The organism is Stenotrophomonas sp. AR029 (genome assembly GCF_047520695.2).
Taxonomy (GTDB): Bacteria; Pseudomonadota; Gammaproteobacteria; order Xanthomonadales; family Xanthomonadaceae; genus Stenotrophomonas; species Stenotrophomonas sepilia.
The window spans coordinates 638887-693626 of record NZ_JAXBQQ020000002.1 but is presented as its reverse complement, the minus strand read 5'-3'; the positions used below and the strand labels follow the sequence as shown (position 1 = coordinate 693626).

The window sequence follows — 54740 nt, the reverse complement described above, 5'->3', positions numbered from 1 at the left end:
CGTGCCGGGCGTGGCCTGCTCGCCGCCAGCATCCTGCTCGGTGCGTTCGCTGTACTCAATGTGCTTGGGTTGTGGCCGCACCTGCCTGCACCGATGCGTATGCCGGTGCTGGCGTACGTGGTGGTGCTGGCCTCGATGGCGGTGTTGGCCTTGGCACGGCAATGGCGCAGCCCGCAGCCTGCCGTGGAAGCCCGAAGTGCGCCCTGGGCTGCCGTCGGTGCGCTGCTGTTCGTGGCCAGCGATTCGCTGCTGGCCTGGGACCGCTTCGCCGGCGGCCTGCCACTGGCCAGCCTGCTGGTGCTGTCCACCTATTACGGCGCGCAGTACGCCATCGCCCGTTCGGTGAAATAGAAAAAGGGGACGGAGGGGATTAACTCGCAGACCGCACCAAGGCACATGCGACTTAATCCCCTCCGTCCCCTTTTTGCGTTGACTATCGTCGGTTCGCGTGGCCGGAACGACCCTGTGCGTCGAACGATAGTCGTGCGGACTGGCGATCGCCGGCGACCTCGTCCGGCAGCCACACCAGCCTGCCGCCCTTGCGCACGATCACATAGACGTGGCCGACGTCACCCGGCGTGCCCATCAGCGCGTTCCGCTGTGCCTGCAGCGCCTGGGCCACGCGTGGCACCGCCTCGAAATCGATGTTGGCCAGCGCCGTGCTGCTGCGGCGCAGGGTAATGGTGGGCGCGAAGCGCTGCGGATCGACCGGCCCGCCCTTGCGCCACTGGCCGCGCTCGAAGTGGTAGCTGTCCACGTGCGTGGGTTGCTGCGGATCGACCAGGTCCAGATTGATGCGGCCGTCATCGTAGAAGTGGATGCTGTGGAACACCATCAACCGGTGCCCGGCCAGGGCTGGCATCTGTTCCAGTGCCTGGCGGGCGGCCAGCAGGTAGTCCGCATCGAACAAGCGGTTGCTGCGTTCGGGCACCGGCATCGACCGCGGTTCGGGAATCGGTGCGGCCGAAGCAGGCCTCTCGCGCGGTGGGGGCGTGGTGATCGGCGTGGTTGCGCGGTCATCCTGCACCGCATGGCCCATAGTTTCGGCAAGGGTCTGCAGTGCCCCGCCGGCAACGGCGACGCCGGCCAGCAACAGCAGCACCATCGAAAATACCAGTCGCGTCGAGGGTGGCTGCTTCATATACCCTCCAGGCGCACGCTGCCGCGATCTTCCGGGTCGTACAGCAGCGTGACCTGCTCGCGTGGAAGGTTGGCCAGCTCGATCAACGGGATGAAGCGGCGCACGCTCGCCTGCTGTATGCCACCTTCGCGGTCGGTGTACTCCAGCTGGAACTCCACCTGCGGCTGCTCGTTGAGGTAGGTGCCGGTCTGGCGCAGCTTCAGCACCTTCGCATCCACGCCGATGCCGCGGTACTTCAGCGCGTCTCCGCGTGCATCGGCCTGCAGCAGGCGCCCCAGGACGCGCAGGCCCAGGGCGTAGCCGCACAACACCAGCGGGCACACCAGCAGTGGGTGGCCGAAGGACATGAACGTCCAGCCCAGGCCCTCGCTCTGCAGCCGATAGGCGAGAACGTAGGCGCTGGCAACCACGACGATGCCGATGACCGCGCCGGCGCCGCGGCGCCAGAGGCTGGCGACATCAAGTTCGGGCTGGGCGCCCTCCAGCACCACATTGGGGAACGCACCCGGCGTCCGGCTCAGGCGAACCTCGATGCGCTGGCCGGCCACGAAACGCTGCAGCTGCGGTTTGCTGTCCACCACCAGCATCTGTTCATTGATCGGCGTGCCGGACAGGTTCTGGAAGCCAAGCTTCAGTCTCCACTGCGCGAAGCCGCGCACGTGCACGCCGGTCTGCTCGGCCTGTTCGATCAACGCATCACGCGGCTCACCGTCGGCCAGGATGGTGCGCACCCGATGCAGCGCGCGCGGCGGGCCCAGCAGCAGGTAGTGCAGGAAGGCGAGCAGCAACGCGAGCCACAGGGCCAGCGACAGGGCGAGCAGCAGCAGGGCCAGCCATGGCGCGCTGCGGTCGGCCAGTGGCACCGGCCACGACGTGCCGAAGTAGAGGATGCAGGGGAAGGGCAACGCGAAGAACAGCAGGAACGCGCCCCAGAACCAGAGATAGGCCTTCATGGGGTGGTGGGGGACCGATGGAACAGGGCGCGTAGGGTACTACGCTCAGCGGATCTGCAGGGTCAGCAGGAAGTAGCGGCCAAGTGGATCGTCCAGCCCCGGCATCTGGCCGCCATTGCCGACCAGGTAGTTCACCGGTTGCGTGTCGAGCACGTTGTGCACGTCCAGCGCGGCGACCACGCGCGGCCCCAGCCGCCTTGCCAGGTGCAGGTTCCAGCGCAGCTGCCGCGGATTCATGCAATGGTTCTGCTCGCGCTGTTCCTCCGGGCATTCCGCACCGGGCAGCCAGGCACGCGTGCGCCCTACCTGGTTGCCGCGCAGGGCGATGTCCCAGTTGCTGTTCTGCCACTGCACATTGAGCACGGCGGCCATCGCTGGCGTGACATGGCCACGCAGGTCCACCGTCGCTTCATGGCCACGCTCGCGGCGCAGTTCCTGCTGCTTCAGCGCATCGAGCGAGAACAGCCACTGGCCGGTGCTGCCGGTGTCGATGTGGTACTCCCCGCGCAGAACAAGGTTGCGCGACGTGGTGCGGCCGATGTTGTCGAAGGACAGGCGCAGGTTGTGCAGGTTGCCGTCCTCGTCCAACTCCCACGTGCTTGAATTCCACACTGCGTCGGCCGGTTGCAGGGCCAGGATCTCGTTGCGCAGTTCGACGATGTTGTGGGTCAGCGACAGTGAAAACGCATCGGTCGGTGTCCAGGTCGCACCCAGGGAATGGCTGCGCGACCGCTCCGCTTTCAGCGCATCGTTCTCCACCACGTCCACGGTTACGCTGCAGCGTCCGTTGCCGTTGCTCTGCGCGCAGTTGGGCAGTGCGCTGGAGGCGGGTAGTTCGATCGCGCCGAAATAGCCCGGCGGCCGCCGTTGCTCGAACAGGCTGGGGGCCCGGTAGCCGCGCCCGGTGGCAAGCAGGAATGACCACTGCGGTGTCGGGCTCCAGCGTACGCCCACGCGGGGCGAGAAAGCCTGGTAATCGCCATCGCGGTCCCAGCGTGCTGCCAGGTCCATGCGCAGCGTGCGCGCCAATGGCAGGCCGAGTTCGGCGTAGGCACCGCCACTGCGGCGTGACAGGTGGCGTTGTTCCTGTGGCAGGCCCAGCGCCAGGTCGCCCTGGCTCAGCAGCGCGTCGGGATGCGACGTCCAGCGTTCCTGGCGCAGGTCGATGCCGGTGGCCACTTGTGCAGCACCGCCGGCCAATGGCATCAACTCGCGCTGCATGCCCCACCAGCCCTGCCACTGCTCGGTGCGCCCGCGGTTGCGGATCGACGGGAACAACTGCGCGGCGGTCTCTGCCGGCAACGAGGTGAAGCCGGGCAGGAAATCCATCGTCTCGGCAGCGCGCAGCAGTGGTTGGGCGCGCACGGTGCCGGACGTCGTCAGGGTGACATCGCTGCGCTGTGCGCTGATGCCGGCATCCCAGCTGCGGCGGCCCTGGTCGCGGCCCATGCCGAAGGTGACGTCGGCATCGGTGGCACGTACATGCGGACGCACGTTGCCGGCTTCGCGCAGCACGCTGTTGAAGGTGAACCCATAAAGCCCGATGGCTACGGCGGTCGGGCCGAGGTCGAAGCGTTGCCGGTTGTGGCTGGCCCGCGCCTCGGCGTAGGCGTAGCGACCTTCGCCGCGCTCATGCCGATAGCGCAGGTAGGCCGAGGCGGTGTCCGAGGCCGGTTGCAGCGAACGCGGGCGTGCGCTGTCAAACCAGCAGGCGCCATCGCGCCGTTTCAATGGCCCTTCGCAGCGCTTTGCCGGCCAGTAGCGTCCATCGCGGAACGCGCCGATCAGGTACTGCGAGGTTTCCGCATGCCATTCGCGGCGATCGCCGGCCACGTGGTCGATGCGATGCAGGTCGACGCCAGCGAACCAGCGGTCCCCTCCGTCGCGCACGCCACCGGTGGCCGCCTGCAGGCGATACTGGCCGGCGTCGCCGCGCCCGCTCAGGCCGGTCTGCAGCATGGCTTCAGGGCCATCGGCCTGGTCACGCAGGATGATGTTGACCACGCCGGACATCGCGTCGGCACCATAGATGGCCGACGCACCGCCACGCACCAGTTCGATGCGCTCGACGAAGCTGAGCGGGATGCCCCCCAGGTCGGTGAGCCCGCCCTGTTCCAGCGACACCATCGGATAGCGTGGCAGGCGCCGGCCATTGACCAGGAACAAGGTCGCACGCGGACCCATGCCGTCCAGGCTGGTGGTGGTGGCCGCACCCACCGGCAGGTACTGCGAATCGCCACTGCGCGAGGTGCTCATCGCCGGATGGCCGTTCATGCCCGGCAAGTGCCGCAGCAGGTCGAACAGGCTGCCGTAACCGCTGCGCAGGATGTCATCGCGGTCGATGATGGTCACCGGCAGCGTGGTCTGCACGGAGGTGCGCGGCAGCCGGCTGCCGGTGACATGGATCGGCGCCAGCTCCACCTGCGGTGGCGTCTCGGGCACCCCGCCCGGCGACGGTACCGCGGGCATCGCACGCGTCGCGACCGGCGGGGGCGATGGCGGTGCTGGCCGGGTGCGGCGGACGACGAATCCACCGGCAGGCGTGCGCAGGATGGTCACCGGCATGCCGGCGACCAGTTCCTTCAGGGCCGCGGCCGCATCGCGTTGGCCATGGGTGCCGGCCGTGCGCAGGCCATCCAGTTCACGCGCATCGAACAGCAGGGCGATGCCACTCTGGCGCGCCCATTGCTGCAGGGCCGGTGCGAGTGGGCCTGAACCCACATGGACCTCCAGGGTGCCGGCCTGTTCGGCTGCATCGGCAGAGGGCAGCGCGGCGATGCTCAGCGCGAAGCAGAACAGGGTGCAGAGCAGCCCCTCCCGCAGCGCGCCCGGTACTGCCTTCACTGCAGGCCTCCTCAGTACGTGCGGCGCAGTTCCAGCGCGCCATCCGGTCGCGTCTGGCCAGCTACCGACCAGCCCAGTTCCAGCGCCGACAGCAGTTCCTGCGCATCGCCGGCACGGAAGGTGCCACTCACGGCCAGGCTGGCGATCTCGGGATCGGCGATCACCAGCGGCGTGCGACCGTAGCGGTTCATGCGCTCGACCACGATCGACAGCGGCGTGGCATCGAACACCAGCTGTCCCTGCAGCCAGCCTTCGGCAGCGGCATTGGACGACAGCGCCGGGCCGGGCTGGAAGCGGCCCGATGGCAGCACCTGCAGCTGCTGGCCGGGTGCCAGGGTGTGCTGCGTCCCCCCATTGCTGACTTCCACCGCACCTTCCAGCAGTGCGACTTCGACCAGGCCGTCGTTCAGGCGCTCCACCTGGAAGGTGGTGCCGATGTCGCGGATGGTGCTGTCGCCGGCGCGCAGCTGCAGCGCCTTGCTCGACGGTGCGACCTGCAGCTGCACGCGGCCCCGTTCCAGCACCAGGTTGCGATGGCGCCAACCGAATCGGGCATGCAGCGTGGTGCCCGCATCCAGCGTGGCCACGCTGCCATCGGCCAGCGTCTGCTGCCGGGGCTGGTGGGAATCGTTGGCATAGCGCAGCGGCGTGGGGTTGCCGTCGATGGCGACCATCCAGCCGATCCCGATGGCCAGGCAGACGCCTGCGGCGGCGGCCACTGCCGGCAGCCAGCGACGCTGTGCCGGCCGTGCCGCACGTGCTGCGGCGGTGCGCAGCCACGGGTCGGCGGCCAGTTCTTCGCCCCGCTGGAACAGGGTCTCGGCCTGGATCCAGGCGCTGACATGGGCCGGGTCCTCGGCCAGCCAGTCCTCGAACCTCTCTCGCTCGCCCGGCGTGCAGTCCGGAGCCTCCAGCCGCGCCACCCAGGCGCTGGCGCGTTCAAACAGCAGGGTGTCTTCCCTGGGGCTGGCGTGACTCATCCGTTGTCCCTGTCGTTGTGCAGCGGATCCGATCCGAATTCCTGGCGCAGGCCCTGCAGGGCGCGGGCGATATGTTTTTCCACGGTCTTGGCGGTGATTCCACAGTGCCGCGCGATCTGCGTATAGCTCATGCCGGTGATCCGGTTGAGCAGGTACACCTCGCGCGCGCGCTCGGGCAGCTTGAACAGGGCCTGCCGCAGCAGGGACAGCATCTGCCCGGACTCGGCCTGGCGCAATGGATCGGGCGACGTGCTGGAGGGCTCGTCGCCGCCATCGTGTTCGGCAAGGGACAGGTGTGGCCGCGACTGCGACGAGCGGCCACGGTCTGCCAGGCGGTTGCGGGCGATACGATACAGCAGCAACCGCAGCTCGTCGGCACTGTGCGCGCGATAGCGGATCAGCCGCTCCATGCAGTCCTGCGCGATGTCCTCGGCATCCTCCGGCCCAACGCCGCGCGTGCGCAGGAAAGCGCACAACGGCGCGCGTTCTTCCCGTACGAACGCAATGAACGCGTCCGTCGGCACGGACAGGTCCGGCGCGCGATGGATCAGAGGAGAGGGGGTGGACAGGGCTGGCCTCGGGCGTCGGTGGCGGGTGCGTCTTCGAGTTTTACGCGACGATGACCGGATGGGGAAGAGTGTGCATGGCCCCTGATTTCATTGTGAATGCATTCATGTTTCGGCGGCTGGTGCGCTGGGGGAGTTTGCGCCGCCCGGACGTTGAACTCCTGACCCGTGTGTTGCGGGTGGAGAGAGAACGCATGAAACATTCGAAGTTGAGCCTGGCCCTGGCCGGGCTGATGGGCGTCACCGCCATGGCGGCGGTTGATGACGTCATGGCAATGAATTATCACGTGCGGGACGATCGCGTCTTCCTCAGCGGCGGCGTCACCGTTGCTGACGTGGTGGCGCTGCCCGCGCTGCTGGCCAAGGCACAGGCTGAAGGCCGTCCGATCCGCGAAGTCGTGCTGCGCACATCCAATGGTGGCGCGCTGATCGCCGGCGAGTGGCTGCAGGCGGTGATCCGCACCCAGGGCCTGGACACCGTCGTGTCCGGCCACTGCATCTCGTCCTGCTCGATCATGCAGTCCGGTGGCGTCAACCGTTACCTCGGCGGCGATCTGCCACTGGTCGACTCGGTGCAGATCCACGCCGCCAGCAGTGGCGGCAGGATCACCTATGCGCCGTCAGCGCGCATGACCCAGATCTACACAGGCAACTACGGCGGCGGGATGGATGCGGGCCTGTTGCACAAGGCGATGTATGAAGTGGTTCAACCCAATGGCCTGCTGGTATTCCGCGACCCGGCGCGCACCACGGGTACGTCGGTCACCTTCGATCCGGATGGCAGCGGCAGCAAGCTGGAGTCGTTCCCGGGCCAGGACATCCGCGGCAACAACATCATCAACACGGCAGGCTATCGCGATCCGGGCGACACCCTCCGTGTCACCAGCAACGTCAGCGGCGACATCAACCCGGGCTACCTGCGCACCGCGCGCCAGCTGCAGGCCTTCGTCGACGACGATTTCGCGCGCTGGAACACCGACTGGGCCAGCACCTACATCAACGATGCGGTGAGCCTGTACAACGTCTCCACGCGGGGGGCGAACGGTATCGGCGCGCAGTCGTTGCAGCAGCTGCTCGCCGATCCCGACGTCCAGAATGAACTGCGCGGTCAGCTGCGGCTGGCCGATCTGGATGCCTCAACCCTGGCCAGTTCGGCGGGCGTGATCCGTGTCAGCAATGGCGCTACCTGGCGCACCGCCGAAACCACTGGCGCCGATTTCATTCTGGTGGACAACGGCACCATCGCACTGGAGGGTGGTGCGCTGCGCACCCCCGAGCTGCGCGTGATGCCGGGCAGCATCGTGGTCGGCCATGGTGATATCGCATCGGTCGGCACCGACAGCGATGCGCTGCTGGATGGCACCGGCCCGTCCTACCGCGAAGACGGCTTCAACCGACTGCGCGTGTTCGGCACGTTGATGCCGCGTGGTGGTGATCTGGTGACCCACGGCTACGTCAACATCATGCCCGGCGGGCAGGTGCTGTTCGATGTTACCGAAACCGGTGGTACCGGCAGTGGCCGCCTGCGCGTCGGCAGCTTCTACGATGGCGGCTCCGAGGAGGGCGCGCTGGTGATCGCGCAGGGCGCACATCTGGCGCTGAACGTGGCCCAGGGCTTCTATGCCGGCACCTACCGTCGCGACCTGGTGGAAGGACCGATCTACCAGGGGGGCTTCCAGGATGCCGTGCGGCTGGGCGATGCCGGCTACAGCGCCAGCATCACGGCCGGTGAAGTGTTTCGCCCGCGCCACAATTCGCTGCTCAGCTTCAACGTCAACCAGACCGCCGACGGCCTGTGGCTGACCGCCAACCCGGGCTTCGATCAGCTGGGCCTGTTCGCCAACGGCACCTCCGGCGACGGCCTGGGGCGTGCGCTGGCCGCTGCAGCGGACCGCCAGGACAGCGGCCTGAAGTCGTTGCTCGGCGCGCTGCAGTTCAGCGACCGCGATGTGATCGCACAGCAGGCTGGCGCCCTGCGCGGTGATGCGCATGCCAGCCTGCGCCTGGCCGACAATGCACTGCTGGGCAGCATCGGCAACGTGGTGCAGCAGCACCAGGCGGCGATGCGCAGTGGCGGTGATGCAGACGGGTTGGCTTCGCAGGCGGCGCAGTCGGTGTCGGCGCAGCCGGGCATGCGCCATGGCAGCCTGTTCAACCAGCTGGCCATGCATCTGGTTGAACCGGCCGGCGAAGCTGCTGGCGACAGCCGTGTGGCGGGGCGCAGCCATGGCCTGTGGGCGCGCGGTTTCGCCAGCCATGGCCGCATCGACGCCGACGGTGGTGTGGCCGGCCTGAGCCACACTGTCGGCGGCATCGTGATCGGTGCCGATACCCGCGTGGCCGATGACCGCGTGACCCTCGGCGTGAGCGTGGCCGCCGCCGACATGTCGACCAAGGCCAGCGACGGCTCCGGCTTCAGTGGCGACGTACGCGCGCTGGATGTGGGCGGCTACCTGGATGCGACCTATTCGCGGGGCTACCTGTCGGCGGCCGTGCGCTACACCGACCTGCGGCATGACACCCGCCGCAGTGTCGGCGGCATTGATGGGCTGCAGCAGCCTCTGCGCGCGAAGTACAGCAACGATGCCATCTCGGCACGGGTGGAGCATGCGTTCTCCTTCACCACTGGAAAGGGTCTGGTGATCCAGCCGCTGCTGCCGGTGGTGGACTACGCACGGACCTCGGCCACCCGTTTCAATGAAGGGCAGGGCGCCGGTGCGCTGGTGGGCCGCAGCGGCAGCCTGGAGAGCATTCGTGTGGGTGCCGGCCTGCAGCTGTTCAAGACCTTCGAAGGCAACAACGGTGAGCGCATTACCCCGCGTGCCCGCGTGGTCTGGCAGAAGGAACTGGGTGACACCCAGGCCCGCTACAGCACCGGCTTCGCCGCAGCTCCGGACCTGCTGTTCGGTGCCAGCAGCCAGGCCGTGGGCGAGCAGGTGCTGGCCTGGAACGTCGGCGTGACCAGCCGCGCCAGCGAGCGCCTGTCGATCATGGCCGACTACGTGGGTGAGCGCCTGGACGGGCAGATCCAGAACGGCGTGATGCTGGGCCTGGGCTATCGGTTCTAAGTGGTACCCGGCCCCGGCGATATGCGTATCGCCGGGGCCATCCCATCAGGGCAGGTGCTGCGGTATGGTCGGCAGGGAACTCCAGCCAGGCCCCGTCATGCAGATCGCCGTTTTCAGTGCCCGCCCCTACGATCGTCGTTTCCTCGGCGAGGCCAACCAGCGCGATGCGGCCGGGCAGGGCTTTGTGTTCGTGTACTTCGATGCCGCGCTGGACGTGCATACCGCTGCGTTGGCACAGGAATGCGCCGCGGTATGCGTGTTCGTCAATGACCGCCTGGACGCTCCGGTACTGCACGCGCTGCATGCGCTGGGCGTGCGCGCCGTGCTGCTGCGCTGCGCCGGTTTCAACAACGTGGATCTCGTCGCCGCGAAAGCGCTGGATCTTTTCGTGGCCCGTGTTCCTGCCTATTCGCCCGAGGCCGTGGCCGAGCATGCACTGGCGCTGGTGATGACCCTCAACCGGCAGACCCATCGCGCCTACAACCGCGTGCGCGAAGGCAACTTCATGCTCGATGGCCTGCTCGGGCGCACCCTGCACGGGCGCACGGTCGGCATCGTCGGCACCGGCAAGATCGGCCTGGCTACTGCGCGCATCTTCAGGGGCATGGGCTGCATCGTGCTGGGGCACGACCCGTATCCATCGCCGGCCTTCGCCGGCGTGGGCGACATGGTTGGGCTGGATGAACTGCTGGCGCGCGCCGATATCGTGTCGCTGCATTGCCCGCTGACACCCGATACCCAGCATCTGATCAACGACGCCTCGCTGGCGCGGATGAAGACCGGCGCGATGCTGGTCAACACCTCGCGCGGCGGGCTGGTCGATACCCATGCGGTGATCCGCGCGCTGAAGTCACGGCGGCTGGGTCATCTGGCCATCGACGTGTACGAGCAGGAAAGCGCGCTGTTCTTCCAGGACCTCTCCGGCGAGATCATCGACGACGAGGCCTTCCAGCGCCTGATGACCTTCCCCAACGTGCTGGTGACCGGCCACCAGGGCTTCTTCACCGTGGAGGCGCTGCAGGAGATCTCGGCGATTACGCTGGGGAACCTGCGGGATTTCGCCGAGGGGCGGGTGTGTGCCAATGCGGTGGGGACTGGCTGATAATTCGGCCAAGTAGGCCACCGACGATGCCTGAAGAGGGAGTAATACATCCATGACCCATACGACGTTCAGGGCCATCATGAAGTGGATCAATCTGGCGGTCGCGCTGCTGATCATCCTGCTGGCGACGCGTTACCTGTGGAGCCGGGCCATCAGCGAACAGCTGGGCGGCATGCACGACGTCACCCTGGTCGGGCTTTCGTTGTTCTGCGTGTTTTTCGGGGTGCTGACCGTGAAGTCGATCCGCCGCGGCAGGGGCAGGCAGGGGGAGCGCCTGCAGGCTGACCTCGATTGACCTGCTGATCGCCACCCCCTACAATTCCCTGCTAGGCCGGAATAGCTCAGTTGGTAGAGCGGCGCATTCGTAATGCGTAGGTCGCAGGTTCGACTCCTGTTTCCGGCACCAGTTGTAGAAAAGCCCCGGCCTTTGGTCGGGGCTTTTCGTTTAGCCGATTAGCGGCGCGACGCCATCAACGCCGCGTCATACCCACATCCTTCGCCAGCCACCACGCCAGCTGCCGGATGTAGCCACCTGCAGCTCCCGCCAATGCGCCGATCAGCAGGCGTGCGAGCACTCTGATCCCGCGCGCGGCCCGCTCCCGCACCCAAGGCAGTACCGCCACCACCTGCGCACCCAGCAACAGCATCAGCACGTCCAGCCCCAGCGCATCCACCACCGGTGACAACGGCAGCAGATCCGGATTGCAGGCCAGCATGATCACCAGTGCAGCACCCAGCACGGCCATCAGGCGGCGCCCGGCGGGCAGGGTGGTCCAGTGCAGCAGTCGGTTGATCAGGCGCATGGCATTCCTTGTGTCATCTGCGGGAATCCTCATCAGGCCCGATCGGCCGCACCGGCCGCCGCAGCACGGTCTTCAACCGCGCCGCCTCGGTCCTGCGTGGGTCGCTGAGGTAGATCTCATGATGGGACCCGGCAAAGGTGTATCCCAGTGCGGGCATCACTTCGTCATGCAGCTGCGCCAGGATGGGGCCTTCGTCGTCGTAGGCGCCTACATGCAAGGTCTGCAGGCTGGGACCCTCGGCAAGGATCTGATGGCGAAGGCTGGGCGGCGCGTCCCGCAGCTTCGTGCGCGCCTTGCCGATCGCGGCCTGCCACAGTGCGGGGCCGATGCCCTCAGGCGTGCGGATCATCACGGTCCAGGCCCACTCATCCTTGCGCCGCGCGACGAAGCTGGCCGGGTCGTGGGCGCTCCACAGCGCCTCCAGCGGTGGCACCACGTAGTCGCGCCCTTCGGCCTTCAGCGCGAACTTCAGTGCATAGCTCACCGAATACAGCCACTGCACGGCCTGTGCGTAGGCGGGAGCGGTGTTCGGGTCGCCGCGACCATCGACCATCACGTAGGGCATGGGCGGTACATCCACGCGTACGAACCTGCCGGCGGGCGGTTGATAGAGCGCCCGGTCGCGCTTCCTGAAGTCGATCTTGTCCACGGGCCTTCCTCCTGCGCCGAGCATCCCACGCCAGGCACCCGCCAGCACGCCTGAACAGGTTCAGATGACTTTGCCGAACGAGGGCGGACCACCTGCCAGCACCTGATGCCAGGATGCCGCCCGCAGGCGTCCTGCCGGCCGCGCCTGCGCGGTGCGACAACGTGTCGCAGCCAGAATCGGGCCTTTCCTGCGCTCGATCAATGTCAATGCCTTTCTTAAATGGTGGGTGACGGCCTAAAATTGAAAGGCTGACTCGACCCCACCTCCCTGCCTGTCTTCCGGACCGGTGGGACCGGCTTTGGCCGGAACAGGCAGGGACGGGGAACGGCATTCCCTCGCAATTGGATCGACCGATGATTCCGTTGAAAACCCTTGGGCGCTGGTTGCGCCCGGGCCTGCTGCTGTCGTTGCTGGTGATGCTCACCGGTTGCGATGCCGTGGCCATCCTCAGTCCGAAGGGCCAGATCGGCCAGGATGAGAAGACCCTGCTGATCACGGCCACCGTGCTCATGCTGCTGGTCGTCATCCCGGTCATCATCATGACCCTGACGTTCGCGTGGAAGTATCGCGCCTCCAACACCAAGGCCCGTTACGAGCCGAAGTGGTCCCACTCGACGGCGATCGAGGTGGTGGTGTGGTCCATTCCCTGCATGATCGTGCTGGTGCTGGCGGTCCTGACCTGGCGCTCGTCGCACGCACTGGACCCGTACCGTCCGCTGGATTCGGACGTCAAGCCGGTCACCATCGAGGCGATCTCGCTGGACTGGAAGTGGCTGTTCATCTATCCGGAAGAGAAGGTGGCGGTCGTCAACGAAATCAAGTTCCCGGTCAACACGCCGCTGAACTTCAAGATCACGTCCGATTCGGTGATGAATGCCTTCTTCATCCCGCACCTGGGCAGCATGATCTACTCGATGGCTGCGATGGAGACCAAGCTCCACCTGATCGCCAACGAGACCGGTGAATTCCCGGGCATGTCCTCGCACTACAGCGGCGCGGGCTTCGCCAAGATGCACTTCACCGCCTACTCGGTCACCGATGCCGAATACCGCCAGTGGCTGGACCAGGTCCGCGCCGGCGAGCAGACCCTGGACAAGGCCTCGTTCAAGGCCCTGGGTGAAGCACGCAACGCCGAGTGGTATCCGGTCACTTACTTCGGCAAGACCGAAGAAGGCCTGTTCGACTGGGTCATCGCCAAGCACATGGGCGACAACAAGCATTACGGCATGAAGCACTCGCATGCCGGTGCCGCCGCTGCCGATGCCGCCACCCATGAAGCGCACGAGGGCCACGCCCCGAGTGACGCGCATGATTCCAAGGAATCGGGTGAAAACCTGGATGCCACCGAACACGAACACGCAGGCCATGCCGGCCACGCGGGTTCGGGAGAATGAACATGTTGGGAAAACTCTCTCTTGAGTCGATCCCCCACGATCCGATCGTGCTGACCACCCTGGTCGGCGCGGTTCTTGGTGGCCTGGGCGTCGTCGCCCTGATCACCAAGTTCAAGCTGTGGGGCTATCTGTGGAAGGAGTGGTTCACTTCGGTGGATCACAAGAAGATCGGCGTGATGTACCTCATCGTCGCCTTTGTCATGCTGCTGCGCGGTTTCTCCGACGCCATCATGATGCGTACCCAGCAGGCCATCGCCGTCGGTGGTTCCGAGGGTTACCTGCCGCCGCACCACTACGACCAGATCTTCACCGCCCACGGCGTGATCATGATCTTCTTCGTGGCGATGCCGCTGATCACCGGCCTGATGAACTTGGCCGTGCCGCTGCAGATCGGTGCGCGTGACGTTGCGTTCCCGTTCGTCAACTCGCTCAGCTTCTGGCTGTTCGTGGCGGGCGCGGTGCTGATCATGCTGTCGCTGTGGATCGGTGAGTTCGCTGCCACCGGCTGGCTGGCGTTCCCGCCGTTGTCGGGCATCGAATACAGTCCAAGCGTCGGCATGGACTATTACATCTGGGGTCTACAGGTGGCGGGTTTGGGTACCACGCTCAGTGGTATCAACTTCTTCATCACCATCCTCAAGATGCGCACCCCGAGCATGAAGCTGATGCAGATGCCGGTGTTCACCTGGACTGCCCTGGTGACCAACGTGCTGATCGTCGCTGCCTTCCCGGTGCTGACCATCACCCTGGTGCTGCTGACCCTGGACCGTTACCTGGGTACGCACTTCTTCACCAATGATGGTGGCGGCAACGCCATGCTGTACATCAACCTGATCTGGATCTGGGGTCACCCTGAGGTGTACATCCTGGTCCTGCCGGCGTTCGGTGTGTTCTCCGAGGTCATCGCGACCTTCTCGCGCAAGGCGCTGTTCGGCTACAAGGGCATGGTCTACGCCACCGCCTGCATCGGCGTGCTGTCGTTCATCGTGTGGCTGCACCACTTCTTCACCATGGGCTCGGGTGCCAACGTCAATGCCTTCTTTGGCATCACGACGATGATCATCTCGATCCCGACCGGCGTGAAGATCTTCAACTGGCTGTTCACCATGTTCCGCGGCCGTGTGCACTTCACCACCCCGGTGCTGTGGACCATCGGCTTCATGGTCACCTTCGTCATCGGCGGCATGACCGGCGTGATGCTGGCGATCCCGGCCATCGACTTCGTGCTGCACAACAGCCTGTTCCTGATCGCCCACTTCCACAACGTCATCATCGGCGGCGTGGTGTTCGGCATGTTCGCCGGCATCACCTACTGGTGGCCGAAGATGTTCGGCTTCCGCCTCAATGAGTTCTGGGGCAAGTGCGCGTTCTGGTGCTGGTTCATCGGCTTCTACGTGACCTTCATGCCGATGTACGTGCTGGGCTTCATGGGCATGACCCGTCGCCTGCAGAGCACGGTGAACCCGGCCTACGAGCCGTTGCTGCTGGTTGCCGCCTGCGGCGCGTTCATCGTCGGCGCCGGCATCCTGTGCCAGATCATCCAGGTGGCCGTGTCGATCCGCGACCGCAAGAAGACCGTCGACCTGACCGGCGACCCGTGGGATGCCCGTACGCTGGAGTGGGAAACCTCCTCGCCGCCGGCCTTCTACAACTTCGCGACCCTGCCGGACGTCACCGAGCTGGACGATTTCTGGGAGCGCAAGCAGCGGGGTGAAGCCTGGCCGAAGCCGGCCAAGTACACCGACATCCACATGCCGCGCAACACCGGCACGGGCGTTGTCATCGGTGCCTTCAGCCTGGTGTTCGGCTTCGCGATGATCTGGCACATCTGGTGGCTGGCCATCGTCGGCTTCGTCGGCATGATCGCCACGTTCATCTACCGCACCTTCGACCAGGACGTGGACTACTGGGTCCCGGCCGCCGAGGTGGAACGCATCGAGAACGAACACCGCAAGCACCTGGAAGCCCAGGGCCTGGTGAAGTCGGAGCTGAAGGCATGAGCACCAATACCTCGACCCTGAGCCACGGGCACGCCGCGCACGCGGCGGCCCATGGCCATGACGACCACGAGCACCACGATACCGGCGGCAACACCGTCTTCGGTTTCTGGGTGTACCTGATGAGCGACTGCCTCATCTTCGCCTCGCTGTTCGCCACCTACGTGGTGCTGGCGGGCGGTACCGATGGTGGTCCCACCGCGAAGGACCTGTTCGAGCTGCCGTTCGTGGCGTGGGAAACCGCGCTGCTGCTGACCTCGTCGCTGACCTTCGGCCTGGGCATGATTGCCATGCACCGCAAGCAGATGGGCCAGATGTACCTGTGGCTGGGCATCACCTGGCTGCTGGGCTTCGGCTTCATGTGCATGGAAGTGTGGGAGTTCCAGCACCTGATCCATCAGGGCTACGGTCCGGACCGCAGTGCCTTCCTGTCGGCGTTCTTCGCCCTGGTCGGTACCCACGGTCTGCACGTCAGCGCCGGCCTGCTGTGGCTGCTGGTGATGTTCGTGCAGCTGAAGAAGTACGGCCTGACCCCGACCAACAAGACCCGCATGGCGTGCCTGAGCCTGTTCTGGCACTTCCTGGACCTGATCTGGATCGGCGTGTTCTCCGTCGTCTACCTCAATGGAGCGCTGTAATGGCACATGACAACCATGCACACGACCACGGCACCGGCGGCGAAAGCCACGGCAGCGTGAAGTCGTACCTGATCGGCTTCGTGCTGGCGGTGGTGCTGACCGTCATCCCGTTCTGGATGGTGATGTCGGGCGATTTCTCGCGCACCGTCAACGGTGTGGTGATCGCGGTCACCGCGGTGCTGCAGATGCTGGTCCACCTGGTGTTCTTCCTGCACCTGGACCGCTCTTCGGAAAGCCGCTGGAACGTCAACGCTGCGGCCTTCACCGTCGTGGTGATCGGCATCATCGTGGTCGGTACCCTGTGGGTCATGCACAACATGAACGTGCACATGATGCACTGACGTCCGCGCGACGTTGCCACGCAGAAAGGCCGCCCCCGGGCGGCCTTTCTGGTTTTCCGTTGTCCGGTAGTGCCGGCCGCTGGCCGGCAATTGCGGGACGCCGGCCAGCGGCCGGCTCTACCCGTGGTTCCACCCCGTGCGTGGAGGAGCCGCGCGCCTCACCCCACCCGGCGCAGGAACTCTTCGGCCTCCATCGGCCGGCCCAGATGGTAGCCCTGCAGCTGGTCGCAGCCCAGCTCGCTCAGGTACTCGCGCTGCGCCTGGGTCTCCACGCCTTCGGCCACCACCTGCAGCTGCAGGGTGCGGCCCAGCGCGATGATCGACGAGACGATGGCGGCGTCCTCGTCATTGCGCTCCAGGTCGTGCACGAACGCACGGTCGATCTTCAGCTCGGTGGCTGGCATCCGCTTGAGGTACAGCAGGCTGGAATAGCCGGTACCGAAATCATCGATGGCGATGTGCACGCCCATTGCGGTCAGGTCGCTGAGGATCGCCAAGCTGGCATCGACGTCCTTCATCGCCGTGGTCTCGGTGATCTCCAGGGTCAGCCGTGCCGGTTCGATCCGGTGCCGCTCCAGCACCTCGCGCACGCTGTCCAGCAGTGCCGGCGAGGCGAACTGCAACGGCGATAGATTCACCGCCATGGTCCATTCCGCATGCCCGGCATCGTGCCATGCCCGCAGTTGCGCGCAGGCCTGGTCCAGTACCCAATCACCGATCGGCAGGATCAGACCGCTGCGTTCGGCGATCGGAATGAACACATCCGGCGCCAGCAGCCCCAGCTCCGGGTGCTGCCAGCGCAGCAACGCCTCGGCGCCGGTGGCCGGTGCGCCCGCGGCCGGAAATTTGGGCTGGTAATGCAGGATCAGTTCGTTGCGGGCGATGGCCTTGCGCAGGTCCTGCAGCAGGCGCAGCTGGCGATTGGCACTGAGCTGCATCGAGGGCGTGAAGAAGGTGTAGCCGTTCCGCCCGGTTTCCTTGGTGTGGTACATCGCCGCATCGGCGTGCGCCATCAGCTCGCGCTCGTTGCTGGCGTCATCCGGATACAGGGCGATGCCCAGGCTGGCGCTGACCTGCAGTTCGGCCGCATCCAGCGTGAACGGCTCACCGGCGGCGGCAATGATGCGCTCGGCCACCACTACCGCATCGTCGGGAATATCGATGGCCAGCACGATCACGAACTCGTCGCCGCCGAGGCGGGCGAACGTGTCCTGCGGGCGCAGCAGGCCGCCGATGCGCTGCGCCACCGCCACCAGCAGGCGGTCGCCAAGCTGGTGGCCATAGGCATCATTGACCGCCTTGAAACCATCCAGGTCGCAGAACATCACCGCCACCGCATGATTGCGGCGCCGCGCCTTCTCGATGGCCTGCTCGATGCGGTCCTGCAGCAGCATGCGGTTGGGCAGCTGGGTCAAGGGATCATGCAGTGCCGCCTGGATCAGCTTGTCGTTGGCGTGCGCCAGCGAATCGGCCAGCAGCCCGGTGCGCACGCGCATCTGCCGGTCGAACAGCGAGGCCACGAGGGCGATGCCCAGCGTGGCCACGGTGGTGACGATCACCAGCACGGCCAGCCAGCGCGTGTCGATGCCGCCACTGCCGAAGGCGCCACAGATGCTGCCTTCGGGGAAGCGCGCCGCCGCCATGCCGGTGTAATGCATGCCGACGATGGCCAGGCCCATCACCAGCGATGCGAGCACGCGCAGGAGCAGGGTGTGGCGCTGCTCGGCGCGCAGGCGGAAGGCGATCCACAGTGCGGCGCCAGCGGCACCGATGGCCACCGCGATGGAGGCGGCAAACCAGCCCGGGTGGTAGTCGATGCCGGGCTGCATGCGCATCGCAGCCATGCCCAGGTAGTGCATGGCTGCGATGCCCAGGCCCATCAGCACGGCCCCGGCCAACAGCCGGCGCCACGGCAGGGTGGGGCGCGACACCAGCCACAGCGCATAGGCGGAGGCGCCGATCGAGACCGCCAGCGAGTACAGGGTGATGCCGAGGTCGTAGCCCAGCGGAATCGGCAAATCGAAGGCAAGCATGCCGATGAAGTGCATCGACCAGATGCCCAGGCCCATCGCCGCCGCCCCCCCCGCCAGCCACCAGCGGGCCACGCGGCCCTCGGCGGTGGCCAGGCGCCCGGCCATGTCCAGCGCCGTGTACGAAGCAAGAATGGCCACCAGCAGGGAGATGATGACCAGGCTCTGACTGTAACTGCCAGTCATGTTGAATCCAGTGGGGGAGGAAGGGGGCGCCCGCAAGGCGCACGCCCGCGACCCCTATCGGCGCGGGTGGGCAGGACTTGAGCGGTCGCAGCAGCTGCGACCGGGCTCGGCTATCCTGCCACGCCTGTTCCCGTTGCTGGAAATCACCCGATGGCCAAAGCCCGCACCGCCTACGTCTGCAATGAATGCGGCGCCGAATTCAGCAAATGGCAGGGCCAGTGCACGGAGTGCAACGCCTGGAACTCGCTGTCTGAAATCGTGCTGGAGAGCGCGGCGGCGGCCAAGGCACCGGCGTCGCGGCGGGCGGGCTGGGCCGGCAAGATCGATCCGCCGAAGATCACCGCGCTGAAGGACGTGGAGCAGACCGAGCATCGCCGGGTCTCCACTGGCATCGGCGAGTTCGACCGCGTGCTGGGTGGTGGCCTGGTCGAAGGCGCGGTGGTGCTGGTGGGCGGCGACCCGGGTATCGGCAAGTCGACGCTGCTGCTGCAGGCGGTGGCGAAGATGGCGGCCGAACTGCCGGTGCTGTACGTCACCGGTGAAGAGTCGCTGGCCCAGGTGGCCGGCCGCGCGCACCGCCTGGAGCTGCCACTGGACGGGGTCAACGCGCTGGCCGAGACCGGGGTCGAGTCGATCCTGCAGCATGCCTCCAGGGCTGGGCCGCGGCTGATCGTGGCCGATTCGGTGCAGACCCTGTGGACCGAGAGCCTGACCGCTGCGCCGGGTTCGGTCAGCCAGGTGCGCGAGAGTGCGGCGCGGCTGGTGCGGTTCGCCAAGGAGACCGGCACTGCCGTGTTCCTGGTCGGCCACGTGACCAAGGAGGGTGGCATCGCCGGCCCGCGCGTGCTGGAACACATGGTCGACGCGGTGCTGTACTTCGAGGGCGAGAGCGGCAGCCGCTTCCGCCTGTTGCGCGCGTTCAAGAACCGCTTCGGTGCGGTCAACGAGCTGGGTGTGTTCGCGATGGGCGACAAGGGCCTGAAGGAGGTCTCCAACCCTTCGGCGATCTTCCTCTCCGGCGGCAGCACCCACCAGCCGGGCAGCTGCGTGATGGTCACCCGCGAGGGCACACGGCCGCTGCTGGTGGAGGTACAGGCGCTGGTCGATGCATCGCCGCTGTCGAACCCGCGCCGTGTCGCGGTCGGCCTGGAGCAGAACCGCCTGGCGATGCTGCTGGCGGTGCTGCATCGCCATGGCGGCGTACTGGTCGGCGACCAGGACGTGTTCGTCAATGTGGTCGGTGGCATCCGCGTGCAGGAGACTGCCGCCGATCTGCCGGTGCTGCTGGCGGTGTTGTCGTCGCTGCAGGATCGGCCGCTGGCGGAGAAGACCATCGCCTTCGGTGAAGTGGGCCTGTCCGGCGAGATCCGCCCGGTGCCCAATGGCGAAGACCGCCTGCGCGAGGCCGCCACCCATGGTTTCAAGCGCGCCATCGTGCCCAAGGCCAATGCGCCCAAGGGCGGTTCGGTGAAAGGCATGGAGGTGATCGCGGTGGAACGCCTGTCCGAGGCCATCGACGCGGCGTGAGGCCGGCTCTACAAACGTCAATCACGGCAACGGTCAGCTTCCTTGTGCTAGTTTTTCCCGCTCGACGAAGACGCCCTCTGGCGTCTTTCCGTGCCCAGGAGTAAACGATTACATGCAGGACACCGCACTCACCGCCCCCAACGCCGAGATCCGTCGTGCCGGGGTCGATCTCAATGGACTGATGACGGTGCTGGGCAAGCACCTGTATTCCACCCCGGTGGTGGCGCTGCGTGAGCTGGTACAGAACGCGCATGACTCGATCATCCGCCGCCGCATCGAGCAGCCCGGCGTTGACGTGCCTTCGCGCATTTCGGTGCAGGTTGATGCCGGTGCCGGCGTGCTGCGCATCACTGATACCGGTGCTGGCCTGACCCGCCAGGAGATCCACGATTACCTGGCCACCGTCGGCGTCGGCTACACCCGTGGCCTGCGCCAGGGCGGAGAGGACGATGAAGGGCTGATCGGCATGTTCGGCCTCGGCTTCCTGTCGGCCTTCGTGCTGGCGCGCCGGGTCAGCGTGCGCACCACCTCGTACCAGACGCCGGATCTGGGCCATCTGTACGTGTCCAGCAACGCCGAGCAATACACCGTCAGCGAAGTGCCTGCACGCGCGGTGGGCACTGAGGTGGAGCTGGAGCTGCATCCGGACTTCCTGCCGCTGGCCAACGAGGCGCGCCTGCATGAGGTGCTGGGCCGCTACTGCGCGTTGCTGTCCGAGCCGATCTTCATCGGTGCTGCGGGCGAGGCGCTCAATCCCGAGCCGCCGCCGTGGCGCGGCCAGGGGGAGGTCGCCGTGCATCCGGTGCAGGCGCGTCGGCAGGCGCTGCAGTTCGCCGCGCGGTTCGAGCACGATTTCGAACCGATCGTCACCGTGCCGCTGCGCGCCGATGGCAACAGCGATGCCACTGGCCTGCTGTGGGTGCAGGATGGCGCCACCTATGGCACCAGCGACAACCGCAACCTGTCGGTGTTCGTGCGTGGGATGCTGCTGGATGACGACGCGCGCGACCTGTTGCCGCCGTGGGCTGGATTCATCGGCGGAGTGATCGAATCCTCGCGGTTGACGCCCACCGCCAGCCGCGAAGACCTGCAGCGCGATGACCAGTACCGCGCGGTGCAGCATGCACTGCTGGAGGCGCTGATCGACGGCCTGGCCGACGTTGCGAAGCAGCAACCGGAAGCCTGGCGGCGCGTGCTGACCCGCCACAACGAGGCCCTGCTGGGTGCGGCACTGTGCGATGAGCGCCTGTTCGAACTGCTGATGGAGCATGTGCGGGTACCGACCTCGCAGGGCGACCTGCCGGCCAGTGCGCTGCCGGCGCGCGGTGCCGTGCATGTCATCCTCGACAACGGCGGCGGCTTTGAAGAGATGCTGTTCCGCGCGATGGGCGTACCGGTCGCGCATGGCCATCGCTACGCGGTGGTGCCGTTCCTGCGGCGCTGGGCCCAGGCCAAGGGCCTGCGCCTGGTCGAGCTCGGCACCGAGCAGGGCAACCGCGCACTGTTCCGCAGTGATGACAGCCTCGACGAGGCGCAGCTGGCGTGGCTGCGCGAACAGCTGGGCGACGGCGAGCAGCTGCTGCCCGCACGTTTCAGCCCGGAGGCGCTGCCGGTGGTGGTGGTGCCCGACCGCGAGGCCGAGCTGAAGCAGCGGCTGGAAGACGACGAGAACGACAAGCGCGTCTCGATGGCCGCGCTGCGCCTGGCGCGCCAGTTCACCGCGCGCATCGAATCACGCGCACCCTCGCGGCTGTACCTCAACCTCGACAACCCGGCGGTGCAGGCACTGCTGCGCGCCCAGCGCGAGGGCCACCCACAGGCCGAGGCTGCGGCGCGCCTGCTGCGCTCGCTGAAAGTCATCGTCGCCGCGCAGGGCCGCCCGCTGGCACGCGCGACCGCTACGCCGGGCCCGGATCTCAATGGTGCCTTCACCGATATCGCCGGTGCCCTGCAGCAGATGCTGCGCTGAGCACCGCACCCTCTCATCCAGCCTTCGCTAGACAGGAGCAATTATCCCCATGGACATCTGGAACTGGGTCGAAAAGCTGCAGGGTGACCTGCGCCAGGCCGGCCAGGCGCAGAACGCGCACCTGCTGAACCGTCTCGCCGACGAGGTCAGTGAACTGCAGATCGACCGCGTCGATGCGCTGCTGCCCGAAGCACGCGCCCTGGGCAAGGCACTGGACAACCCGTGGGTTGACGTCTATGTCGGCCACTGGGCGCTGCGCAACCGCGTCGGCAACCGCGTGGAAGGCGAGAGCGCACTCGGCGAAGCCGTAGCGCTGTTCGAGCGCGCGCACCGCGAGGACATCCTGGAATGCCCGCAGTCGATCTGCGTGACCCAGGACCTGGCCGCCTGCTATGGCAACATCGACGGCCCGGGCTGGGTGCCCGAGCGCATCGAGGTCTGCGACGAAACCCTTGGCCGCATCGATCCGAGCTGGGCCTGTTTCCAGTGCCTGAGCTGCGAGAAGGCCGATGCGCTGCTCGATGATGGCCGTGGCCAGGAGGCGCTGGATTACCTGCAGGTGCAGGCCGATGCCGTGGAAGCCTGTGGCAAGGAAGTGTTCGACAGCTTCCCCGAGATGCAGATCAAGATCCTGCTGGGCATGGGCCGTGCCGACGAGGCACTGGCGCTGATCGAGAAGCGCGAGGCTGAAGTGGCAGCCTCCGGGGAGTACGAACCGGCCAACTGCACGGTGCCGCGTCGCTTGTCCAAGGCCTGGGCGCTGGCCCAGCTGGGCCGCGACGAAGAGGCGCTGCAGCAGCTGGTGCCGTGGAGCGAGCTGACCCCGAACTACTGGCGGCTGTGGGCAAACACCGCCGCAGCACTGTGCCAGCGTGATACCGCGCGCAATACGTGGGATCTGGGCACGCGCTTCAACACCATCATCGAGCACTTCGCACGGGTCGGTTCGCACCGCCTGCTGATCGAAGTCGCGGCGCTGAGCCTGGAGCTGGCGCTGCAGCGTGGCGCGCGCTGGGTCGCACTGCGGCAGCTGGAACTGGCCCGCACCCATCTGGCGCAGCTGCGCCAGGATCGGGGTGCTGCGGCGCTGGTGGCAGGCCTGGCCGCGCGCATCGAGGCATTGCCGGACGTCGCGCCGCTGCCGGTGCCGGCGGGCGAGCTGCTGGCATGGCTGGACGCGCAGGGCGAACAGAACCAGTCGCGCGATCCCGAGCGCGAAGCGCAGTGGTTGCTGCAGGCGCATGCCGAGCTGCCCGATGACGAGGCGCTTGCCGAGATGGCTGCCTCCGCGCTGAATGCCTGCGGCGCGCAGGCCGAGGCGCGGTCGCTGCTGTGGCGGTTCGTACGCGGCCATGTGCAGCACGATGGCCCCGCGGCCTACACGCTGATGCGCTGGCTGGCCGAACAGGGCGACGACGACGGACTGCACCAGCTGGCCGATCTCTATCGCGGCAGCGTGCCCGTGTTCGCGCACTGGTGCGAGGTGCAGCGTGCACGCCGCGTGTCCGACTGGCCGGCGCTGGAGCAGGCGGCCCGATCGCTTCTGGAGCTGTCTCCGGGCTCGCACGGCGCGCGCGGCACGCTGGCGCGCATGTACATGGAAACCGGCCGTTTCAGCGAGGCCCAGGCCTGTTATGCACAGCTGGTGGAGCTGCTGGACGAGCCCAATGCCGCGCATTGGGACCACATGAGCGCAGCCAGCGCCGCGCGCGACTGGGACGCCGTGCGCCGCTCGGCGGCGGCGCTTGGCATGGAATTGTCCAGCCAGGATGGCGTGGTCGAGGAGCCGTGGGGCTGGGTGATCATCCGCAGCGAAGAAAACGGCGAGCCGATGGAGTACTACGCCCGTCGCAGCGGTCCGGTGACCGCGCGCATCGTCGAGAACGCGCCGTCCAACCGCGCCCAGCAGGTGGGCGACTGGGTGGTGTTCGATGCCGCGCTGGTGCATCCGGCACCAGAGGAGGAGGAAGCACGCGAGCATTTCATCCCGACCTATGCGCAGGTGCATGTGCTGGAGCGCGGCGGCTTCGCCCGCAGCTGGATGATCGATGGCGCGCACCCGGGCGAAGATGCCTGGAATGCCTTCGTCGAGGCGGCCGAAGCACAGGGCTGGAAGGTGTGGTCACACAGCCGGCCGGACTACACCGTCACCGACCCCGATGTGGAAGAGGGTACGCTGCCCGGCCTGCTGTTCACCGTGGCCCAGCCGCAGGACCACGCACCGCTGGCACTGCACCGCTTCCTGCAGCAGCACACCGCGACGTGGCCGCATCCGCATTGCTGGCTGCGCCTGGCTGAAGCCTGTGACCAGGATCGCCAGCCGCATCTGGACGTGATCGAGCGTTACGGGTTGTAGGCCGGATATCGGGTAGTGCCGGCCGCTGGCCGGCAGCACCGGGAGATCCTGTATTGCCGGCCAGCGGCCGGCATTACCTCAGGGAAAAATACATGCGAAAGACAGGGATGTTGATGATCGCCGGGCTGCTGCTGGCCCCTGCCGTGCAGGCGTCACCCGCCTGCCAGGAACCAGAGGCGGTGGCCCGCGCCTTCTACGAGGCAACGACGGGCGATGGTGATCTGCTGGAGCCACCCCCGGCGCTGGTCAGCCCTGCCTTCGGCAAGGCACTGCGTGGAGAGCGCGCCTGCCAGCAGCGCGAAGAGGGCATCTGCACCATCGATTCGGATCCGTGGCTGGATGCGCAGGACGGTGACATCGAAACCCCGGTGCGCTACAGCTGGAAGGAGGCTTCGGCCTCCGCCGGCCAGGTCGAGATGCGCTATTCGGTGTGGAAGAAGGCCTACCTGACCCGCTTGCCGATGGTGCGCCACGGGCAGGGATGCTGGCAGGTTGATGACATCGTCACCAACAGTGGTCGTTCGGTGCGGAAGATCCTGGCCCAGCCTTGACGGTAGCGCCGGTGGGTGCGGACCGTTGGTCGGCACACCGCCTATCGCGAATGCCCGAACACCAGTTCGATCACGAACTGGCTGCCGAAGAAGGCCAGCAGCAGCAACAGCATCGCCGCCAGCGTCCAGTGCACCGCCTTCATGCCGCGCCAGCCGTAGCGCCGGCGGCCGATCAGCAGCACGCCGAACACGATCCACGACAGAACGCTCAGCACGGTCTTGTGCACCAGCTTCTGCGCCAGCAGGTCGTCGACGAACAGCACCCCGGTGACCAGGGTCAGGGTCAGCAGCGCGAAGCCGACGGTGATCACCCGGAACAGCAGTGATTCCAGGTCGGCCAGCGGCGGCAGCGCGCGCAGCCAAGGCCGGAACTCGCGGCGGCGCAGGGCGCGTTCCTGCAGCCACAGCATGATCGCCAGCAGCGCGGCGATGCTCAGCGTGGCGTAGGCCAGCAGGGCCAGCCAGGCGTGGCTGGCCAGGCGCCAGCCCAGCACCTTGCTCGGTTCGTGGCCGTAACCGTGGTAGGCCAGCAGCAGCACGGCGGCCAGCGGGAACACCACCACGCCCAGCGCCGACATCCGCCCGCGCGCGCCGACCAGCGAAGTCAGCCAGGCCATGCCCAGGCCGACCAGCGACAGTGCGGCGAAGAAGTGCATGTCCGGCCCGCCGTTGGTGCGCATCGCCACCATCACGTGGTAGCCGCCGTGCAGCAGCATGGCGGGCAGGGCCGGCCACAGCCAGATGGGGGAGCCGGTCGTCTCATCGCGGCCAAGCGCGCGCACCAGCAGGGCACTGGCAGCCAGGTAGAGCAGGACGGCGATGAGAACGATTGTCATCGTTGCAGTTTCGCATACCCCCGTGATGCTGGCGACGGCCCCGTGGCCGCAGTCCGGGGAGACAGCCAGACCCGTTATACTGTCTGCCCTTATTGTCCCCCGCTTTCAGACAGGTTGCGCCGCATGTTCGAGTCCCTGACCCAGCGCCTTTCCGGCACCATCGAGCGCCTGCGTGGCCGCGGCCGCCTGACCGAGGAGAACATCCGCGAGGCGACCCGCGAAGTGCGCATCGCGCTGCTCGAGGCCGACGTTGCGCTGCCGGTGGTGCAGGCGCTGATCGAGCGCATCAAGGTGCGCGCGGTCGGCCAGGAAGTGCTGAAGTCGCTGACCCCGGGCCAGGCGCTGATCAAGGTCGTGCGCGACGAGCTGACTGCGGTGATGGGCGCTGAAGCCAGCGACCTGAACCTCAATGTGCCCGCTCCGGCCATCATCCTGATGGCGGGCCTGCAGGGCGCCGGCAAGACCACCACCGTGGGCAAGCTGGCCAAGCACCTGAAGGAAAAGCGCAAGAAGAAGGTGATGGTGGTCTCGGCCGACGTCTACCGTCCGGCCGCGATCGAGCAGCTGAAAACCCTGGCCGAGCAGGTGGGCGTGCTGTTCTTCCCGTCCAGTGCCGACCAGAAGCCGGAAGCCATCGTCCGCGCAGCCATCGACGATGCACGCAAGTCGTTCGTCGACGTGCTGCTGGTCGATACCGCCGGCCGCCTGGCCATCGACGAAGCGATGATGGCCGAGATCAAGGCCCTGCACGCTGCGGTGAATCCGGCCGAAACGCTGTTCGTGGTCGACGCCATGACCGGCCAGGACGCGGCCAACACCGCCAAGGCCTTCGGCGATGCCCTGCCGCTGACCGGCGTGGTACTGACCAAGACCGACGGTGACGCCCGCGGCGGCGCCGCGCTGAGCGTGCGCTACATCACCGGCAAGCCGATCAAGTTCGTCGGTGTCAGTGAAAAGCCGGAAGGCCTGGACGTGTTCCACCCGGACCGTATCGCCAGCCGCATCCTTGACATGGGCGACGTGCTGTCGCTGGTCGAGCAGGTCGAGCAGCAGGTCGACAAGGACAAGGCCGCCAAGCTGGCCGAGAAGGTCGCCAAGGGCAAGAAATTCGACCTGAACGACATGCGTGACCAGCTCGAGCAGATGCAGAACATGGGCGGCATCGGCGGCCTGATGGACAAGCTGCCGGGCCTGGGCAACATCCCCGACCATCTGAAGCAGCAGGTCAGCCAGGGCAAGGAAGTGCCGCGCATGATCGCTATCATCGGCTCGATGACCAAGAAGGAACGGCGCAATCCGAACCTGCTCAACGGCTCGCGCCGCGCGCGCATCGCCAAGGGCTCGGGCGTGACGCCGGCCGACGTCAACAAGCTGATGAAGCAGTACATGCAGATGGAAAAGATGATGAGCAAGATGGCCGGCGGTGGCATGAAGGGCATGTTGCGCAGCATGAAGGGCATGATGGGCGCCATGGGCGGCCGCGGCATGCCGTTCCGTTGATGACGGCCCCGTCCGCAATCTGATGTAGCGGCCGGGCCCACGCTCGGGCGGCGGCGCACAAGCGCCGCAGCAGGCCGTCGGGCAGCAGGCTCGACTCTTCCCCTGTCCTGCGCGCACCATGGGGGCCTGTCCGAAACGATGGGCCGTCATGCAGAGTTCCGCTGTAGCTTCCCGCGCCGAGGCGTTCTGCCGGCGCTTTGGCGTTTCCGTTCCGATCCTGCTGGCACCGATGGCCGGTGCCTGCCCGGTACCGTTGTCGGCTGCGCTGGCCAACGCCGGCAGCATGGGCGCAATGGGCGCGGTGTTGTCCTCTTCGGCCGATATCGGTCGCTGGATGGATGACTTCCGCGCAGCCTCCAGCGGTCCGGCGCAGGTGAACCTGTGGATGCCGGACCCTGTACCTGCCCGTGACGTTGCCGCCGAGGCCGCCAGCCGCGCCTTCCTCGCGCAATGGGGCCCGGAGGTGCCGGCCAGCGCCGCCGACGCCACGCCGGCCGACTTCGAAGAACAGTTCGCCGCACTGCTGGCGGCGCGTCCTGCGGTGGCCTCGACCATCATGGGCGTGCTGTTGCCGCGCCACGTGCAGCAGTTGAAGGACGCCGGCATCGCCTGGATCGCCTGTGCCACCACCTTGTCCGAAGCGCGCGCGGCACAGGACGCCGGCGCCGACGCGGTCGTGGCGCAGGGCGCGGAGGCCGGCGGCCATCGTGGTTCCTTTGATCCGGCGATGGCCGAGCGCCAGCTGGTGGGACTGTTTGCGCTGCTGCCGCGCCTGGCCGATCAGCTGCAGATTCCGGTGATTGCCGCCGGCGGCATCGCCGATGGCCGTGGCATCGCTGCCGCACTCACCTTGGGCGCCAGTGCGGTGCAGATCGGCACCGCCTTCCTGCGCACGCCGGAAGCGGCGATCGCTTCGGCGTGGGCCGATGGGCTGGCCGCCAGCGAACCGGAAGATACCTGGCCGACCCGCGCCTTCAGTGGTCGCCTGGGCCGTGGCCTGGCGACGCCCTATGTGCGCGCCGCTGCTGCAGAAGGCGCCCCCGCGCCGCGTCCATACCCGGTGCAGCGCGGCCTGACCGCCCCGATGCGCAGGCAGGCGGCACAGGAAAATCGTCTGGCGGCGATGCAGGCCTGGGCCGGGCAGTCGGCGTGGATGGCGCCGGCGCAACCGGCCGCCGACGTGCTGCGCGGCATGTGGGAACAGGCGCAGGCACTGCTGCCATGATGGTGAGCTGCAACGGCCGGGCGGCGCAGGTGGAAGACCTGCTGCCGGCGCTGGTGAACTATGGCCACTTCACTTCGCTGCAGGTGCGTGGTGGTGCAGTGCAGGGGCTGGGCCTGCATCTGGCGCGGCTGTCACAGGCTACGCGCGAACTGTTCGGCAGCGAACTGGACACGGTGCAGGTGCAGGCGTGGATGGCGCAGGCATTGCAGCAGTCAGGGCAGGCCGATGCCTCGTTGCGGGTGACGGTGTATTCGCGCCACTTCGATTTCCGCAATCCGCTGGCGGCGGTGCCGGTGGACGTGCTGGTGGCGGCGTCCGCGCCGGTGACGCTGACCGCCTCCAAGCGAGTGCGCAGCGTGGCCTGGCAGCGTGAACTGCCGCAGATCAAACATGTGGGCACCTTCGGCCTGTTCGCCGAGCGCCGCGCGGCGATGGCGGAAGGATTCGACGATGTGCTGTTCGTGACCGTCGATGGCGAAATGAGTGAAGGCAGCACCTGGAACCTGGCCGTGCACGATGGTGAACGGCTGCTCTGGCCGCAGGCGCCGGCCCTGCGCGGGACCGCCGAGGCGCTGCTGAAGCAGCATTGGCCGCGGGCGCAGGCCACGCAGCCATTGCGGCTGGCGGATATGGCTGGCGTGAAAGCAGCTTTTGCCTGCAACGCCAGTGGTCTGTGGGCGCTGGAGGCCATTGACGGGCATGTCCTGCCCGGCTCGCAGGCACTGGCTGAACAGGGCAGGGCGGCGCTGGCGGCGGTGGCTTGGCAGCCGCTTTCCTGAACGAGGCGCGTGGTTGCCGATCGCTGCGCATAGCCGGACGCTACCTTGAAGCGTTGCAGCCGGTAGCGGCGGGCCAAACCCGGCAGATGCTTCCGCAGCGAACAACACTCAGGAGTTCCAATCAGATATGGGTACGGTCACCGAGCAGCATCGCGCGGTAGCGATGCACGCAATCAAGGTCATGGGCGGTGAGGGGCGGCCCAAGGTCCAGGCCTTTCACGATGATCATCGCCTGCGTTCGGTCGATATCCTCACGACGTTCAGCTCTCCGGAAGCAGGGCTGAAGTCGATCTCGTCCATCGGTCTGTCGGATTTTGTTTTATGTCATGCGGAGGGACACGAACTGAAAACGCGCGTCGAGCTGTGCGCGTGTGCAGAACAGGACGCACTGCATTGGGACAACATCGTCGCCTCGACGGCTTTCGCAATCATGCGTGATCGTGCGGCGGTGCAGCCTGGTAGCGTGATTCCCGACATCCTGCGGGACTACTTCCCATCGACACGGATGCCACACGTCTATCTGGTGCCGCCCTTTTTCTGGAATGACGCCAGGTTCCCGGGACTGCAGTTCCCGCCGGTGGCGATCAACTGGCTGCAGTGCATCACCATCCACGAATCCGAGCGGCAACTTGTCGAGCGGATTGGCGGCGATGCATTTGATGACCTGCTGCAGCGGCACGAGGTAGATGTGCTGGACATGCATCGGGCGCCTGTCGCTGGAGCACGTTGACGTTATCGCCATGGGGACGTCGGCGGGGTAAGTCAGAAGTCGATCACATTGCTGAACAAGAGCCGCCGGGCATGGCCCGGCGCTACCGTGAGGGCGCGGCGTCATATGGGGTTGGCTGGGCCGGGCTCTGCCGCTATAATCGCCCGCTTACCTCGCCATCCTGGCGACTGGGCAATAGGAAAAACACCATGGTCAAGATTCGACTGACCCGCGGCGGCGCCAAGAAGCGTCCGTTCTACCACATCATCGTCACCGACGTGCGCAGCGCGCGCGACGGCCGCAACATCGAGCGCGTCGGCTTCTACAACCCGGTCGCCCAGGGCGCCGAGAAGCGCATCGAGCTGGACTTGGCCCGCGTTGACCATTGGGTCAAGAACGGCGCCCAGCCGACCGACAAGGTCCGCAACCTGATCAAGGAAGCGACCAAGTCCCAGGCCGCTGCGGCCTGATCCTGACGGGCCACGCTTCGGCGTGGCCCTCTTGGTTGAAGCAGATGAAAGATATCGAGCGCCGCATCCTGCTGGGCAGGGTTGTCGGCGCTTTTGGTGTGCGCGGCGAGATCAAACTCGAGTCCTGGACCGAGCCACGTTCCGCCATTTTCCGTTACCAGCCATGGATCGTGCGCAGCCCATCCGGCGTGGAAACCACGGTTGAAGGTGTGCGCGGCCGCGACAGCGGCAAGCACCTGGTGGCCCGTTTCCCCGGGGTCGAGGATCGCGATGTGGTCGAAGCGATGCGCGGCACCGAGATCTACGTGGCCCGCAGTGCCTTGCCGCCGCCGAAGCCCGATGAGTATTACTGGGTGGACCTGGAAGGCCTGGATGTGAAGACCACCGAGGGCGTCGCCCTGGGCCAGGTCTCGCACCTGTTCAGCACCGGCGCCAATGACGTGGTTGTGGTCCGGGGTGACCGCGAGCGGATGATTCCGTTCGTGCAGCCGGACTTCGTCAAATCGGTCGATTTCGAGGCCAACCTGATCGTGGTCGACTGGGATCCCGAGTTCTGAGTGTGAGCATGCGTTTCGACGTCATCACCCTGTTTCCCGAGTTCCTCGCCCAGTCCGCTGGACTGGGCGTGGTCGGGCGCGCGCAGGAGAAGGGACTGTTCAGCCTGCATGGCTGGAACCCCCGTGATTACGCCGAAGGCAACTACCGCCGGGTGGACGACCGTCCGTTCGGCGGTGGCCCGGGCATGGTGATGCTGATCGAGCCGCTGCAGGCCTGCCTGCAGGCGATCCGCGAGGCCGATCCAACCCCTGCGCGGGTGATCTACCTCAGCCCGCAGGGCGCGCCGTTGACCCAGGCCAAGGTGCGGGAACTGGCGGCGCTGCCGCGCATGGTCCTGCTCTGTGGCCGCTACGAGGGCATCGACGAGCGTTTCCTGGAGGCCAATGTCGACGAGGAAATCTCCCTCGGCGACTACGTGCTGTCCGGGGGCGAGCTGGGCGCGGCGGTGATCATCGACGCCGTGGCCCGCCTGCAGGACGGTGCCCTGAACGATGCGGAGTCGGCGGCGCAGGACAGCTTCGAGGGCGACCTCGGTCTGCTCGACTGCCCGCATTACAGCCAGCCGGCACAGCACCCGCTGGGGGACGTGCCGGAGGTGCTGCGCTCGGGCAACCACGCGGCCATCGCCGCCTGGCGCCGCCAGCAGTCGCTGCTCCGGACCGCCCAGCGGCGCCCGGACCTGCTGGATGAACAGGCACTGGGCAAGGCCGACCGCAAACTGCTGGAGCAGGGCCGCCAGGCCCGGAACCAGAAGGCCAGCCCCTAGCGCAGGGCTGGCTTTATCGGCTATCATGGCCAATTCCCGCCAGCCCCGGTTGGCGCGCGCAGTACCCAAAACAAACGTGCAGCACAGTCCGGTGACTGCATGAGCCCACGTTGTCGATACGACACGCCCACCCGAACAAGAATCGGTGTAACCCATGAGCAAGCTGAACAAGTCCATCGTCGCGGAATTCGAATCCGCCCAGATCACCCGTGAACTGCCGAAGTTCAGCCAGGGCGACACCGTTGTCGTCAACGTGAAGGTGAAGGAAGGCAGCCGCGAGCGCGTGCAGGCCTACGAAGGCGTCGTCATCGCCACCAAGAATGCCGGCCTGAACTCCTCGTTCACCGTCCGCAAGATCTCGCACGGCTACGGCGTCGAGCGCGTTTTCCAGACCCACAGCGCCATCATCGACTCGGTCGAAGTGAAGCGTCGTGGTAAGGTCCGCGCCGGCAAGCTGTACTACCTGCGTGGCCTGGAAGGCAAGGCTGCCCGCATCAAGGAAGACCTGGCTGCCGCTGCTGCCGCCAAGGCTGCCCGTCTGGCCGACAAGGCCTGATAAACAACTTCGGTTGTTGCCGCGACGGCCACCTTCGGGTGGCCGTTTGCGTTTCCGGCATCGCATCGGCCACGATCAGCTGATGAACGATATCAACCCGCGCTATCCCGCCGTGATCCAGTCGGCGCTGCGCTTTCTCGACGGCAAGGGGCTGGCGCGCGTGCAGTCGGCGCCGTTGCTGCACCGCCTGCTGTGGCGCGCGGGCATCGCGCTGCCACCACCGATCCTGGCTGGTTTTGGTACCAATGCGCTGGTGCAGGGCCTGCTGTTCGGGCTGTTCTGGACCGCGCTGATGTGGCTGATGCTGTGGCAGGGCAGCGAGCGCCCGCTGGCGCTGTTGCTGGTAGCCGGTCTGTTGGCTGGCGCGCTGTTCGGCATCGTGATGGCAGCGCTGATGCGCTCGCTGCGACGCCACCGCAAGCTGCCGGACTGGCGCCGGTTCCGCGCACGGCAGGCGGACTGAGCCGATGGCGCACTGCGCCGTGACCACCCGGCGGGCCTGCGCTAGGCTGCAGCTTCATCCCGATGGACGTATCGTGCGATGCCTGCCAAGCGAACCGCACCTTCCACTGCGCCCACGCTGCTGTCCGGTGGCAACCCGCAGATCGCCAAGGGCGAGGGCGATGCGCCCGTGCAGGCATACATCGCCGCCATGCCGGACTGGAAACGTGCGATCGGCGCGCGACTGGATGCATTGATCGAGCAGGCCGTACCTGGCGTGCACAAGGCGGTGAAGTGGAACTCGCCGATGTATGCGGTTGCGCCGGGCGAAGGGTGGTTTCTCAGCTTCCATTGCTTCACCCGCTACATCAAGGTGGCGTTCTTCCGCGGCGCGGCACTGGCGCCAGTGCCGCCCGAGCCGTCCAGGAGCGCCGATACGCGTTACCTGCACATCCCGCAGGACGGCCTGCTGGATGAGGCACAGTTCCTCGACTGGGTGCGCCAGGCCGCCGCGTTGCCCGGCGAGCGCATGTAACCCCGACCTTCTCATTCCTTTCCCGACGAGAGCTCCTGATGGCCACGCATGCCCCCAACCCGGCCGATGCCGGAACACCGGCCACCGAGTTGATCGATGCACGCATCGCCGAGTTGGCAGACTGGCGCGGTGAAACACTGGCACGCGTGCGTGCGTTGATCCATGAAGCGCTGCCCGACGTGCAGGAAACCTGGAAATGGCGGGGTACACCGGTGTGGGAGCACAACGGCATCCTGTGCACCGGCGAGACCTACAAGCAGGCAGTGAAGCTGACCTTCGCCAACGGTGCGGCGCTGGCCGATCCAAAGGGGCTGTTCAACGCAAGCCTGGACGGCAACACGCGGCGTGCGATCGACATCCATGAAGGCGCGATGCCGGATGCCGCTGCGTTCAAGGCGCTGCTGCGCGCGGCGGCGACGCTCAACGCGGCGAAGAAGAAGCGGTAGAGCCGGCCGCTGGCCGGCTGCTTTGCGATGCTTGCGGAGGGGTTTGAAGTTGCCGGCCAGCGGCCGGCACTACCGTGGTAATCCCCGGCGGCGAAGAAGCGGTAGAACCGGCCGCTGGCTGGCTGTTCTGCGATGCTTGCGGAGGGGTTTGAAGTTGCCGGCCAGCGGCCGGCACTACCGTGGTAATCCCCGGCGGCGAAGAAGCGGTAGAGCCGGCCGCTGGCCGGCTGTTTTGCGATGCTTGCGGAGGGGGGGGAAGTTGCCGGCCAGCGGCCGGCACTACCGCAGCGGTGCGGCATCCGGGTCGGCCACCGGCGAGGGTGGGCAGGCGGGAATCTCAGAGGGCGTGGCCAGTTCTTCGGCATGCGAGGGCTTGCCCATCATCTTCGCCTTGCGCCAGCCGCCCCAGCGGTAATACGCCAGCGACAGCAGCATCGACACCAGCGAGCTGACCGGGAAGCTCAACCAGATCGCATCGGCGCCCCAGTACGGCTGCAGCAGTTCGGCGAACGGCACGCGCACGCCCCACAGCGAGCCAGCCAGGATCAGCAGCGGCGGAATCACCGCGCCGGTGGAGCGCACTACGCCGGAGATCACGAAGCTGACGCCGAAGAACAGGAACGAGCCGATCACTACGTGGTTGAGGTGGCGCGCGACCTCCAGCGCTTGGCTGGCCGGTGGCAGGAACAGCGCCAGCAGCTGGCGATCGAACAGCACCAGCGGCAGGATCAACGCGCCGGTCAGCAGGAAGTTGAACAGCACGCCCTGGCGCGCGGTGCCGCGCACGCGATCCCAGCGCTGCGCCCCCACGTTCTGTGCGGCCATCGAAGAGCACGCTGCACCGATCGCCATCGCTGGCATCTGCAGGTAGTTCCACAGTTGCAGGGCAGCGCCGTAGCCCGCGCCGGTGTCGGTCCCGTACTGGTTGACCATGGTCATCAGCAGGATCACCGACAGCGAGATCAGCACCATCTGCAGGCCCATCGGCACGCCCTTGACCACCAGCGCCTTGAGGATGGTCATGTCGAGCTTGAACAGGCGCATGTCGGCGCGGCCCAGCCACAGGGTGTGGCGCTTGTGCCGCATGTACAGCAGCAGGCCGGCCAGCGACAGCGTCTGCGCGACCAGCGTGGCCCACGCCGAGCCGGCGATACCCAGCGCGGGAAACGGCCCCATGCCGAAGATCAGTACCGGGTTCAGCACGATGTCCAGCGCCACCGACACCATCAGGAAGCGGAACGGCGTACGCGAGTCACCGGCACCGCGCAGCGCGGCGGTGAGGAAGGCGAACGCGTACAGCGTCGGCATCGCCAGGAAGATGATCTGCAGGTAGGCCTCGGCCAATGGCAGCGAAGCGGCCGGCGTGCCCATCGCCGCCAGCAACGGATGGGCCATGAACCAGCCGGCGAGGGCGATGGTCACCGACAGGCCGATGAAGAAGGTGGCGCTGGTGCCGACCACGCGCCGCGCCTGCACGAGGTCGCGCGCGCCGATCGCCTGGCCGATCAGGATGGTGGAGGCCATGCCGAAACCGAACACCGAGCCGATCAGGAAGAACATGATGTTGTTGGCGTTCGCGGTGGCGGTCAGCGCCGCCTCGCCGAGGAAGCGCCCGACCCAGACCGCGTTCACCGAGCCGTTCAGCGACTGCGCGATGTTGCCCGCCAGGATCGGCAGGGAGAACAACAGGAGATTGCGCCCGATCGGGCCGGAGGTCAGGTCAAGCGGTGCCTTGGCCATGGAGTGGTGATCGAATCCCGGGAGGCGCACACTAGCACCAAGCCGGTTTGCGGGATGTGGCAATGCATCAACGACTGCAGGTGGAGCGGAGGCTGGCGCTGGCCTTGATCAGCGTCGGATTGGCCGCATGTTCGATGGACGACCGGCTGGGTGATACCCAGATCCGGCCAACCGACCGTCCCGAGTGTCTGGTCGGCAGCCAGCGCCAGGACCTGGCCTCCGGGGTGCGGCCATTGATCGGCGGCACCGGCTGCCGGGCCGACCCGGACAACCCGCGTCCCCTCAACAAGCCACTGGAGTAGCCTGCCCCCATGCCCGAGCTTTCCCCGCTGTCACCCAGTGTCCGCCTGGACATCTGGTTGTGGGCGGCCCGTTTCTTCAAGACCCGCAGCCTGGCCAAGCAGGCGATCGAGACCGGCAAGGTCAGCGTTGCCGGGCAGCGTCCGAAATCCTCACGCGCGGTGCGCGTGGGCGAACAGCTGCAGGTGGATCGCGGTGAGGAGCACTTCGAGATCCAGGTGCTGGGCCTGAGTGATCAGCGCGGGCCGGCGCCGGCCGCGCAGCAGCTGTATACCGAGAGCGAGGCGTCCAAGGCCCGGCGCGCCGAACAGCGCGCGCTGCGTATCGCCGCGCGTGACGGGTTCCAGCCGCCGGAGCACAAGCCGGACAAGCGCGCGCGCCGGTTGATCCGCGCGCTGGGCGATATTGACGCGCTGTAAATGATGCGGCGCCGGACCGGGTCCGGCGCCCGCAGGCGTCAGCGCTTGCCGCCGAGCAGGCTGCCGCCGATCTTCAGCAGATCGCCCACGCCGAGCTGGCCGTCACCGTCCTGGTCCAGCAGGCTGCCGAGCAGGCCACCGGCAAGACCACCCTGTTGCTGCACGTGCTGCTTTTCCTGGCCAAGCGCCTGGCTGAGCGAGCCGGCATCGGCCTGGCCGCCACCGAGACGCTGGGCGAGGAAGGCCATCACGATCGGTGCGAGGATCTGCAGCAACTGGCTGGTGCGGCCGCTGTCCAGCTGGGTAGCCTGCGCCAGCCCGCTTTCGACCTTCTGCTGGCTGCCGCCGAAGATGTGGCCGAGGATGCCGGCGCCATCGCTGGCGGCACCACCGCCACCGCCACCCAGTACCGAGCCGAGCACGCTGCCCAGGTCCAGGCCGCTGTGGTTGTTCTGCAGTGCGCCGAGCAGCGCCTGTGCGCCCTGTGGCTGCGAGGCGTTGTTGCCCAGCGCGCCCATCAGCACCGGCAGTGCGGCGCTGATCGCACCGGAAGCCTGGGTATCGCTGATACCGAGCTGCTGGGAGACCTGCTGCAGCGGCGCGCCCTGCAGTTTGGCGAGAAGTTCATCGGTCAGGCTCATCTGCGGATTCCTTGATTGGGGTGGGGCGTGCAGAAGGTACGACGCGGACCGTTAAAACGGCGACGCCGCCTCACAGGGGGGCGGCGTGCCTTACACGGGGAGGGCGATCAGAGCTCGATGTCTTCCGCGCCCGGGGTCGCAGTAGGGAAGTCCGCTTCCGGTTGCGCCGGCTTGAACGGATCCGATGGCTGGCTGGCCAGCGCCTTGAGGGCTGCGGCGACGCCGGCACCGTAGGCCGGGTCGGCCTTGCTGCAGTTGTCGATGTGGCGCTGCTTGATGAAGTCCGGTGCATCGCCCAGGGCGCGGGCGGTGTTGGCGAACAGGCGGTCCTTCTGTGCCTGGTTGTAGCTGCGGAACAGCGCACCGGGCTGGCTGAAGTAGTCGGCGTCGTCCTCACGGAAGTTCCAGAAGTCGGCGTCGCCGCGGATCTTCATCGGCGGTTCGCGGTACTGCGGCTGTTCCTGCCACTGGCCGTAGCTGTTCGGTTCGTAATGCGGCAGGCCGCCGTAGTTGCCATCCACGCGCATCGCACCATCGCGGTGATTGCTGTGCACCGGGCAGCGTGCGGCGTTCACCGGAATCTGGTGGTGGTTCACGCCCAGCCGGTAGCGCTGCGCATCGGAATAGGCGAACAGGCGTGCCTGCAGCATCTTGTCCGGCGACGGGCCGATGCCCGGCACCAGGTTGCTCGGTGCGAACGCCGACTGCTCCACGTCCTGGTACCAGTTGACCGGGTTGCGGTTCAGTTCGAACTGGCCCACTTCGATCAGCGGGTAGTCGCTCTTCGGCCATACCTTGGTCAGGTCGAACGGATGGATGCGGTAGGTTTCCGCCTCCAGCTCCGGCATGACCTGGATGAACAGCTTCCACTTCGGGAAGTCGCCCTTCTCGATCGCGTCGAACAGGTCGCGGCCGTGGCTTTCGCGGTCATGGCCGACCAGGATCTGCGCCTGCGCGTCGGTTAGCGATTCGATGCCCTGCTGGCTGACAAAGTGGAACTTGACCCAGAAGCGCTCGCTGTCGGCGTTGGTGAAGCTGTAGGTGTGCGAGCCGAAACCATGCATGTGGCGGAAGCTGCGCGGAATGCCGCGGTCGCTCATCACCACGGTCACTTGCAGCAGGGCTTCGGGCAGCAGCGTCCAGAAGTCCCAGTTGTTGCGCGCGCTGCGCAGGTTGGTGTGCGGGTCGCGCTTGACCGCTTTGTTGAGGTCGGCGAACTTGCGCGGGTCGCGCAGGAAGAACACCGGCGTGTTGTTGCCGACCAGGTCCCAGTTGCCTTCTTCGGTGTAGAACTTCAGTGCGAAGCCGCGGATGTCACGCTCGGCGTCGGCGGCACCACGCTCGCCGGCCACCGTGGTGAAGCGCGCGAACATCTCGGTCTGCTTGCCCACCTTCTCGAACAGTTTGGCGCGGGTGTACTTGCTGATGTCGTGGGTGACGGTGAAGGTACCGAACGCACCCGATCCCTTGGCATGCATGCGGCGCTCGGGAATGATCTCGCGGTTGAGGTTGGCCAGCTTTTCTAGCAGCCACACGTCTTCCATCAGCAGCGGGCCGCGCGGGCCAGCGGTCTTGCTGTTCTGGTTGTCCACCACCGGTGCGCCGAAGGCCGTGGTCATCGGCGTGACCGGATCGTCGCCGTGCTTCTGCTTCGGCGTCGTGCTCAGCTCACGCTGCTGCTGGGCGCCTTCTGCCGGCGACGGAGCGGTGTGATACGGGCACTTGGGACTGTTGTTATCGGACTGGCTCATGGCTGGCTCCTGCGGGTGAAGACGGGGTGGAACATCTTCACTCGACTTTAGCTAGGGCCAGATGAAATGAATAATCGAATGATCCGTTCAGATTGATAGATTCTGTCAATTGAAACGCAAAATCGGATTTGCAGAGACTTTCAAGAGGCCTCCTGCATGGCAGCCGGAGGCCGTCTCTATGCGTTGCAGTCACAGCAGCGCTTTCAACCGGTATAGGGCTTCCAGCGCCTGCTTGGGCGTCAGTTCGTCCGGGTCGATCGCCGCCAGCGCTTCCTGCGCCTTGCTGGCCGGGGCGCTGAACAGGCCGAACTGCTGCGGCGCATCCAATGCCTGCGGCGCCAGCTCGGCGGCATGGCTTTCACCGCCGCGCTGCTCCAGCTCGGCCAGGCGCCGCCGTGCCTGCGCCACGGTAGTGCGCGGCAGGCCGGCCAGTGCGGCCACCTGCAGGCCGAAGCTGCGGTTGGCCGGACCGTCCTTCACCGCGTGCATGAACACCAGCGCTTCACCGTGCTCGACGGCATCCAGGTGCACGTTGGCAATGCCGCTGCGGCCGCCCTCGTGTTGTTCGTCGGCCAGCGCGGTCAGCTCGAAGTAGTGGGTCGCGAACAGCGTATAGCAGCGGTTCTGGTAGGCCAGGTGACGTGCGACCGCATCGGCCAGCGCCAGGCCGTCGTAGGTGGAGGTGCCGCGGCCGATCTCGTCCATCAGCACCAGCGAATGGGCGGTGGCGTGATGCAGGATGTAGCTGGTCTCGGCCATCTCGACCATGAAGGTCGACTGCCCGCGGGCGAGGTCGTCACCGGCGCCGATGCGGGTCAGGATGCGGTCGATCGGACCGATAACCGCACGGCTGGCCGGCACGAAGCTGCCGATGTGGGCCAGCAGCACGATCAGCGCGTTCTGCCGCATGTAGGTCGATTTACCGCCCATGTTCGGGCCGGTGATGACCAGCATGCGACGGTCGGGATGCAGGTCCAGGTCGTTCGGTTCGAACGGCTGCTCACGCACCGCTTCGACCACCGGATGGCGGCCACGCTCGATCTTCAGGCACGGTGCCGTTTCCAGTTCCGGCCGCGACCAGTCCAGCGCCTGCGCGCGCTCGGCGAAGGCGGCCAGCACGTCCAGTTCGCTCAGCGCAGCGGCGCACTGCTTCAACGGTTCCAGCTGTTCGCCGAGGGTGTCCAGCAGCTGCTCGTACAGGTATTTCTCGCGCGACAACGAACGGTCGCGCGCGGACAGCACCTTGTCTTCGAACGCCTTCAGTTCTTCGGTGATGTAGCGCTCGGCATTGGTCAGCGTCTGGCGGCGGGTGTAGTGCACCGGCGCACGGTCGGACTGGCCCTTGCTGATCTCGATGTAGTAGCCGTGCACGCGGTTGTAGCCCACCTTCAGGGTGGGAATGCCGCTGCTTTCGCGTTCGCGCTGTTCCAGATCGACCAGGAACTGGTCAGCATGGGTGGACAGGCGGCGCAGCTCGTCCAGCTCTTCATCGAAGCCGTCGGCCAGCACGCCGCCGTCGCTCAGCTTCAGTGGCGGCATTTCGGCAATGGCGCTGGCCAGCAGCTGCGCGCACGCGTCATGCTCGCCCAGCGCGGCGTGCAGGGCCTGCAGGCGCGGCGAGTCCAGTGGCGCCAGCACCTCGCGCACGGCGGGCAGCAGCCCCAGGCCATCACGCAGGGTGGAAAAATCGCGCGGGCGCGCCGAGCGCAGCGCGACGCGGGTGAGGATGCGTTCCAGGTCGCCCAGGCGGCGGAACTGTTCGCGGATGTCGGCGTCGCTGCCGCGATCGATCAGGGTTTCCACCGCATGGTGGCGCTGCACCAGCACCTCGCGCAGGCGCAGCGGGCGGTGCAGCCAGCGCCGCAGCAGGCGGCCGCCCATCGGCGTCACCGTGCTGTCGAGCACGCCCAGCAGGGTATTGCGGGTATCGCCGTCGACGCGCGTATCCAGTTCCAGGTGGCGACGGGTGGCGGCATTCATCGCGATCGCCTCGCCGGCGGTTTCCATCGCGATCGAAGTCAGGTGCGGCAGGCGCTGCTTCTGGGTTTCCTCGACATAGCCGAGCAGGGCACCTGCGGCAGCGGTCGCACGTGGCTTGTCATCGATGCCGAAGCCGCTCAGGTCATGCAGCTTGAAGAAGTTCAGCAGCTGGCGGCGGCCACTGTCGGCATCGAACAGCCACTGCGCACGGCGGCGCACGCCGGTGCGCTGGCGCAGGAACTCCGGCCAGTTTTCTTCGTCGGGCACCAGTAGCTCGGCCGGCTCCAGTCGGGCCAGTTCGGCTTCCAGCGCATCGTCGGTTTCCACTTCGTTGACCAGGAAGCGGCCACCGGCCAGGTCGGCCCAGGCCAGGCCGTAGCCCTGCTTCGTGCGCGACAGCGCCATCAGCAGGGTGTCACGGCGCTCGTCCAGCAGCGCTTCGTCGGTGACGGTTCCGGGGGTGACGATGCGCACCACCTTGCGTTCGACCAGGCCCTTGGCCAGCGCCGGGTCACCGATCTGCTCGCAGATCGCCACTGACTCGCCCAGCGCCACCAGCCGTGCCAGGTAGCCCTCGTAGGCATGCACCGGCACGCCGGCCATCGGAATCGGTGCGCCGCCGGAGCTGCCACGCTGGGTCAGGGTGATGTCGAGCAGGCGCGCGGCCTTGCGCGCATCGTCGTAGAACAGCTCGTAGAAGTCGCCCATGCGGAAGAACAGCAGCAGGTCCGGGTACTCGGACTTGGCTGCGAAGAATTGCTTCATGAGGGGCGTGTGCTCTGCACTGGCCTTCGATGTAGACGGTTTCGCTTTTGAATCAGTAGTTTGCAAGAGAACTTCCTACGGTTTGTAGCGGTCGATCCCGGCAGCTGACGGCAAGTAACGGGGTTCTTCGTTGCGCCGCAGTTGCGGTGATCACTCAAAGAGGATCAAATCGATGTTGCGACGGACAGACGGCGGATCGACCATGGATACGGTTGTTGCGGCGCAGGCAGAGGCCCCGCGCCGCCGAGGCACCAAGTTTAAGCTGACCTACCGGCAAATCTGCGAGTTGAGCGTGGCCAAAGGCCCGGTCGAAGGCAAGCAGGGAAGGGTGGTCATCGCCCCTCGACTGCCCGAAGACGCCGGGAAGCCTTACCGCGTCCTGGACGGCAATCAGGGCGCGCCAACGGGCTTTGGCTTCTACGTGGGCACCACCCGCACCACTTACGAAGTCGTGGTCCGAGGCCCGGCCGGGGTTCGTCGGTTCTCCCTGGGCAGCGTCACCGACATCGGACCGGAGCAAGCCTACGAGCTGGCGCGACGGAAGTTGGCGGTCGTTCGAGAAACGGGCGAGCATCCTTCGAAGGAAGAGGCCCGAGCCGAGCAGCTGGTGGAGCTGAAGGGGCTGACGCTAGCGGATTGCTTTGCGGCCTACGTTGAGGACCTGCAGAAGCGCGTGCGCAACAAGAAGGCCAAGCCCGCAAGCATCCGAGCGATCCAGGACAGCCTGGCGCGGTTTGCCCGCCCGGAAGTCGGGCTCGCGGACAAACCGATCCTTCAGCTGTTGGACAAGGACATCCACCGTGCGTTCGACGGCCTGCGGCGATCGTCCATGGTGCGCTCCAACCGGATCCCCACCCCGATGCGCCAAGCGCTGGCTGATCAGCCGGATTGGGCCGCACTTTCCACGCAACAGCTCGAAGCGTTGGGCGTGACCGGGAAGTACATCCAGCGAGTCAAAGCGGCGGGTCTAGCATCGACCGAGCACGCGTTTACGGACGCCAAGAGAGCGATCGACCTGGTGCTGAAGCGGGAACGCAAAGCGGCGGCTCAGCAGCAGCGGGAGCCGGTGCTGCGTTACAACCCGTTCCAAGTCATCCACGACGACGACATGCTGCGGGACTCGCAAGCACTTCGCCGGCACTACGAGCGCGCGGAAGTGCGCAATCCGTTGGGGGACGACACGCTGCCCACCGTCCTGAAGGTGATTTTGGCCAGGCGGGACGAGCAGGGCGGCTTGAACGCCACCGGCGCGGACTACCTGCTGCTGACCCTGCTCTGGGGCACCCGCCGCGGCGAGGCCGCTCCCCTGTGCTGGTTTGACCGGTGCTCCCCGGGCGAGCTGCGCCAGTCGGAAGTGTCCTGGGTCTGGTTGGCCGGGCCGGATGAGGTCAACCCTTACACGAGGCGGGCAGGGTCTCAGGTCTACCTGTTTGACACCAAGAATGGCGAGGAGCGCTACCTGCCGGTGGCCTACTTTGCTGAAAAGATTTTGCAGCGGCGTTTCGACGAGCGCGCGGACGAAACCAGGCTCAAGCAAGACTTGGCGGACGCGGAAGAAGTGTTGGCCGCCGCCCGAGCCAGGCGTGCTCGCCGGGATCTGCTGGACCGGCTGGAAAAGGAGGTGGAGAGGGCGCGCCGCGCGCTGGCCAAAACCATGTTCGTGTTCCCCGCCCGATCGGACCGAAGCACGACGGGGCACTACTCGGACAGCAAGAGCATCGTGGCAAACGTGCGCCGGGACGCAGGGTTGCTCGATCTGCGGGCAGAGGTGGACATTGGTCTGACCCTCCACGACCTGCGCCGCACGCTTGGTCGCTACGCCGCCCTCCTGTTCGGCGAGAGTCGGATTGTGTCTCAACTGCTCCACCACCGCACGTTGGGCCGCGGCGAGGATCGCATGGCCGCTGTCTCCGAACGCTACACCGAGCAGGAGTGGTCCAAGCTCCGCGAGGCCATGGGCCGGGTTGAAGAGCATATGGTGGCCACGAGTCCCCGTGTTTGGAATCGTTTGAAGGGGACGGACAAGCCTCGGCTGGACGAGTCCGGCGATGCCCCAGTCTCGATTTTCTCGGCAAAAAACCGGCGTGACGCCTAGCAAGGAGCGACCCAATGGAATGCCAGCGTAAAGAAGAGGACTACCTGGAGCAGCGCTCTGCGGCACTGGATGCTGAGCTGACCAAAGCCGCCGCAGGCTTGCCGCCTCCGACCATCAGCAGCAAGGCAGCGGCGCGTTATCTGGGCGTCCACTTCGACACGCTTGGAGAGTGGCGCCGTCGAACGCCTCCTGCAGGGCCGCCCTTTGTGAAAGGCGCCGGCCGCGCTGGTGGAGGGGCGAACGAGCATGTTCGTTACCCTTACACCGAACTTGTCGCTTGGCAGGCCTCGCGCGTGGGGCGCAGCGTCAAAGAGCGTCGCCTGATCGACGAACTGGACGCAGCCCAGCAACGGGTCCGCGAGCTCGAAATCGAGTTGGCCCTCCGGCAGGCCCGGGACGATGCCAGCCGGCTGCAGAAGAAGTTGGGGCGCATCGCCACGCTGGCCACGCTCGATGACATTGCCGTGGTTACCCATGAATGGGCATTGGTGGATGGCTGGGTGGCTGGGCATGTCCTGGTGGTGAGCGACCAAGTGCTCAGCGGTGCGCTTGAACGGGGTGAAGTGTGGGATGCCACGGTTGAAGGTGCATTGCAGGCGCCCTGGATCAACGGGGAGACGCGTGAGCCCTACCATGCCGCCTACGCCAACGTGCTTCAGATAGTTGTGCAAAAACTTCGCGAAGCCCAGGCAGCCCAGCGGGCCAGCGATCTGGAGGCGCGTTGGGTACCAGGGGATGCGATGGGTGTGCCAGAGCGGCCTTTTGCCCGAGACAAAGAAGTGTCGTGACGCGGCAGACGGGTCAGGGGGGGGCGACGACGACGGGCATGTCTTACAGACAGCGCGCAATTGGCCTGAGCCGATGTCGGGGCGCGTAGCACCCACTTGGATAGGCGATGGTCCTTCAACCTCAGAGAGGAAAAGACATGAACACAAGCATTGCAGCCGCCATGGGCTTCGACGACCTCTACGGGGGCAGTGAGGCTTTTCGCGAACGCTTCGATGAGATGCTGGACGCAGTGAAGGCGCTGCCAGAAGGCCTTCAGGAGCGTGGGCGGTCACTGATGTATCCCCAGCTGCACAACGCTTGCGTGATGGGTGATGTGGAGCTGGTGAGGGCGCTTTTGGCTACCGGGCTGGGCCCGGACGCGTATACCTACACAGACGACGAAGAGGATCAGCCGCCCTTGGTCTGGCTGGCCCGTGACGGGGAGCTCGATTTCGAGGTTAAGTGTCAGGTCGCCGAGGCACTGATTGGTGCAGGGGCGAGCGTGGAAGAGGGGGATCCAGAAGCGGAGGCTAAGGACGTTGGGGACGACGATTTCGCTAGCTTCCTGCATGCCAAGAGTCTGTTTTCTGGCAAGGGCTGATACGTCGTCATCAGCGCTTTTGCCTGCCGCCATGCTCACCCTCACTGAGTCATTCCAGTGGGGAAAAAGGGGGGATCGACTCTAGTCTAACTTCTTGACCCTGCAGTAGATCGTAGATCAGGAGAGTGTTCTGCTCTTTAGGACCTACTGTTGTAGGGCTACTGACGGTTGTCCTAGCGTGCTTTCGGTCAGAATTCCCACGACCTGTTTGCACCGCGGGGCGAGGAGTTGAGGGCTTAAAACGGATGTCAGCGGGTCGCAGCCCTGATCGATCCGGATCTCATTCGGTTGGGCCTCTATGAGCGTATGGCGCGGTCAAATTCCTGCAGGAGACGAACTTGCTCCTGGTGGCTGAGCTTTGACACGAAGCATGGCCATGCAAACCGGCCTGGCGCGCGTTCTCACGCTACCTCATCAGGCCGGGGGTCACGGGCGCGGGGCGGTGGCAGGGCTTGCTCCAAAGGCCCTGACGGGAGTCCGTCATACAGCGTTGGCTGGGCTTCGGATGGAACAGTGTGGACTGGCTACCTGCGCTGAAGAATCGGCGGCAGATTCTCCGGGCACGAAGCGCGGGGAGCCGTGCGCTTGCCAGCTGTCGAGAATTTTGCTATTATCGAATCAGGTAAAAAAGGTTTATTTGTCATGAATTCAAAAACTTCGACAGTTGACCTGATCAAGCGAACATTGGACAAGAGGTTCGAGGGACAGTCGGTGTCCTATGTGACTTTCAAAGGGAATCACCTTGAGCTGGATCTCAAGGGATTTCTGGCTTCAGAAAAAGGAAAGTCAGCACTTGAGGAGGAATTAGATGCGTCCGATCGAGTTCCTTTCTTCTCGGGTCGGCGAATTAAATAGGCGAAGGAGAAGGCACGGATGCCGTATAACATACTTCTTTTGCCTCTCCTTGCGGGTTATTTTTTTCTAGCTAAAAGCAGGTTAAGGACTTACTCGACAGCAAGGCTGCCAAAGGATCAGCTTCTTTTATCGGCAGCATTGGTTGGTTTTTTTCTTCTGCTCAGTAGTAGGCTTGTTTGTCTTGTTTCTTTGAGGACGGAATTGGGTCATCGCGTTGCGGTTGCCCTCCATGAGGTTGCGCCATTTCCGTATATCGGAACTGCACTAGGGACATTAGCGATTGCTGCAGTTTTGGTATGGGCAGGGAACTTATTCGTAACTGAAAAAGTTGCGGGTTACTGGCTATATCACCGCCGCGAACTGGATCCGTTAACTAGGGTTTTATGGGGAAGTATTGTCGGTGCTGCGCCTAAGACGCCGCCGGGTGGATTGGCTTTGACTCTAATTCTAGCTAGGGCGATGTTTGGCGTCTTGAGAGATGCGGCTTCAACGCAGGGCTGGCGCCTTTATTTTTTGGAGACACCTTGGCGTGAGTTCCCTTCCATCTTTGAGGCGCTAAGGGATCGGGCTGTTGAGCTTTCTGGCATGGATCATGGTGTGCCTAGAACTATCATGATTAACTTGAAAGACGGGAAGGTCATGGTCGGGTACACGGTTGATTTGCCCACAAACAAGCATGATAGTGAGTTCGCTACGGTATCGCCGATCTGGACTGGGGTAAGGAATTCTGAAGGTCGCGTCAAGAAAATAATTGATTACAAAAAATCGCTCACGCAGGACAAAGACGATGTGGATGGTGCGAAGGACCCTAAGGACTTTTCAAGGGTGATTCGGACTTCTGAGATCCTTTCGGTATCCTTTTATTCTCCTGATGCTTTTGTTATCGATGAGGCTGAAGAGAAGGTGGAGGAAGAGTTGGGGGGTGAGGTCTCCATTAGGCCGAGTGGTGAGGGTTATTTGTCTAGGTTTGTAAATTTTCTAACAGGCAGGTGAGGCGCGTATCATTTGTTATCTGATACTCGTCTGATCTATTTGAAGATGACGTGTGTGTTGGCCGAGGAAGGCTTAGTGACGCCTTGGGGCGCTCTACTGAGGGCTCAGTCTGTCTTCAACTGCGTTCAAGCTGCCATTCGGCACCATCGATGACATTTGGCCTCTGCGCGGCTGCGGGTTTGCAGTCCCCAGATAAGCAGGGCAATGAGCAGGTCTACCCTCGCCGTGATACGCGATTTCAAAGACGTTGTGAGCCTACTTTGGCAATACAACCAACACTTCAGTGCTAAGCAGACGGCGAGAATCATGGTTGCCGTGCTTTCCAGCATTCTGTGAGGATTGGGGAGCGGGCGTCCGGAATAGAAGTACCCATGCTTCCTGACTTGCGGTTTGGGAAACAAGCCAGGCCTTCGTCGAGTCCTTTCCGCAAGTCGCGTAATACCCAAGACCGTATAAACGGAAATATTTTGGCTCTAGCTCATGCCCCTTTTAGGGTATCTAGCGCCGTGGGTTGGGAGCCTCATAAGGGCCTTGCGAGTCCCATCACGGCGCGTTGAGGCCAAGACGGTGGCTGGGGAGAGGTGGTCTAACGACCTCGGCCACTAGCTCGTATCCAGGTTGGCTATGTCACTAGACGATAGAACGAGCCGTTCCTATAGCAAGTTTGGATGATCTGGTCGCCACGGAATGTTGCTGCGACGCTCTCAATCGCTTTACAACGGCGCGCTTTTTTTATCTGTCCCGCTTAGTAAATTTCTTGTATTCCCGATCCCCGCAATGAACGCCTCTAGCATGTGAGGGATCAGCGTCGTGGCATCGACCCTATCTCCAAACGACTGTGGGTGAAATACGGCGTAGCGATCTAGGTCCGGTTTCAGTCCGATCCGCGATCCATATCTCCCTCCCGAATGAGAGAAGATCATCTTCTGCTGGCGTCGCAGTGGATGAGACTACCGATGCATCAATTCGCGGGCCCGGCCTATTCAGCGTCCGCCAACAGGCGCTCAATGGCTTGCTTTCGCTTGCCCGGCGGAAGCGCGGTCAGTTCTTCGAGAGCTTGAGACAGCTTGGCCTGCTGGGCCTCGCTTTGGACGCCCAACGCCAAAATCGCGTCCGCCATCGCTGGCGTCGTCGCCAACAAGTAAGCGGGAGGCACATCCAGCGCCTGCGCCAGCTCGAACAGTGCTTCTAGGCTCACCGTCATCGATTCGCTTTCATAGCGACTGATGCGAGCCGATGCGGTGTCTTTGTCCAGGCCCATCCTGACCCCCACTTCGCGCTGGCTGAAGCCTCGAAGGATCCTGGCTTGGCGCAGTCGCGCCGCCACGATTCCTCGCGGAGTTGTTGGCGTAGTCACAGGCTGAACGGATGCAGTGCAGGCATGCACCGATCATGACGCAAGGCCTACGCCCCGGGTAGACTCTACGTGTCACGTAAGTTTGTGGCAAGTCCATCCATCACGGAACGAGGGGCTGTATGAAGAACGGGGCAGTTCTGGTTGGCGCGCTCGCGCTGGCCGTATCGACAGGCGCCAGCGCCCAATCCACGACCGCATCGGGCCTGCTTCGGCAGATTGGTGGGGCCCTTTCTGGAAAGTCTGGGTCACAGGCCAAGGTGTCCCACCCCCTGTACGCCGAACCTGCCGGGATGTACTGGGACCTGGACGAGGACACCCTTGAGGGTGCCCAGCACCTGCGCGAAGGTCTGTCCTCCACTGGGGCGCAAGGGATCGACATGTGCGACATGGGCCTGTTGGCCATGGCCTATTCCTCCTACCAGTTGCGGCCTGACAAACGGCAGTGGTGCTTGCGGCAGGCGTGGGTGGGTGCAAAGAGGACGACTGGCAGCCAAGAGGCGGAGCCCTCCGCGGCGATGATCGAGAAGCGCTTCGGGCCTGCTTTCGACGCCCGGCTGGAGCGGTTCAAAGGGATTCGGCGGTATGCCGTTCGCCCGAACTTCAAGGCGCTGGGTGGGGTCAGCTACAACGCGGATCGGGGCGTCATGGAAGTGTTCGTTCCGATGCCGCAGATCTCGGTTGCTGGGTTGAGTGTCACGGGAAAAAACTTCGTCCCCTGGATCCGCAAGACGCCCACGGGCGTGTCCAGCCCTCCGAACGCGGGGCGCTACCGGTTGCTGATCCGGATGGACCCCGCTGAAGCGGCCAACCTCGCGCGGCAAGGGCGCTCTTTTCAGGACGACCGCGTGGTGTTCTGGGTCAATCGGGTTTGGATCGACGGCACGGAGCCCAAGATGGACGTGACCGTCGAGAAAGTGAGCTTGGGCTATCGGAACGAAACGATCGAAGTGGACGTCAACAAGAACCAAGGAGAAGGTGCATGAAGCGTGGAATGGTAGTCGCTGCTGTAGCCATTGTCGGCTTGGCCGCATGCAGCAAGGCGGAACAGGGACCGTCGGTGGAGCAGGTTGCAAAGGGGTACGAGCAGTATTTGAACGCGAACCTGGTGGCCGAGCTGGGGCAGCGGGTGGAAGTGCGTGGCTGGGGGGAGTTGAACGCCGACTGCAATCCGAGCGGGCCCGAACGAACGACGTGCGTCACGGGCGGCACCCTCGATGTGATTGGTTTCCAAGGAGGGCGTCAGCTGAAGGAGGCTCCGGCGCCCGTGCCAGCACAGGCAGACCTGGTGTTTGAGAAACGGGCGGGGCAGTGGGTGCTCATCGACGCACAGAAGAAGCCCTGATCGGTCCTTGCAACCCGCCCTCGTTTTCGCTCATTTGGAGGTTTCATGAATGCCCATGTCCGCTCTCACTCGACCGCATCCCATATGCAGTGGGGCCTGCTCGCACCCGCAACGGTCCTCCTGGGCGGTGCTGGCCTGCTCGCCTTCGCAGGCGGTGCAGAAATTTCTGGAGAGCTGGGGCTTGCCTGGCAGGCTGTGGCGGCGTTCTCGGCTGGCGTTGGCGTGCTGGCGCTCCTGCTGCTGCTTTACGTGCTGAACTGGCGGGCTGCGCGCGTTAGGGCAGCCAGGGCGGCCAACCCCTTCCTGGAACCGAAGCGCGGGGGCTTTTGGAAGGGGGCATTGATGGGCACGTTGGTTGTGGTGGCCGTGCAGATCGGAAGCATCGGGGTGGGGATCTTCTACCCTGGCCTGATCGAGTCGGAACGCAACTTCTTCGTGTCTGTCCCGCCCTTGGCGTTGGCCGCCCTCTACACCGTCTTCCCGATTGCGCCACTGATGGGCGGGTTGATCGGGCGCATGTGGCGCGCCACCAGCCTGTAGGGCGGGCCGGGTGCTTCTGACAGACATCAAAGGGGCAAATGCCCCCTTTCAGCGGTTCGCGAAAGATGCCGGCGACGATGGCCGCCTACGCCCTTCGATGCTCGATCTGGCCTCCTAGAGCCGCGGGATCGAGGGCGTCGAGGGCTAGATCCGCACGCCAAGTGCGTCCAGGGTAGGAGTCGTCATCGTTCCGGTTGCCCGGATGCCGTGGGCCAATTGGAACATTCGCAGCGCCGATTGGGTCTCAGGAGTGAGGACCCCGTCGATGGCACCTGGATCGTAGCCCTTGGAATAGAGCGCTGCCTGGACACGCATGATCAGCAGCTTGAGCGCATCGGCGTCCCGTCCCTCCGTGACCGGCTTGTCGTAGGTGCCGGGCTCCAAGGTCAGGTTGTTCGTGGATCTCGAGTTTGCTCGGGTGGCTGGATCCAGATTCTGGGTTGGGTAGCTATTCAAATGGCTGCCGCCACTGCTGCCCGTGCCAGTGGTTCGCGGGGCTGCTGGGGCCACCGGTGCCGCTGGCGCGGTGTAGCGGGTGGGCGGGGGCGTATAGGTCGCCGGTGGCGGGGTGTAGGAGCGATACGAGCTTCCCGACCCGGACGAATGGGAGCGATGGGAACTGTGTGATCGATGGGAGCTGTGGCTGCGGTGCCCTGCATACAGGTTGTGCCGGCCTGCATTCAACGAGGTGCTCAGGACGGTCGCGTATTTCCCGTCCATCTCGGAGAGCCTGGAAAGGTCGGACTGGCCCTTTGGCGGCTCCGTGCCCAAGGTCCCCAAGGTGGCGGCGCCGACGATCATCAGTGCGTTGGACATGATCAGGTTTCCAGGACGGGAGAGATGGACCGGCTGGTCCAAGCCGGTGTGACCCACGAGAAGAAGCCGCCGCACCGCTGCCGAACCGAGCAGCCGTCACAGGCGGGCAGGTAGTCGTTCTTCCAAGGCGAAATGCTTTGCGCGGCGTAGGGCCAAAGCGATCGGTCCAACGCGCACAAGGGCAGGTTGTAGAGCGAGACCGGTATTCCGCCCTCGGCCAGCAGCCCCACCGCTTCGGACAGAACGTCACCGTAGTCCGCTGGATCGGCCCAAAGCTCACGCTGATGCGCTTTGGCAAAGCCGATGGGCTCGATGCCCATCAGTGCAACGTGTTCGACGAAGGGCAGGTTGCGCCAGATGTAGCGGGCCAGCTGTACCAGCCGTTCGACCGTGGGCTTGACCAACACGACTCGGATCTCCACCCGCTGCTGGGCGGCTTCCAATGCGTAAAGCCCACGAAGGGTCTGAGCGAACGCCCCCTCGCTTTGCACCACGTAGTCGTGCAGGGCATAGCGGTCGCCGTAAAGCGGAATGCCCCAGCTCAGGTTGGGATGGAGGCCTGCAAATTTGGCATGCAGGCCAGGCCCACGCAGTCGGCCGTTGGACAGGATGTGCAGGTGCGTATTGGGCAGCACGTGCGCGCATTTGGCCACCACGTCGACCAACCCGTCGCCCAGCAGGGTGGGTTCCCCGCCGCTGATCGCCAGCGAAGGTTCTTCCGGATCGATGAGGTCAATCAGATCCAAGAGGTGCCTCACCCGCCAATCGTCTTGAACGTCTCGGGGCGGCTGGGAGCACATCAGGCAGTAACTGTTGCAGCACTCGGTGGCGAACAACACATTGCCGGTGTCCCCGCGCCGGTAGCGGATCGCCACCTTCTTCTGCAGGGGATTGAGCTCCACCACGTCCCCAGGCTTGCAAACACCCGGCGGACCCTCCAAGTGAACGAGAGGGGCCTTACCGGGTGAGCGCAACCCGCTCGAGGGCAAGACTGCACCCCAAGGCAGGTTTAGCAGCTCATTGCTGGCGTGGTCCGCTGGGACGCCCCGCAGGTCCAGGGCCAGGCGCTCGAAGGGAAGTGGTGATTGGGCAAACTCTGCCAGCGACACGACCTTGAGCAGGCTGGCCTTCGCCGACGGCGCCAGCTCGGCTTTGGTTTCAAGCGGCAGCATGGACGGCGTCCTCCATCGATGGCTTCGGGTTGGCCCAGGAGCGCATCAACCCTTGGACGTTCCGGTCAGCCTTCTCGTATCGCTCCAGCAGAAAATCAAAGAGCCCCATGTTCCGCCGGCAGAAGTCGCTGCTGGGCCGATGGCCGATGGGATCCGCTTGGCGGGCGTAGTGCTCGATCGGATCAGCCCCGCACATCGGGACAAACGCGCAGTCGGAGCACGTGGGTAGTGCCTCGGCGACGCCGGCGTCCAGCAAGCGGGCCATGGCGGGCGAGGACAGCCATTGGCTGACCGGTTGGCTGACGTGGCCCAAGGCAAAGGCATCGTCCCCCATGGCGGCCAGCATGCGTGCCTCATCCGACGGATAGACCCGCCCATCATGGTCATAAATGACGGCGCCCAACCCGGCTCCAGAAGGCGATCGGAGATCGACGTAGCCGTGCCCGAAGGACGTGAAGAGCTGGGAGAGGAGGAGAGACGCGTAGGACTCTTCCATGGCGTAACCGGCCAGGTTCACCGACAGCAAGTGATCGAAGGCGCGCCGGTAGAAGGCAAGGAAGTCTTCCGTGGGGTAGCCGGTGCGCCGGGCCGTCTTGGTGGCGAACCCGTAGGGGCTCAAGGGACGTAGGGAGATGCTGTGGAAACCCAGCTTCCGGTATTCGTCGATGATGGCCTCAGGAACTTCGAGGCTCTGGCGGGTCAGCGTCGTCAGCGCCGAGACGCCATCGTCTCCCAGCCAACGGCGTCCGCGTTCAATCCCCTCCACAGTGCGCCGGTAGCTGTCGCGGCCGGGCCGGGGGCGATTGGCGTTGTGAAGCCATTCGGGACCGTCCAGCGAGGTGGAGAGCTTGAAGCGATGTTCGGTCAGAAACGCCAGCTGGTCGTCGGTGAGGTCATGCAGGGTGGATGCCAGGACGAATCGCAGGGTGCGTCGGGCGCTCCGATTGCGCTCGACGGCCCGCCGGGTGATGGCCTTCACTTGCTCAAAATTGAGCAGGGGCTCACCTCCTTGGAATTCGATCGTCAGTTCTTGGCTCGGCCATTCGAACAGCCGTTCCACTGCCTGTTCGGCGTGCGCACTTTCCATGTCGAACGCAGTGGCGCTCGTCTCCTGCCGCGACACCTGGCAATAGTTGCAGGTGTGGTGGCAACGCAGGGAAACCACGAAGATGTGGAGAGCGGGTCCACCCATCAGGTAGGACTTTCGGCTACGGATTTGGCTAAGCAGAGGCGCCAAGCTGCTTCGGTCGGTGCCGGCAACGGTCAGGTGCCGGGCTTCCAAATCCGCAAAGAGGGCGGACTCGGTCGGAAGCTGGTGGTTCACCAGGCGCTCGACGTCCTCCATCTTCATCAAGAGCCAGTCGCCTGCCATCGACGAGACGAAGGCCCGATCGTGATCCCACGGCAGGCGCCGGAACCGCAGAGGCAACAGTTGGTAGTCCGATGGCACGGCGAAAGCCTGAGCGGGTCTAAACCTCGACATGTGGCATCACCGGCTGTGCTTGGTTCAGTGCTGCGCGAAGCAACTCCTGCTGCAGCCGGCTCGTCTCCGCTCGGACGGCCGCCCGCAGGCGTTCGTCCAGCAAGTCTCGGGAAAACCGGGCCCAGAGGTCCTCTGGCAACTTAGAGCCGTCCAGAGACCAAAAGCCAACGATGAGGTTGGCGCCTTGGCTACGAACCTCGACACCAAGCTCGCCGGTATAACGATGCGCGGCCCGAGCCGCGACGTCGTCTGAATACAGTGCGCGATCAATAGTGAATTGCGAGCGTTCCATTGCTCATCCCCCCTGGATGAGTGAACTTTGCTCCTGAGCAGCCCATGTTGCAAGTCGCCAGAAGTCGAAATTCTCCTCTGACTCGAGCCTGCCTTGAGTGCGTTCGGAGCCCGACGCTGTCGACTATTTGATCAGGAATTCACTGGGCTCTTTGCCCTTCTGCACCAGTGCAGCCAGCCACCTTGGTTGGCGGCCACGGCCGGACCACGTTTCATTAGGGTTGGCCGGATTGCGGTACTTAGGGGCGACCTTGCTTCCGGCGGACTTCGCGGGTTTGCGGCCGGTGCGCTTCTTGGTGGTCTCGGAAGAGGCCGTTGAAACCGCTCCGTAAAGCTCCTCTATCGTGTAACCATGATCTTTGACGTATTTGTTGATCTTGGCTCGCATGGCAGCAGCTTTGGGCCGAGTCAGCACTTTGGTTTGCTGCTTTTCTGCCTGAGTAATCAGGGCTTTGAGTTCTTTGGCCGACAGGCCGCTGACATCAATGGTCATCTGTGTGGTCCAAGCGTAGAGGGCTTTAGCGTAATTCCAAATGGAATTCGATGCGAACGCGCCCTGATCAGCCTAGGCCCCCTCCAGAACTTGGCTGGGGCCTGGGCAACAGCTGCTGGTATCACGGATGGAACTTGCTCGGGTCCCGCAACTGTTCCGCAAACTGCCCACGCTGGTAACGCGGCAGTTCCACGTTGGGCTGATACAACTCCAAGGCGCTGATCTGCTTGCTCCGGGTTACCTGCGGTTTCTTGTGGAGATAGTGCTTGCGCAACACCTGGACCCGATCCCGGGGATCGGTGCTGTGGCCGGTTACCAGCGCAATCTCCCTCTCCGGAACATCGTTCACATCAAGCTCGGTCGCCAGGGTGTGGCGGAAGGCATGGAACCCGATCCCTTTGGCGAACCCAAGGCTCTTCAAG

At 65.3% G+C, this 54740-nt stretch carries 54 protein-coding genes and 1 tRNA gene (2 of these 55 only partly in view); 34 read left to right on the top strand and 21 right to left on the bottom strand.

The window, feature by feature from the left end; translation table 11 throughout:
- Positions 1–351: the 3' portion of a lysoplasmalogenase gene (locus ACM0PB_RS09720; protein WP_065196546.1), read on the top strand. The gene continues 312 nt to the left of window position 1, outside the view; 351 of the gene's 663 nt are visible here — the last part of the coding sequence; its start codon lies beyond the left edge, outside the window; its stop codon occupies positions 349–351.
- Positions 352–433: 82 nt separating this feature from the next.
- Here ACM0PB_RS09720 and ACM0PB_RS09715 read toward each other — a convergent pair whose 3' ends face one another.
- Genes ACM0PB_RS09715 through ACM0PB_RS09695 form a run of 5 tightly spaced genes read right to left on the bottom strand, consistent with a single transcriptional unit; the run spans position 434 to position 6442 of the window.
- Positions 434–1141, bottom strand: coding sequence for a hypothetical protein (locus ACM0PB_RS09715; RefSeq protein WP_065178099.1), 708 nt, complete (start codon positions 1139–1141; stop codon positions 434–436).
- Entirely contained in the window at positions 1138–2094 is a 957-nt protein-coding gene (locus ACM0PB_RS09710; protein WP_065178098.1) for a hypothetical protein, read from the bottom strand. The genes ACM0PB_RS09715 and ACM0PB_RS09710 overlap by 4 nt, the downstream gene beginning before the upstream one ends.
- A 45-nt stretch (positions 2095–2139) precedes the next feature.
- Complete coding sequence (locus tag ACM0PB_RS09705; RefSeq protein ID WP_414604801.1) at positions 2140–4938, bottom strand: TonB-dependent receptor plug domain-containing protein; 2799 nt, start codon at positions 4936–4938, stop codon at positions 2140–2142.
- Between the two features lie 11 nt (positions 4939–4949).
- Positions 4950–5918: a FecR family protein gene (locus ACM0PB_RS09700; RefSeq protein ID WP_065178096.1), complete on the bottom strand. Its 969-nt coding sequence runs from the start codon at positions 5916–5918 to the stop codon at positions 4950–4952.
- On the bottom strand, positions 5915–6442 hold the full coding sequence (locus ACM0PB_RS09695; RefSeq protein ID WP_414604800.1) for an RNA polymerase sigma factor: 528 nt from the start codon (positions 6440–6442) through the stop codon (positions 5915–5917). Before ACM0PB_RS09695 ends, ACM0PB_RS09700 begins: the two co-directional genes overlap by 4 nt.
- 236 nt (positions 6443–6678) lie before the next feature.
- Between ACM0PB_RS09695 and ACM0PB_RS09690 the strand changes: the two genes are divergently transcribed.
- From ACM0PB_RS09690 to ACM0PB_RS09675, 4 genes are all read left to right on the top strand, one after another.
- Positions 6679–9552 carry an autotransporter domain-containing protein gene (locus ACM0PB_RS09690; RefSeq protein ID WP_414604799.1) on the top strand — a complete coding sequence of 958 codons (2874 nt, stop codon included), beginning with the start codon at positions 6679–6681 and terminating at the stop codon, positions 9550–9552.
- 97 nt (positions 9553–9649) lie between these two features.
- Positions 9650–10654, top strand: coding sequence for a 2-hydroxyacid dehydrogenase (locus tag ACM0PB_RS09685; protein ID WP_065185979.1), 1005 nt, complete (start codon positions 9650–9652; stop codon positions 10652–10654).
- A gap of 52 nt (positions 10655–10706) precedes the next feature.
- Positions 10707–10949, top strand: coding sequence for a hypothetical protein (locus ACM0PB_RS09680; protein WP_065185978.1), 243 nt, complete (start codon positions 10707–10709; stop codon positions 10947–10949).
- 35 nt (positions 10950–10984) lie between these two features.
- Positions 10985–11060, top strand: a tRNA-Thr gene (locus ACM0PB_RS09675).
- A 64-nt stretch (positions 11061–11124) separates the two neighbouring features.
- Here the strand turns inward: ACM0PB_RS09675 and ACM0PB_RS09670 are convergent.
- Positions 11125–11457, bottom strand: a complete 333-nt coding sequence (locus ACM0PB_RS09670) for a hypothetical protein (protein ID WP_414604798.1) — start codon at positions 11455–11457, stop codon at positions 11125–11127.
- Positions 11458–11470: 13 nt separating this feature from the next.
- Complete coding sequence (locus tag ACM0PB_RS09665; protein ID WP_414604797.1) at positions 11471–12106, bottom strand: GyrI-like domain-containing protein; 636 nt, start codon at positions 12104–12106, stop codon at positions 11471–11473.
- A 353-nt stretch (positions 12107–12459) separates the two neighbouring features.
- Between ACM0PB_RS09665 and cyoA the strand changes: the two genes are divergently transcribed.
- Genes cyoA through cyoD form a run of 4 tightly spaced genes read left to right on the top strand, consistent with a single transcriptional unit; the run spans position 12460 to position 16476 of the window.
- Entirely contained in the window at positions 12460–13500 is a 1041-nt protein-coding gene (cyoA, locus tag ACM0PB_RS09660; RefSeq protein WP_005415723.1) for a ubiquinol oxidase subunit II, read from the top strand.
- Between the two features lie 2 nt (positions 13501–13502).
- Positions 13503–15500 carry a cytochrome o ubiquinol oxidase subunit I gene (gene cyoB / locus ACM0PB_RS09655; RefSeq protein ID WP_065185975.1) on the top strand — a complete coding sequence of 666 codons (1998 nt, stop codon included), beginning with the start codon at positions 13503–13505 and terminating at the stop codon, positions 15498–15500.
- Complete coding sequence (gene cyoC / locus ACM0PB_RS09650; protein WP_005408583.1) at positions 15497–16135, top strand: cytochrome o ubiquinol oxidase subunit III; 639 nt, start codon at positions 15497–15499, stop codon at positions 16133–16135. Before cyoB ends, cyoC begins: the two co-directional genes overlap by 4 nt.
- Positions 16135–16476 carry a cytochrome o ubiquinol oxidase subunit IV gene (gene cyoD, locus ACM0PB_RS09645; protein WP_065197973.1) on the top strand — a complete coding sequence of 114 codons (342 nt, stop codon included), beginning with the start codon at positions 16135–16137 and terminating at the stop codon, positions 16474–16476. The genes cyoC and cyoD overlap by 1 nt, the downstream gene beginning before the upstream one ends.
- Positions 16477–16634: 158 nt before the next feature.
- Here cyoD and ACM0PB_RS09640 read toward each other — a convergent pair whose 3' ends face one another.
- Positions 16635–18692: a putative bifunctional diguanylate cyclase/phosphodiesterase gene (locus ACM0PB_RS09640; RefSeq protein WP_414604796.1), complete on the bottom strand. Its 2058-nt coding sequence runs from the start codon at positions 18690–18692 to the stop codon at positions 16635–16637.
- Positions 18693–18842: 150 nt separating this feature from the next.
- On the opposite strand from ACM0PB_RS09640, the gene radA reads away from it, so the two are divergent.
- The 4 genes from radA to ACM0PB_RS09620 all read left to right on the top strand — a co-directional run bounded on the left by radA (position 18843) and on the right by ACM0PB_RS09620 (position 25095).
- The gene (gene radA / locus ACM0PB_RS09635) at positions 18843–20219 is read left to right on the top strand and encodes a DNA repair protein RadA (RefSeq protein ID WP_005408586.1); all 1377 of its coding nucleotides are present in this window, start codon (positions 18843–18845) and stop codon (positions 20217–20219) included.
- 112 nt (positions 20220–20331) lie between these two features.
- Complete coding sequence (locus tag ACM0PB_RS09630) at positions 20332–22188, top strand: ATP-binding protein (protein WP_065185973.1); 1857 nt, start codon at positions 20332–20334, stop codon at positions 22186–22188.
- A 49-nt stretch (positions 22189–22237) separates the two neighbouring features.
- Positions 22238–24544, top strand: a complete 2307-nt coding sequence (locus tag ACM0PB_RS09625; RefSeq protein ID WP_414604795.1) for a tetratricopeptide repeat protein — start codon at positions 22238–22240, stop codon at positions 24542–24544.
- 92 nt (positions 24545–24636) lie between these two features.
- Positions 24637–25095 carry a YqhG/Tai3 family protein gene (locus ACM0PB_RS09620; protein WP_069139100.1) on the top strand — a complete coding sequence of 153 codons (459 nt, stop codon included), beginning with the start codon at positions 24637–24639 and terminating at the stop codon, positions 25093–25095.
- 41 nt (positions 25096–25136) lie between these two features.
- On the opposite strand, the gene ACM0PB_RS09615 is transcribed toward ACM0PB_RS09620, so the two are convergent.
- Positions 25137–25931: a cytochrome C assembly family protein gene (locus ACM0PB_RS09615; RefSeq protein WP_005415730.1), complete on the bottom strand. Its 795-nt coding sequence runs from the start codon at positions 25929–25931 to the stop codon at positions 25137–25139.
- 123 nt (positions 25932–26054) lie between these two features.
- Between ACM0PB_RS09615 and ffh the strand changes: the two genes are divergently transcribed.
- The 11 genes from ffh (at position 26055) to ACM0PB_RS09560 (ending at position 33916) form a co-directional block, all read left to right on the top strand.
- On the top strand, positions 26055–27431 hold the full coding sequence (gene ffh / locus ACM0PB_RS09610; protein ID WP_014036403.1) for a signal recognition particle protein: 1377 nt from the start codon (positions 26055–26057) through the stop codon (positions 27429–27431).
- Between the two features lie 148 nt (positions 27432–27579).
- On the top strand, positions 27580–28656 hold the full coding sequence (locus tag ACM0PB_RS09605; RefSeq protein WP_061479149.1) for an NAD(P)H-dependent flavin oxidoreductase: 1077 nt from the start codon (positions 27580–27582) through the stop codon (positions 28654–28656).
- A complete protein-coding gene (locus ACM0PB_RS09600) occupies positions 28653–29435 on the top strand; it encodes an aminotransferase class IV family protein (protein WP_065178087.1) in 783 nt (260 codons plus the stop codon). The genes ACM0PB_RS09605 and ACM0PB_RS09600 overlap by 4 nt, the downstream gene beginning before the upstream one ends.
- Positions 29436–29562: 127 nt before the next feature.
- Positions 29563–30165 carry a suppressor of fused domain protein gene (locus tag ACM0PB_RS09595; RefSeq protein WP_065178086.1) on the top strand — a complete coding sequence of 201 codons (603 nt, stop codon included), beginning with the start codon at positions 29563–29565 and terminating at the stop codon, positions 30163–30165.
- A gap of 188 nt (positions 30166–30353) precedes the next feature.
- Positions 30354–30614: a 30S ribosomal protein S16 gene (rpsP, locus tag ACM0PB_RS09590; protein ID WP_005415733.1), complete on the top strand. Its 261-nt coding sequence runs from the start codon at positions 30354–30356 to the stop codon at positions 30612–30614.
- Positions 30615–30658: 44 nt separating this feature from the next.
- Positions 30659–31171, top strand: coding sequence for a ribosome maturation factor RimM (rimM, locus tag ACM0PB_RS09585; protein WP_005415734.1), 513 nt, complete (start codon positions 30659–30661; stop codon positions 31169–31171).
- Positions 31172–31179: 8 nt separating this feature from the next.
- Positions 31180–31938: a tRNA (guanosine(37)-N1)-methyltransferase TrmD gene (gene trmD, locus ACM0PB_RS09580; RefSeq protein WP_005415735.1), complete on the top strand. Its 759-nt coding sequence runs from the start codon at positions 31180–31182 to the stop codon at positions 31936–31938.
- A gap of 154 nt (positions 31939–32092) precedes the next feature.
- Positions 32093–32494: a 50S ribosomal protein L19 gene (gene rplS, locus ACM0PB_RS09575; protein WP_005415736.1), complete on the top strand. Its 402-nt coding sequence runs from the start codon at positions 32093–32095 to the stop codon at positions 32492–32494.
- A gap of 82 nt (positions 32495–32576) precedes the next feature.
- Positions 32577–32957, top strand: coding sequence for a DUF6404 family protein (locus ACM0PB_RS09570; protein ID WP_049417408.1), 381 nt, complete (start codon positions 32577–32579; stop codon positions 32955–32957).
- Positions 32958–33035: 78 nt separating this feature from the next.
- Positions 33036–33470 carry a DUF1801 domain-containing protein gene (locus ACM0PB_RS09565; RefSeq protein ID WP_065196535.1) on the top strand — a complete coding sequence of 145 codons (435 nt, stop codon included), beginning with the start codon at positions 33036–33038 and terminating at the stop codon, positions 33468–33470.
- A 38-nt stretch (positions 33471–33508) separates the two neighbouring features.
- Positions 33509–33916, top strand: coding sequence for a DUF1801 domain-containing protein (locus ACM0PB_RS09560; protein ID WP_065178085.1), 408 nt, complete (start codon positions 33509–33511; stop codon positions 33914–33916).
- Between the two features lie 279 nt (positions 33917–34195).
- On the opposite strand, the gene ACM0PB_RS09555 is transcribed toward ACM0PB_RS09560, so the two are convergent.
- The gene (locus ACM0PB_RS09555; RefSeq protein WP_414604618.1) at positions 34196–35656 is read right to left on the bottom strand and encodes an MATE family efflux transporter; all 1461 of its coding nucleotides are present in this window, start codon (positions 35654–35656) and stop codon (positions 34196–34198) included.
- A gap of 62 nt (positions 35657–35718) precedes the next feature.
- Between ACM0PB_RS09555 and ACM0PB_RS09550 the strand changes: the two genes are divergently transcribed.
- Together ACM0PB_RS09550 and ACM0PB_RS09545 are read left to right on the top strand one after the other, a co-directional pair.
- On the top strand, positions 35719–35958 hold the full coding sequence (locus ACM0PB_RS09550; protein WP_005415741.1) for a hypothetical protein: 240 nt from the start codon (positions 35719–35721) through the stop codon (positions 35956–35958).
- Between the two features lie 9 nt (positions 35959–35967).
- On the top strand, positions 35968–36375 hold the full coding sequence (locus ACM0PB_RS09545; protein ID WP_065178083.1) for an RNA-binding S4 domain-containing protein: 408 nt from the start codon (positions 35968–35970) through the stop codon (positions 36373–36375).
- Positions 36376–36413: 38 nt separating this feature from the next.
- On the opposite strand, the gene ACM0PB_RS09540 is transcribed toward ACM0PB_RS09545, so the two are convergent.
- The 3 genes from ACM0PB_RS09540 to mutS all read right to left on the bottom strand — a co-directional run bounded on the left by ACM0PB_RS09540 (position 36414) and on the right by mutS (position 41578).
- The gene (locus tag ACM0PB_RS09540) at positions 36414–37016 is read right to left on the bottom strand and encodes a DUF937 domain-containing protein (RefSeq protein ID WP_065178082.1); all 603 of its coding nucleotides are present in this window, start codon (positions 37014–37016) and stop codon (positions 36414–36416) included.
- Positions 37017–37123: 107 nt separating this feature from the next.
- A complete protein-coding gene (locus tag ACM0PB_RS09535) occupies positions 37124–38767 on the bottom strand; it encodes a catalase (RefSeq protein WP_005415744.1) in 1644 nt (547 codons plus the stop codon).
- A gap of 189 nt (positions 38768–38956) precedes the next feature.
- Positions 38957–41578, bottom strand: coding sequence for a DNA mismatch repair protein MutS (gene mutS, locus ACM0PB_RS09530; protein WP_495495115.1), 2622 nt, complete (start codon positions 41576–41578; stop codon positions 38957–38959).
- Between the two features lie 136 nt (positions 41579–41714).
- On the opposite strand from mutS, the gene ACM0PB_RS09525 reads away from it, so the two are divergent.
- From ACM0PB_RS09525 to ACM0PB_RS09505, 5 genes are all read left to right on the top strand, one after another.
- On the top strand, positions 41715–43607 hold the full coding sequence (locus tag ACM0PB_RS09525; RefSeq protein WP_414604620.1) for a site-specific integrase: 1893 nt from the start codon (positions 41715–41717) through the stop codon (positions 43605–43607).
- Between the two features lie 14 nt (positions 43608–43621).
- Positions 43622–44395 carry a nucleotide-binding protein gene (locus tag ACM0PB_RS09520; protein WP_414604621.1) on the top strand — a complete coding sequence of 258 codons (774 nt, stop codon included), beginning with the start codon at positions 43622–43624 and terminating at the stop codon, positions 44393–44395.
- 137 nt (positions 44396–44532) lie between these two features.
- A complete protein-coding gene (locus ACM0PB_RS09515; protein ID WP_414604622.1) occupies positions 44533–44976 on the top strand; it encodes an ankyrin repeat domain-containing protein in 444 nt (147 codons plus the stop codon).
- A gap of 579 nt (positions 44977–45555) precedes the next feature.
- Positions 45556–45831, top strand: a complete 276-nt coding sequence (locus tag ACM0PB_RS09510; protein WP_414604623.1) for a hypothetical protein — start codon at positions 45556–45558, stop codon at positions 45829–45831.
- Between the two features lie 18 nt (positions 45832–45849).
- On the top strand, positions 45850–46824 hold the full coding sequence (locus ACM0PB_RS09505) for a hypothetical protein (RefSeq protein ID WP_414604624.1): 975 nt from the start codon (positions 45850–45852) through the stop codon (positions 46822–46824).
- A 713-nt stretch (positions 46825–47537) separates the two neighbouring features.
- On the opposite strand, the gene ACM0PB_RS09500 is transcribed toward ACM0PB_RS09505, so the two are convergent.
- Both ACM0PB_RS09500 and ACM0PB_RS09495 read right to left on the bottom strand, forming a co-directional pair.
- Positions 47538–47747: a DUF2274 domain-containing protein gene (locus tag ACM0PB_RS09500; RefSeq protein ID WP_414604625.1), complete on the bottom strand. Its 210-nt coding sequence runs from the start codon at positions 47745–47747 to the stop codon at positions 47538–47540.
- Between the two features lie 56 nt (positions 47748–47803).
- Positions 47804–48139, bottom strand: coding sequence for a helix-turn-helix domain-containing protein (locus tag ACM0PB_RS09495; RefSeq protein ID WP_414604640.1), 336 nt, complete (start codon positions 48137–48139; stop codon positions 47804–47806).
- Positions 48140–48300: 161 nt separating this feature from the next.
- Between ACM0PB_RS09495 and ACM0PB_RS09490 the strand changes: the two genes are divergently transcribed.
- From ACM0PB_RS09490 to ACM0PB_RS09480, 3 genes are read left to right on the top strand one after another with little or no spacing between them, the layout of a single operon-like run.
- Positions 48301–49164 carry a hypothetical protein gene (locus ACM0PB_RS09490; protein ID WP_414604626.1) on the top strand — a complete coding sequence of 288 codons (864 nt, stop codon included), beginning with the start codon at positions 48301–48303 and terminating at the stop codon, positions 49162–49164.
- Positions 49161–49523: a hypothetical protein gene (locus ACM0PB_RS09485; protein ID WP_414604627.1), complete on the top strand. Its 363-nt coding sequence runs from the start codon at positions 49161–49163 to the stop codon at positions 49521–49523. The genes ACM0PB_RS09490 and ACM0PB_RS09485 overlap by 4 nt, the downstream gene beginning before the upstream one ends.
- A gap of 45 nt (positions 49524–49568) precedes the next feature.
- The gene (locus ACM0PB_RS09480; RefSeq protein WP_414604628.1) at positions 49569–50063 is read left to right on the top strand and encodes an ABC transporter permease; all 495 of its coding nucleotides are present in this window, start codon (positions 49569–49571) and stop codon (positions 50061–50063) included.
- 144 nt (positions 50064–50207) lie between these two features.
- On the opposite strand, the gene hxsA is transcribed toward ACM0PB_RS09480, so the two are convergent.
- The 6 genes from hxsA to ACM0PB_RS09450 form a co-directional block, all read right to left on the bottom strand.
- On the bottom strand, positions 50208–50879 hold the full coding sequence (gene hxsA / locus ACM0PB_RS09475; RefSeq protein ID WP_139103652.1) for a His-Xaa-Ser repeat protein HxsA: 672 nt from the start codon (positions 50877–50879) through the stop codon (positions 50208–50210).
- A 2-nt stretch (positions 50880–50881) separates the two neighbouring features.
- Complete coding sequence (gene hxsC, locus ACM0PB_RS09470) at positions 50882–52051, bottom strand: His-Xaa-Ser system radical SAM maturase HxsC (RefSeq protein WP_414604629.1); 1170 nt, start codon at positions 52049–52051, stop codon at positions 50882–50884.
- Positions 52038–53501, bottom strand: coding sequence for a His-Xaa-Ser system radical SAM maturase HxsB (gene hxsB, locus ACM0PB_RS09465; protein WP_241875613.1), 1464 nt, complete (start codon positions 53499–53501; stop codon positions 52038–52040). Before hxsB ends, hxsC begins: the two co-directional genes overlap by 14 nt.
- A 19-nt stretch (positions 53502–53520) precedes the next feature.
- The gene (locus ACM0PB_RS09460) at positions 53521–53826 is read right to left on the bottom strand and encodes an HxsD-related protein (RefSeq protein WP_065185954.1); all 306 of its coding nucleotides are present in this window, start codon (positions 53824–53826) and stop codon (positions 53521–53523) included.
- 123 nt (positions 53827–53949) lie between these two features.
- A complete protein-coding gene (locus ACM0PB_RS09455; protein WP_414604630.1) occupies positions 53950–54318 on the bottom strand; it encodes an H-NS histone family protein in 369 nt (122 codons plus the stop codon).
- Between the two features lie 121 nt (positions 54319–54439).
- A protein-coding gene (locus ACM0PB_RS09450) for a site-specific integrase (protein ID WP_414604631.1) crosses the window boundary here: on the bottom strand, positions 54440–54740 show its 3' end. 1100 nt of this gene lie beyond the right edge of the window; the window shows 301 of its 1401 coding nt (coding positions 1101–1401); the start codon falls outside the window, past its right edge; it ends in the stop codon at positions 54440–54442.

What these genes read in the sequence shown, in the direction of transcription:
- ACM0PB_RS09715 (WP_065178099.1), bottom strand. Translation starts at nt 1,141, where the DNA reads ATGAAGCAGCCACCCTCGACGCGACTGGTATTTTCGATGGTGCTGCTG.
- ACM0PB_RS09710 (WP_065178098.1), bottom strand. Translation starts at nt 2,094, where the DNA reads ATGAAGGCCTATCTCTGGTTCTGGGGCGCGTTCCTGCTGTTCTTCGCG.
- ACM0PB_RS09700 (WP_065178096.1), bottom strand. Translation starts at nt 5,918, where the DNA reads ATGAGTCACGCCAGCCCCAGGGAAGACACCCTGCTGTTTGAACGCGCC.
- ACM0PB_RS09690 (WP_414604799.1), top strand. Translation starts at nt 6,679, where the DNA reads ATGAAACATTCGAAGTTGAGCCTGGCCCTGGCCGGGCTGATGGGCGTC.
- ACM0PB_RS09685 (WP_065185979.1), top strand. Translation starts at nt 9,650, where the DNA reads ATGCAGATCGCCGTTTTCAGTGCCCGCCCCTACGATCGTCGTTTCCTC.
- ACM0PB_RS09680 (WP_065185978.1), top strand. Translation starts at nt 10,707, where the DNA reads ATGACCCATACGACGTTCAGGGCCATCATGAAGTGGATCAATCTGGCG.
- ACM0PB_RS09670 (WP_414604798.1), bottom strand. Translation starts at nt 11,457, where the DNA reads ATGCGCCTGATCAACCGACTGCTGCACTGGACCACCCTGCCCGCCGGG.
- cyoA (WP_005415723.1), top strand. Translation starts at nt 12,460, where the DNA reads ATGATTCCGTTGAAAACCCTTGGGCGCTGGTTGCGCCCGGGCCTGCTG.
- cyoB (WP_065185975.1), top strand. Translation starts at nt 13,503, where the DNA reads ATGTTGGGAAAACTCTCTCTTGAGTCGATCCCCCACGATCCGATCGTG.
- cyoC (WP_005408583.1), top strand. Translation starts at nt 15,497, where the DNA reads ATGAGCACCAATACCTCGACCCTGAGCCACGGGCACGCCGCGCACGCG.
- cyoD (WP_065197973.1), top strand. Translation starts at nt 16,135, where the DNA reads ATGGCACATGACAACCATGCACACGACCACGGCACCGGCGGCGAAAGC.
- ACM0PB_RS09640 (WP_414604796.1), bottom strand. Translation starts at nt 18,692, where the DNA reads ATGACTGGCAGTTACAGTCAGAGCCTGGTCATCATCTCCCTGCTGGTG.
- radA (WP_005408586.1), top strand. Translation starts at nt 18,843, where the DNA reads ATGGCCAAAGCCCGCACCGCCTACGTCTGCAATGAATGCGGCGCCGAA.
- ACM0PB_RS09630 (WP_065185973.1), top strand. Translation starts at nt 20,332, where the DNA reads ATGCAGGACACCGCACTCACCGCCCCCAACGCCGAGATCCGTCGTGCC.
- ACM0PB_RS09625 (WP_414604795.1), top strand. Translation starts at nt 22,238, where the DNA reads ATGGACATCTGGAACTGGGTCGAAAAGCTGCAGGGTGACCTGCGCCAG.
- ACM0PB_RS09620 (WP_069139100.1), top strand. Translation starts at nt 24,637, where the DNA reads ATGCGAAAGACAGGGATGTTGATGATCGCCGGGCTGCTGCTGGCCCCT.
- ACM0PB_RS09615 (WP_005415730.1), bottom strand. Translation starts at nt 25,931, where the DNA reads ATGACAATCGTTCTCATCGCCGTCCTGCTCTACCTGGCTGCCAGTGCC.
- ffh (WP_014036403.1), top strand. Translation starts at nt 26,055, where the DNA reads ATGTTCGAGTCCCTGACCCAGCGCCTTTCCGGCACCATCGAGCGCCTG.
- ACM0PB_RS09605 (WP_061479149.1), top strand. Translation starts at nt 27,580, where the DNA reads ATGCAGAGTTCCGCTGTAGCTTCCCGCGCCGAGGCGTTCTGCCGGCGC.
- ACM0PB_RS09600 (WP_065178087.1), top strand. Translation starts at nt 28,653, where the DNA reads ATGATGGTGAGCTGCAACGGCCGGGCGGCGCAGGTGGAAGACCTGCTG.
- ACM0PB_RS09595 (WP_065178086.1), top strand. Translation starts at nt 29,563, where the DNA reads ATGGGTACGGTCACCGAGCAGCATCGCGCGGTAGCGATGCACGCAATC.
- rpsP (WP_005415733.1), top strand. Translation starts at nt 30,354, where the DNA reads ATGGTCAAGATTCGACTGACCCGCGGCGGCGCCAAGAAGCGTCCGTTC.
- rimM (WP_005415734.1), top strand. Translation starts at nt 30,659, where the DNA reads ATGAAAGATATCGAGCGCCGCATCCTGCTGGGCAGGGTTGTCGGCGCT.
- trmD (WP_005415735.1), top strand. Translation starts at nt 31,180, where the DNA reads ATGCGTTTCGACGTCATCACCCTGTTTCCCGAGTTCCTCGCCCAGTCC.
- rplS (WP_005415736.1), top strand. Translation starts at nt 32,093, where the DNA reads ATGAGCAAGCTGAACAAGTCCATCGTCGCGGAATTCGAATCCGCCCAG.
- ACM0PB_RS09570 (WP_049417408.1), top strand. Translation starts at nt 32,577, where the DNA reads ATGAACGATATCAACCCGCGCTATCCCGCCGTGATCCAGTCGGCGCTG.
- ACM0PB_RS09565 (WP_065196535.1), top strand. Translation starts at nt 33,036, where the DNA reads ATGCCTGCCAAGCGAACCGCACCTTCCACTGCGCCCACGCTGCTGTCC.
- ACM0PB_RS09560 (WP_065178085.1), top strand. Translation starts at nt 33,509, where the DNA reads ATGGCCACGCATGCCCCCAACCCGGCCGATGCCGGAACACCGGCCACC.
- ACM0PB_RS09555 (WP_414604618.1), bottom strand. Translation starts at nt 35,656, where the DNA reads ATGGCCAAGGCACCGCTTGACCTGACCTCCGGCCCGATCGGGCGCAAT.
- ACM0PB_RS09550 (WP_005415741.1), top strand. Translation starts at nt 35,719, where the DNA reads ATGCATCAACGACTGCAGGTGGAGCGGAGGCTGGCGCTGGCCTTGATC.
- ACM0PB_RS09545 (WP_065178083.1), top strand. Translation starts at nt 35,968, where the DNA reads ATGCCCGAGCTTTCCCCGCTGTCACCCAGTGTCCGCCTGGACATCTGG.
- ACM0PB_RS09540 (WP_065178082.1), bottom strand. Translation starts at nt 37,016, where the DNA reads ATGAGCCTGACCGATGAACTTCTCGCCAAACTGCAGGGCGCGCCGCTG.
- ACM0PB_RS09535 (WP_005415744.1), bottom strand. Translation starts at nt 38,767, where the DNA reads ATGAGCCAGTCCGATAACAACAGTCCCAAGTGCCCGTATCACACCGCT.
- ACM0PB_RS09525 (WP_414604620.1), top strand. Translation starts at nt 41,715, where the DNA reads ATGGATACGGTTGTTGCGGCGCAGGCAGAGGCCCCGCGCCGCCGAGGC.
- ACM0PB_RS09520 (WP_414604621.1), top strand. Translation starts at nt 43,622, where the DNA reads ATGGAATGCCAGCGTAAAGAAGAGGACTACCTGGAGCAGCGCTCTGCG.
- ACM0PB_RS09515 (WP_414604622.1), top strand. Translation starts at nt 44,533, where the DNA reads ATGAACACAAGCATTGCAGCCGCCATGGGCTTCGACGACCTCTACGGG.
- ACM0PB_RS09505 (WP_414604624.1), top strand. Translation starts at nt 45,850, where the DNA reads ATGCCGTATAACATACTTCTTTTGCCTCTCCTTGCGGGTTATTTTTTT.
- ACM0PB_RS09500 (WP_414604625.1), bottom strand. Translation starts at nt 47,747, where the DNA reads ATGATCTTCTCTCATTCGGGAGGGAGATATGGATCGCGGATCGGACTG.
- ACM0PB_RS09490 (WP_414604626.1), top strand. Translation starts at nt 48,301, where the DNA reads ATGAAGAACGGGGCAGTTCTGGTTGGCGCGCTCGCGCTGGCCGTATCG.
- ACM0PB_RS09485 (WP_414604627.1), top strand. Translation starts at nt 49,161, where the DNA reads ATGAAGCGTGGAATGGTAGTCGCTGCTGTAGCCATTGTCGGCTTGGCC.
- ACM0PB_RS09480 (WP_414604628.1), top strand. Translation starts at nt 49,569, where the DNA reads ATGAATGCCCATGTCCGCTCTCACTCGACCGCATCCCATATGCAGTGG.
- hxsA (WP_139103652.1), bottom strand. Translation starts at nt 50,879, where the DNA reads ATGTCCAACGCACTGATGATCGTCGGCGCCGCCACCTTGGGGACCTTG.
- hxsC (WP_414604629.1), bottom strand. Translation starts at nt 52,051, where the DNA reads ATGCTGCCGCTTGAAACCAAAGCCGAGCTGGCGCCGTCGGCGAAGGCC.
- ACM0PB_RS09460 (WP_065185954.1), bottom strand. Translation starts at nt 53,826, where the DNA reads ATGGAACGCTCGCAATTCACTATTGATCGCGCACTGTATTCAGACGAC.
- ACM0PB_RS09455 (WP_414604630.1), bottom strand. Translation starts at nt 54,318, where the DNA reads ATGACCATTGATGTCAGCGGCCTGTCGGCCAAAGAACTCAAAGCCCTG.